Origin of the sequence: Longimicrobium sp., assembly GCF_048594345.1 — a bacterium.
Lineage (GTDB): Bacteria > Gemmatimonadota > Gemmatimonadetes > Longimicrobiales > Longimicrobiaceae > Longimicrobium.
Map to the genome: position 1 here is coordinate 1 of NZ_JBMDXM010000245.1, position 40,842 is coordinate 40,842.

Annotated in this window: 41 protein-coding genes and 2 pseudogenes; 11 read left to right on the top strand and 32 right to left on the bottom strand. The window is 70.4% G+C overall.

The genetic code is table 11. The features are described 5' to 3' along the window. Nucleotides 1-484 precede the first annotated feature (484 nt). Nucleotides 485-1,123: an HD-GYP domain-containing protein gene (locus tag ACOJUJ_RS25620; protein WP_420129771.1), complete on the top strand. Its 639-nt coding sequence runs from the start codon at nt 485-487 to the stop codon at nt 1,121-1,123. A 343-nt stretch (nt 1,124-1,466) separates the two neighbouring features. On the opposite strand, the gene ACOJUJ_RS25625 is transcribed toward ACOJUJ_RS25620, so the two are convergent. The 6 genes and pseudogenes from ACOJUJ_RS25625 to ACOJUJ_RS25650 all read right to left on the bottom strand — a co-directional run. Then, nucleotides 1,467-2,696, bottom strand: coding sequence for a hypothetical protein (locus ACOJUJ_RS25625; protein WP_420129772.1), 1,230 nt, complete (start codon nt 2,694-2,696; stop codon nt 1,467-1,469). A gap of 33 nt (nt 2,697-2,729) precedes the next feature. Beyond that, nucleotides 2,730-3,638 carry a metallophosphoesterase family protein gene (locus ACOJUJ_RS25630; RefSeq protein WP_420129773.1) on the bottom strand — a complete coding sequence of 303 codons (909 nt, stop codon included), beginning with the start codon at nt 3,636-3,638 and terminating at the stop codon, nt 2,730-2,732. Nucleotides 3,639-3,698: 60 nt separating this feature from the next. Then, complete coding sequence (gene tsaD, locus ACOJUJ_RS25635; RefSeq protein WP_420129774.1) at nt 3,699-4,769, bottom strand: tRNA (adenosine(37)-N6)-threonylcarbamoyltransferase complex transferase subunit TsaD; 1,071 nt, start codon at nt 4,767-4,769, stop codon at nt 3,699-3,701. Beyond that, the gene (locus ACOJUJ_RS25640; protein WP_420129775.1) at nt 4,766-5,743 is read right to left on the bottom strand and encodes a YbbR-like domain-containing protein; all 978 of its coding nucleotides are present in this window, start codon (nt 5,741-5,743) and stop codon (nt 4,766-4,768) included. The genes tsaD and ACOJUJ_RS25640 overlap by 4 nt, the downstream gene beginning before the upstream one ends. Before the next feature lie 4 nt (nt 5,744-5,747). Next, on the bottom strand, nt 5,748-6,305 hold the full coding sequence (locus ACOJUJ_RS25645; RefSeq protein WP_420129776.1) for a TlpA disulfide reductase family protein: 558 nt from the start codon (nt 6,303-6,305) through the stop codon (nt 5,748-5,750). A 535-nt stretch (nt 6,306-6,840) separates the two neighbouring features. Beyond that, nucleotides 6,841-6,909, bottom strand: a pseudogene (locus tag ACOJUJ_RS25650) (hypothetical protein); the annotation flags it as partial. Between ACOJUJ_RS25650 and ACOJUJ_RS25655 the strand changes: the two are divergent. Next, nucleotides 6,887-7,099: a hypothetical protein gene (locus ACOJUJ_RS25655; protein ID WP_420129777.1), complete on the top strand. Its 213-nt coding sequence runs from the start codon at nt 6,887-6,889 to the stop codon at nt 7,097-7,099. The pseudogene ACOJUJ_RS25650 and the gene ACOJUJ_RS25655 overlap by 23 nt on opposite strands. A gap of 143 nt (nt 7,100-7,242) precedes the next feature. On the opposite strand, the pseudogene ACOJUJ_RS25660 reads toward ACOJUJ_RS25655, so the two are convergent. From ACOJUJ_RS25660 to ruvB, 15 genes and pseudogenes are all read right to left on the bottom strand, one after another. After that, nucleotides 7,243-7,545 (bottom strand): annotated as a pseudogene (locus ACOJUJ_RS25660) (hypothetical protein); the annotation flags it as partial. Nucleotides 7,546-7,565: 20 nt separating this feature from the next. After that, the gene (gene rsmB, locus ACOJUJ_RS25665; RefSeq protein WP_420129778.1) at nt 7,566-8,873 is read right to left on the bottom strand and encodes a 16S rRNA (cytosine(967)-C(5))-methyltransferase RsmB; all 1,308 of its coding nucleotides are present in this window, start codon (nt 8,871-8,873) and stop codon (nt 7,566-7,568) included. 5 nt (nt 8,874-8,878) lie between these two features. Further along, nucleotides 8,879-9,694, bottom strand: a complete 816-nt coding sequence (locus ACOJUJ_RS25670; RefSeq protein ID WP_420129779.1) for a thiazole synthase — start codon at nt 9,692-9,694, stop codon at nt 8,879-8,881. A 47-nt stretch (nt 9,695-9,741) separates the two neighbouring features. Continuing rightward, nucleotides 9,742-10,098, bottom strand: a complete 357-nt coding sequence (locus ACOJUJ_RS25675) for a hypothetical protein (RefSeq protein ID WP_420129780.1) — start codon at nt 10,096-10,098, stop codon at nt 9,742-9,744. Nucleotides 10,099-10,128: 30 nt separating this feature from the next. Further along, nucleotides 10,129-10,356, bottom strand: coding sequence for a sulfur carrier protein ThiS (gene thiS, locus ACOJUJ_RS25680; protein ID WP_420129781.1), 228 nt, complete (start codon nt 10,354-10,356; stop codon nt 10,129-10,131). Continuing rightward, nucleotides 10,357-10,971: a thiamine phosphate synthase gene (locus ACOJUJ_RS25685; protein ID WP_420129782.1), complete on the bottom strand. Its 615-nt coding sequence runs from the start codon at nt 10,969-10,971 to the stop codon at nt 10,357-10,359. It lies immediately after the preceding gene. Between the two features lie 316 nt (nt 10,972-11,287). Further along, nucleotides 11,288-12,226: a methionyl-tRNA formyltransferase gene (gene fmt / locus ACOJUJ_RS25690; protein WP_420129783.1), complete on the bottom strand. Its 939-nt coding sequence runs from the start codon at nt 12,224-12,226 to the stop codon at nt 11,288-11,290. Nucleotides 12,227-12,233: 7 nt separating this feature from the next. Then, a complete protein-coding gene (gene def, locus ACOJUJ_RS25695; protein ID WP_420129784.1) occupies nt 12,234-12,734 on the bottom strand; it encodes a peptide deformylase in 501 nt (166 codons plus the stop codon). A gap of 2 nt (nt 12,735-12,736) precedes the next feature. Continuing rightward, a complete protein-coding gene (gene yajC / locus ACOJUJ_RS25700; RefSeq protein WP_420129785.1) occupies nt 12,737-13,072 on the bottom strand; it encodes a preprotein translocase subunit YajC in 336 nt (111 codons plus the stop codon). A 110-nt stretch (nt 13,073-13,182) separates the two neighbouring features. Further along, complete coding sequence (gene tgt, locus ACOJUJ_RS25705; protein ID WP_420129786.1) at nt 13,183-14,361, bottom strand: tRNA guanosine(34) transglycosylase Tgt; 1,179 nt, start codon at nt 14,359-14,361, stop codon at nt 13,183-13,185. 194 nt (nt 14,362-14,555) lie between these two features. Beyond that, a complete protein-coding gene (locus ACOJUJ_RS25710; RefSeq protein ID WP_420129787.1) occupies nt 14,556-14,954 on the bottom strand; it encodes a hypothetical protein in 399 nt (132 codons plus the stop codon). Between the two features lie 28 nt (nt 14,955-14,982). Then, nucleotides 14,983-16,083, bottom strand: coding sequence for a PQQ-binding-like beta-propeller repeat protein (locus ACOJUJ_RS25715; RefSeq protein ID WP_420129788.1), 1,101 nt, complete (start codon nt 16,081-16,083; stop codon nt 14,983-14,985). Nucleotides 16,084-16,145: 62 nt separating this feature from the next. Then, a complete protein-coding gene (locus ACOJUJ_RS25720) occupies nt 16,146-18,098 on the bottom strand; it encodes an esterase/lipase family protein (RefSeq protein WP_420129789.1) in 1,953 nt (650 codons plus the stop codon). Nucleotides 18,099-18,595: 497 nt separating this feature from the next. Continuing rightward, nucleotides 18,596-19,642 carry a tRNA preQ1(34) S-adenosylmethionine ribosyltransferase-isomerase QueA gene (gene queA, locus ACOJUJ_RS25725; protein WP_420129790.1) on the bottom strand — a complete coding sequence of 349 codons (1,047 nt, stop codon included), beginning with the start codon at nt 19,640-19,642 and terminating at the stop codon, nt 18,596-18,598. Then, complete coding sequence (gene ruvB, locus ACOJUJ_RS25730) at nt 19,639-20,721, bottom strand: Holliday junction branch migration DNA helicase RuvB (RefSeq protein WP_420129791.1); 1,083 nt, start codon at nt 20,719-20,721, stop codon at nt 19,639-19,641. The genes queA and ruvB overlap by 4 nt, the downstream gene beginning before the upstream one ends. Nucleotides 20,722-20,943: 222 nt before the next feature. On the opposite strand from ruvB, the gene ACOJUJ_RS25735 reads away from it, so the two are divergent. Further along, entirely contained in the window at nt 20,944-21,930 is a 987-nt protein-coding gene (locus ACOJUJ_RS25735; protein ID WP_420129792.1) for a surface-adhesin E family protein, read from the top strand. 76 nt (nt 21,931-22,006) lie between these two features. Here the strand turns inward: ACOJUJ_RS25735 and ACOJUJ_RS25740 are convergent, their stop codons facing one another. From ACOJUJ_RS25740 to ACOJUJ_RS25755, 4 genes are all read right to left on the bottom strand, one after another. Beyond that, on the bottom strand, nt 22,007-23,212 hold the full coding sequence (locus tag ACOJUJ_RS25740; protein WP_420129793.1) for a hypothetical protein: 1,206 nt from the start codon (nt 23,210-23,212) through the stop codon (nt 22,007-22,009). A 338-nt stretch (nt 23,213-23,550) separates the two neighbouring features. Next, nucleotides 23,551-24,138, bottom strand: coding sequence for a Holliday junction branch migration protein RuvA (gene ruvA, locus ACOJUJ_RS25745; protein ID WP_420129794.1), 588 nt, complete (start codon nt 24,136-24,138; stop codon nt 23,551-23,553). After that, a complete protein-coding gene (ruvC, locus tag ACOJUJ_RS25750) occupies nt 24,135-24,737 on the bottom strand; it encodes a crossover junction endodeoxyribonuclease RuvC (RefSeq protein ID WP_420129795.1) in 603 nt (200 codons plus the stop codon). Before ruvC ends, ruvA begins: the two co-directional genes overlap by 4 nt. Nucleotides 24,738-24,739: 2 nt before the next feature. Further along, nucleotides 24,740-25,483: a YebC/PmpR family DNA-binding transcriptional regulator gene (locus tag ACOJUJ_RS25755; RefSeq protein ID WP_420129796.1), complete on the bottom strand. Its 744-nt coding sequence runs from the start codon at nt 25,481-25,483 to the stop codon at nt 24,740-24,742. Nucleotides 25,484-25,805: 322 nt separating this feature from the next. Here ACOJUJ_RS25755 and ACOJUJ_RS25760 point away from each other — a divergent pair, with 322 nt between their 5' ends. After that, nucleotides 25,806-26,192, top strand: coding sequence for a hypothetical protein (locus ACOJUJ_RS25760; protein WP_420129797.1), 387 nt, complete (start codon nt 25,806-25,808; stop codon nt 26,190-26,192). Beyond that, nucleotides 26,189-26,530, top strand: a complete 342-nt coding sequence (locus ACOJUJ_RS25765; RefSeq protein ID WP_420129798.1) for a helix-turn-helix domain-containing protein — start codon at nt 26,189-26,191, stop codon at nt 26,528-26,530. The genes ACOJUJ_RS25760 and ACOJUJ_RS25765 overlap by 4 nt, the downstream gene beginning before the upstream one ends. Before the next feature lie 123 nt (nt 26,531-26,653). On the opposite strand, the gene ACOJUJ_RS25770 is transcribed toward ACOJUJ_RS25765, so the two are convergent. From ACOJUJ_RS25770 to ACOJUJ_RS25790, 5 genes are all read right to left on the bottom strand, one after another. After that, entirely contained in the window at nt 26,654-29,083 is a 2,430-nt protein-coding gene (locus ACOJUJ_RS25770) for a polysaccharide biosynthesis tyrosine autokinase (protein ID WP_420129799.1), read from the bottom strand. A gap of 45 nt (nt 29,084-29,128) precedes the next feature. Then, nucleotides 29,129-30,130 (bottom strand): GDP-L-fucose synthase family protein, encoded by a 1,002-nt coding sequence (locus ACOJUJ_RS25775; protein WP_420129800.1) that lies wholly within the window; start codon nt 30,128-30,130, stop codon nt 29,129-29,131. After that, complete coding sequence (locus ACOJUJ_RS25780) at nt 30,127-31,260, bottom strand: glycosyltransferase (protein ID WP_420129801.1); 1,134 nt, start codon at nt 31,258-31,260, stop codon at nt 30,127-30,129. Before ACOJUJ_RS25780 ends, ACOJUJ_RS25775 begins: the two co-directional genes overlap by 4 nt. A gap of 112 nt (nt 31,261-31,372) precedes the next feature. Further along, nucleotides 31,373-32,536 carry a glycosyltransferase family 4 protein gene (locus ACOJUJ_RS25785; protein ID WP_420129802.1) on the bottom strand — a complete coding sequence of 388 codons (1,164 nt, stop codon included), beginning with the start codon at nt 32,534-32,536 and terminating at the stop codon, nt 31,373-31,375. Next, nucleotides 32,512-33,300 (bottom strand): class I SAM-dependent methyltransferase, encoded by a 789-nt coding sequence (locus ACOJUJ_RS25790; protein ID WP_420129803.1) that lies wholly within the window; start codon nt 33,298-33,300, stop codon nt 32,512-32,514. Before ACOJUJ_RS25790 ends, ACOJUJ_RS25785 begins: the two co-directional genes overlap by 25 nt. A gap of 97 nt (nt 33,301-33,397) precedes the next feature. Between ACOJUJ_RS25790 and ACOJUJ_RS25795 the strand changes: the two genes are divergently transcribed. Together ACOJUJ_RS25795 and ACOJUJ_RS25800 are read left to right on the top strand one after the other, a co-directional pair. Continuing rightward, nucleotides 33,398-33,607, top strand: a complete 210-nt coding sequence (locus ACOJUJ_RS25795) for a hypothetical protein (protein WP_420129804.1) — start codon at nt 33,398-33,400, stop codon at nt 33,605-33,607. Then, nucleotides 33,604-34,047 (top strand): type II toxin-antitoxin system VapC family toxin, encoded by a 444-nt coding sequence (locus ACOJUJ_RS25800; RefSeq protein ID WP_420129805.1) that lies wholly within the window; start codon nt 33,604-33,606, stop codon nt 34,045-34,047. Before ACOJUJ_RS25795 ends, ACOJUJ_RS25800 begins: the two co-directional genes overlap by 4 nt. 9 nt (nt 34,048-34,056) lie before the next feature. Here ACOJUJ_RS25800 and ACOJUJ_RS25805 read toward each other — a convergent pair whose 3' ends face one another. Continuing rightward, nucleotides 34,057-35,202: a glycosyltransferase family 4 protein gene (locus ACOJUJ_RS25805; RefSeq protein WP_420129806.1), complete on the bottom strand. Its 1,146-nt coding sequence runs from the start codon at nt 35,200-35,202 to the stop codon at nt 34,057-34,059. Then, complete coding sequence (locus ACOJUJ_RS25810) at nt 35,199-36,137, bottom strand: glycosyltransferase family 2 protein (protein ID WP_420129807.1); 939 nt, start codon at nt 36,135-36,137, stop codon at nt 35,199-35,201. Before ACOJUJ_RS25810 ends, ACOJUJ_RS25805 begins: the two co-directional genes overlap by 4 nt. A 218-nt stretch (nt 36,138-36,355) precedes the next feature. On the opposite strand from ACOJUJ_RS25810, the gene ACOJUJ_RS25815 reads away from it, so the two are divergent. The 4 genes from ACOJUJ_RS25815 (at nt 36,356) to ACOJUJ_RS25830 (ending at nt 40,600) form a co-directional block, all read left to right on the top strand. After that, complete coding sequence (locus ACOJUJ_RS25815; RefSeq protein ID WP_420129808.1) at nt 36,356-36,757, top strand: hypothetical protein; 402 nt, start codon at nt 36,356-36,358, stop codon at nt 36,755-36,757. 11 nt (nt 36,758-36,768) lie between these two features. Beyond that, complete coding sequence (locus ACOJUJ_RS25820) at nt 36,769-38,394, top strand: M6 family metalloprotease domain-containing protein (protein ID WP_420129809.1); 1,626 nt, start codon at nt 36,769-36,771, stop codon at nt 38,392-38,394. A 175-nt stretch (nt 38,395-38,569) separates the two neighbouring features. Beyond that, nucleotides 38,570-38,968, top strand: coding sequence for a hypothetical protein (locus ACOJUJ_RS25825; protein WP_420129810.1), 399 nt, complete (start codon nt 38,570-38,572; stop codon nt 38,966-38,968). A 12-nt stretch (nt 38,969-38,980) separates the two neighbouring features. Beyond that, complete coding sequence (locus tag ACOJUJ_RS25830; protein WP_420129811.1) at nt 38,981-40,600, top strand: M6 family metalloprotease domain-containing protein; 1,620 nt, start codon at nt 38,981-38,983, stop codon at nt 40,598-40,600. Nucleotides 40,601-40,842: the final 242 nt, after the last annotated feature.

Genomic DNA, 40,842 nt, shown 5'->3' on the forward strand with positions numbered 1-40,842 from the left:
CCGAGGGGCTGGATCAGCGCGGAAGAGCTTGCATCACGCAGGCCGAGAGAAGGTCCTTCGGTCGCGCGCAGGGGGTTGAGCAGCTTCAGATTCCGCGTGGCGCTCCCTCAGGATGACTGGCTTTGAGTGCGGGATGAAACGACCGACTCGGTCTGGGGCGCTGGAAGCAGAGAACCGGGCGAAAGCCATGTCAGTCATCCTGAGGGAGCCGCCGGGCAGTTCCCTGCCCTGCCTGGACCCATGGCGGCGACCGAAGGACCTTGCCGGCAGAGCCGAGGGGCTGGATCAGCGCGGAAGAGCTTGCATCACGCAGGCCGAGAGAAGGTCCTTCGGTCGCGCGCAGGCGGTTGAGCAGCTTCAGGTTTTACGCGGCGCTCCCTCAGGATGACTGGGGTTCTCACCCGGAGCTGGAAGCGGGATCGAAGACGGGACGGAGCCGATAGACGGAACACCAAGCAGCCAACATCCACCAGGAGATTGACCGATGCCTTCTCTGCGCACCCTGTTCCGCGGCTCCCGCCCCGCCCCCGCCTTCGACGCGAACGCCGACGACCCGGCCGCGGACGCCATGCTGGAGATCTCGTCGGCGCTGATGTTCGCGCTGGAAAAGCGCGGCGACGAGCAGGACCTGGCGGGGCACGCCGCGCGGGTGGCCAGGCTGGCGGACCGGCTCGCGGCCAATCACGGCGTCAGCGACGAACTGCGGACGGCGCTGCGGCAGGCCGCGCTGCTGCACGAGGTGGGGATGATGGGCGTGCCGCGCGAGCTGCTGCACAAGCCGCAGCCGCTTACGGCGGAGGAGCTGAAGCGGGTGCACGCGCAGGCGGAGTTCTCCGCGCAGGTCGCGGCGGCCACCTGCGGGCACCTGGCGGCCACCATCATCCGCCACCAGTACCACGACGAGCCGGCGCTGCGCCACGCGCTGGGCGAGGGATCGGACGCGTACCTGCTGACCCTCTTTCTGCGCGCCGCGGATGTGGCCGATGTTATCTCCCGCGCGGGGGTCCGGACGCCTCAGCCGGAAGACGGCGCCGGCCCGGACCTGCACCGGGTGCGTGAAGGCGACGCGCTGCGGATGGAAGGCGCCAGCGCCGAGGCGTTCGCGGCGGCGATGGCGGCGTAGGAGGCCGACGGACAGATCAACGCGAGGGGCCCGCCCCCTCCGGGCTCGTAAACCTCGCCCACCTCCCCCAAAAAACCCTGGGGGAGGTTGTTGTTTGTCCACGATCCAGGCTCGGCGACATCATCCCGAGGTCTGACCAACGAACATGGAGTACAGAGGAACCGAGCAAAGCCAGAGATACAGAGAACGAATCTTCCTCTGTATCTCTGGCTCTTGTCTGTTCCTCTGTACCCCCTCCTCTGTTTCAGGGATCGATATCACACAAAAGCAACGGAGCCAGCGGAGAATAAACTCCGTTGACTCCGTTAACTCCGTGTGAGGCATTCTTCTTTGGGGTGCCGCGCTACGGCTCCCCCCGAATGTCCACGCCGCCCAGCACCAGCCCCTGCACCGGAAGCCCCTCCGGCAGCATTTTCTCGATGGTGGAGACGCGGATAGGGTCAGCCTTTACGTCCACGTCCACAAAGCGCAGCGTGTCGCCCAGGATCATCCCGAAATCCCCCACCAGGTGCGTGCCGGGCGCCGTGACGTCAGCCTCGCGCGCCAGGAACATCAACCCGCCCGGGCGATGCTCGATGCGCAGCGAGATGGAGCCGCGCGCGTCCGCGGGAAAGCGCGGATACAGCCACTGCAGGTCGCGAAAAAGCACCGAGTCGCTGCGGAACGCCAGGTCGTACATCGGCGCCTGGTCCTCGGGGAACCACTCGGGAAAGTCCGCCGTGCGCACCACGCCCGACATCGACAGCGTGCTTGCCGGCAACCGCAGCACGGGCGCGTCCAGCTCCACGTGGCCGCGCAGCAGTGCGATCTGCCCCTGCACCTGGTTGAACTGCACCGGCTTGCGAAAGATCTGCGCGACGCCGCGCAGCGAGTCCACGTGGATGCGCGACCCCGTTTCCGACCCCGGCGCAAAACGCACGCGGCTGATGCGCCCGTTGAGCCGCGTAAAGTTCATCGTGCGGATGTACCCGCCGCGCACCGTATCCACCAGCGCCAGCGAGGTGTCGCTCAGCGCCTCGTCGATCGCCGCCCGCTGCGCACGGGGCGTAAGCGAGGTGTCGGGCGTCCACGGCGTCTGCACCCGCGCAATGCCGTTGAACACGCGGATGGTATCCAGGATCGTCGCGCGCTCGATCCGCGGGCGGTTGGGGTCGCGCGTGGTGGTGTCGGCAAAGATCGCCTGGTAGTTCCACAGCGAGTCGCCGGGAAGCTTGAAGACGTAGATCTCCGGCTCGTACAGCGTCGCCTTGCTGATGTGGATGCGCGGCGTGATGAGCGTGGTGAGGGTGTAGTTGAGGTACGCGCTGTCGGCCACCACGAACGCGCGTCCCTGGTTGTCCTGCAGCCGCAGGCCGTACACCTTGGCGCCCTCGAACAGGTTGCCGTCGATGCGCTCGACCAGCAGCTTGCCGCCGCGGATGTTGCCTCCCAGCGCGCTCAGGGTGCGCTGCAGCACGAACTCGTGCCCGCGCTCCGTGCGCGCGACCACGTTCAGCAGCAAGAGCAGCAGCGCGACGCCCAGCGCCACGCCGCCCAGCCCCCACGTCAGCATCCGCACCGCGCGCCGGGCCACCCTCAGCCCCCCCGCGGACGGATCGATCGGCCGTCAGACGTTCGCATCGCGGCGCTCCCTGCGGTCGTCCATGAAGATGCTCTCCACCCCGTGCCCCAGCCCCTCGTCGTCGTCCAGCACCGGCGGCCGGCCGCGGCGAAAGAACAGGTGGCGGCTGGTGGGCACAAAGTCGCCCGCGTCTTCGAAGTACATGTAGTGGGTGATGCGGATGACCCCGCCGCCCAGCCGCACCACGTTCAGCGAGTTCTTTTCCCGCTCGCGCGCCCGGCCCCGGCGCGAGGTGCTGGTGCCGCTCTGCGCGATGATGATGCCGTGCTCGCGGTCCGCGCCGGCGTACACGTCCAGCGAGTTGCCGATGTAGGCGCGGTGCAGGTGCCCGCCCAGGATCAGGTCCACCCGCATCTGCGTGAACGCGTCCAGCGCGCGCTTGGCCTTGGGCATCACGTCCGCGCCCTCCCAGTCCGGCGGCGGCGCAAAGTGGTGGTGCGAGACGATGATGCGGTGCGTCTCGTCCGGCACCCCCTCGAACGCCTCGCGGGCCATGTCGATCTGCCAGCGGCTGATGCGCCCGTTGGTGATGGCCTGCCGCGGCGCCGTGGAGTTCAGCGAGACGATGACCGCGCCCGGGATCTCCGTCACCCGGTCCAGCTTGTCGTCGATGTGCGTGCGGTAGTGGCGGTATGGGTCCAGCAGCCGCTCCAGCCCGCGGTACAGCGGCACGTCGTGGTTTCCCGGCGTCACGATCGTGGGCGCCTTCGGCAGCTGGTCCAGAAACGCCCGCGCCGCGGCGAACTGCTCCTCCGTGGCCCGCTGGGTAAAGTCGCCCGAGGCCACGATGCAGTCGGCGCTCAGCCGGTGCGCAAACTTCTGCAGCGCCTGGCCCACGCCTTCGTGGTACGGCGGGCCAAAGTGCAGGTCGGATACGTGAAGGATGGAGATCAAGCCGGCTTCGCCGCGTCGCGGTGGATGGTCATCAGTCGACGTCATGCCGCCCCATAGCCGCTACCCCCGTGCCACGGCGGCGGATTCGCGCGTCAGGCCGGGAAACGGCAGGTCCGCGCGGGCGTTCAGGTCCAGTCCTCCCACCTCGCCGCGCCGCCAGCGAAAGAGCGCCGCCCGCGCGATCATCGCCGCGTTGTCGGTGGAAAGCCGCGGCGACGGCGCGTACAATTCGCCCCCGCGCCCCAGCTTTTCGCGGATCGAGTCCCGCAGCGCGCGGCTGTTGGCCACGCCGCCGCCCAGGACCACGCGGCGGCACCCCTTGTCACGCACCGCGCGCATCGTCTTCTGCGTCAGCACGTCCACCACGGCGGCCTGAAACGACGCGGCCACGTGCGGCACCTCGTCCGCCAGCACGCCCTCCGCCTCCAGCTTTCGGACGAGAAGCCGCAGCGCGTTCTTCAAGCCGCTGAACGACATGTCGTAGTACTCCGGATCGCCCAGCCGCTCGCCGCGGTTCAGCAGCGGACGCGGCAGCGGGTGGCGCTTGGGATCGCCGGACGCCGCCGCGCGCTGGATCGCGGGGCCGCCGGGATACTCCAGCCCCAGAATCTTCGCCGCCTTGTCGAACGCCTCGCCCGCGGCGTCATCCCGTGTGGCGCCCAGCAGACGGTAGTCGCCCCACGCCGGCACCCAGAGCAGCATCGTGTGCCCGCCGCTGACCAGCAGGCCCACGAACGGCGGCTCCGCACCGGGATCCTCCAGGTGCGTGGCAAACAGGTGCCCCTCCATGTGGTGCACGCCGATGACGGGCTTCCCCGCCCCCCACGCCGCCGCCTTTCCCCACGCCAGCCCCACGAGCAGCGCGCCGATCAGCCCCGGCCCCGCCGTCACCCCGACCAGGTCGATCTCGTCCAGCCGCACCCCCGCCTCGCGCAGCGCGCCGTCCACCACGTCGTCCACGGTGCGCAGGTGGGCGCGGCTCGCCAGCTCCGGGACCACGCCGCCGTACAGGCGATGGACGTCCTGGGTAAAGATGACGTGCCCCAGAAGCTCACGCTCACCCCGCAGCACCGCGGCCGACGTTTCGTCGCACGAGGTCTCGATCCCCAGCACCAGCGGCTCGCGCGTCATGGGCGAGTCACCGGCGCGGGCGCGCTGTCCGCCGGCGGCGCGGCGGTCCGCGGCTGCACGCGGATGCGGGCCGGATTCGCGCGGCCGCTGGCGCCGGGCGGCAGGCCGTCCAGCACCACCGGCGCGTCCACCCCCTGCGGCGGAAGCACGGCCGGCAGCGAGTCGCGCGGCACGTAAGCCCGCACGCCGCCGGGAAAGACGCGGCCGACCACCCGCTCCGCGCCGCTCACGCCCACCTGCACCAGGTCCGGCGTCGCCATCATCCCCTCCGGCACCGAGACGGCGACCCCGCCGATCGACCGCTCGCCGCGCACGTCCACCGGCCCGCTCACCCGCACGCGGGCGCGGGAAAAGCTGAGCCCCTCCATCCCCGCCGTGTCCAGCGCCACCTCCTGCGAAAAGGTGGAATCATCGGGGACGATGTCGAAGCTGCGGGTAGAGACGGAGTCCAGCGCCGCCAGCCGGTCCGCCGGCCCGGTGACGCGCACCTCCGCCGGCAGCACCTCCAGGTCGCGCACCAGCACGTAGCGTTGCGAAGAACGGGCGCCCAGACGCGCGCGGACGGGGATCACGCGGCTGGCCAGGCGCTGCACGTCCACGCGGACGACGGCGGGGCGGATGTCCTGCACGTTGACGGAAAGCCCGCTGGGGATGCGCAGCATGGAGGCGTCCAGCGCGAACGCCCGCCGGTTGCCGATGTCCGCCAGCGGCAGGACGATCGAGGGCCGGTCGATGGCCAGCTCCCACAGCTCGCGCCCCGGCCCGCTGAAGCGCACCCGCACCTCCGCCGGATCCGGCGCGCCGGCCAGCACGAACTCCGGGTCGCGGACCACGGGGTCGATGCGCACGGGGATCCACTGGCTGGTCACCTGCTCCGCGCTCACGGCGGCCCAGATGAGCACGGCCAGCCCCAGCGCGGCCAGCTTGAGCCGCCAGTTGAAGAGGAGCGCGTGAAGGGAGAGCCGCTGCTTCACCCGCTCAGCCCCCCAGCAGCCGGCGGATGAGCTCCGGGTGCGAGCCGGTATCCCACTCCGTGGCGCCGATCACCTTCTTCTGGATCACCCCGTTTCGGTCGATGATGAACGACTCCGGCACGCCGGTGGTGCGGTACACGCGCTGGATCTCGCCCGACGGATCGTGCCAGATGGTGAAGGTAAGCCCCAGCTGCCGCGCGAACTCCGCCACGTCGCCACCGGCCTGCCCGCCGGGCGCCACCGCCCCCGGCGCCGCGTCCACGCTCACCGCGACGATCTTGAGGCCCTTGGGCCCCAGCTCGCGGTGCAGGCGCTCCATGGACGGCATCTCGTCGCGGCAGGGGCCGCACCAGGTGGCCCAGACGTTCAGCAGCACCACCTGCCCGCGCAGGTCCTCGAGCCGCACCGGGCGACCCTGCAGGTCCGTCGCGGGAAACGAGGGGGCAGCCGTACCCACTTCCACGGGGAGAAAGCGGCCGCGCGCCATCCAGCCGGCGCCCAGCAGCAGCGCCAGCACCAGGACCACCCAACCTGCGAACCCCCACTGCCGCGACTTCGCCATCTCGAGATGCGTGGTGTGACTGATGGAATGCGTAGCCCGTTGCGCTTCGACGGGCTCCGAGGACCGCCCCCTCCGCTCGCCTGGGCTCGCACCTCCCCCCGAAAAAAACCTGGGGGAGGATGGGCTGCCGACGGATCGCGGCTCGGCGACCCGCATCGGACTGGCGCCCGACGGTGGGGGGGGGCGCCCCCCCCCCCCCCCCCCGCCCGCCCGACCCCCCGGGCGCCCGGGGCCGTTCCCCCCCCCCCCCGCCGGTGTGGGGGGGGGGGGGGGGGCCCCCGCCGCCCCGCCGGGGGGCGGCCCGCCGGGGGCTGAGCTGCGGCTCGTTGGGCGGCGGCGCTTCGGGGTCCGGCTCCGACGGCGGCGGCACGGGCTCGCCGTCTTCGCCCTCACCCTCCGCGGGCTCGGCCGGCTCCGCGTCCACGCCCACCGCGGTGGAATCCACCTCCGGCTCCGGCGGGTTGGGATCCGGCCCCGCGAGCACCACCCGCACCGACGAACCCTGCCCCAGGCTGTCCCCCGCCGCCGGCCCCTGCTCGATGATGGAGCCGACGGAGTCCACCGACGCGGGATCGTAGCGGATGCGGCCCAGCGACAGCCCCACCGCCTGCAGGCGGCTGCGCGCCTCCGCCGGGAACAGGCCCACGAGGTTGGGCACCAGCACCCTGGGCGGCCCGTTGCTCACCAGCAGCAGCACCATCCCGCCCACCGGCGCCGGCTTTCCCGCCGCCGGCAGCGTGCCGATGAGCGAGTTCTGCTCGCTGCGGTGCTGCATGCGCCGTACGGCCAGCTGAAAGCCGAATCGCCGCAGCAGCCCGATGGCGTCCGCCCGCGACAGGCCGCTGATGGACGGCACCTGGCGCATCTCCGGCCCACCGCTCAGCACGATGCGCACCGTGCTGCCGCGCGCCACCTCCTCGCCGGGAAGCGGCGTCTGCATCAGCACGCGGCCGCGGGGCATGCGCGGATTGGCGATCGGCTGGCCGCGCTGCACCTTCAGCCCGATGCGGCTCACCGCCCGCTCCGCCTGGCCACGCGACTGCCCCGTCAGGTCCGGCACCGTCACGATCGGCGAGCGGCCGAAGCCGGGAAAGAACAGCAGCGTGACGACCACGTACCCCGCGACGAAGCACCCGGCGCCCGCGATGAGCACCCACTTGAGCAGCCGCCGCTCGTCAAAGTAGCGGCGCACGCGCCCGGGAAGCTCGCGGTGCCAGCCGGGCCCCGGCCGGCGCACCATGCCGCGCGGCGGCACGCGCCTCACGGCGCCCTCCGCAGCCGCGCCGCGAACGCGCCGTCCACGCCCTGCCGCTGCGGCAGCACGCACAGGCGCCCCGCCTCGTCCAGCAGCGACGCGTCCACCGCCCCGGCGGCGGGCTCCATCGCCCACCCCGGCCGATCCGCCAGGAACCGCTCGATCCGCAACTCGTTCTCCTCCGGCTCCAGCGAACAGGTGGAATACACCAGCAGCCCTCCCGGCCGTACCAGCCCCGCCGCGGCCGCCAGCAGCTCGTCCTGCAGCCGCGCCAGCGACTGCAGGTCCTCCGGCGTTACGCGCCAGCGCCCGTCCGGGTGCCGGCGAAAGGTCCCCGTCCCCGTGCAGGGCGCGTCCAGCAGCACCGCGTCCACCTCGCGGAACGGGGGATGCCGCCCGTCCGCCACCACCGCGCCCACGCGGTCGCCCCAGCCCACGCGCACCGCGTTCTCCCGCACCCGGCGCATCCGCCGCGCGGAAAGGTCCGCCGCGGCCACGCGTCCCGCGCGCCCCGCCAGCCCCAGCGCCTTGCCCCCCGGCGCCGCGCACAGGTCGATCACGTCGGCCCCCTCCGGCACCGCCGCGTAGCGTACCACCAGCGCCGCCGCGGGATCCTGCACCACCGCGGGGACGGTGGCCAGCGCCTGCGCGGCGGTCGCTGGGGCCGGGATGCGCAGCGAGTCCGGCGCAAAGTCGACGGCTTCGGACGCGATCTCCGCCTCGCCCAGCCGCGCCCGAGCCTCGTGGACGGTGACGCCGACGGGGCGGATGTACAGCTCCGGCCGCAAGTTGTCCGCCTCCGTCAGCGCCCGCGCCGCCTCCGCTCCCCAGCGATCGATCCACCGCTCCACCAGCCAGCGTGGGTGCGATCCCCACGTTTCCAGGCTGGCGGCCGGATCGGCGCCGAAGTCCGGAAAGCGGAAGTTGGGCCGGCGCTGCATGTTCTGCAGGATGCCGTTCACCAGCCCCGCCGCGCGCGGCTGCCCGGCCATCCGCACCAGCTCCACCGACTGCGACACGGCCGCGTACGGCGGCACGCTCCCCATCTCCAGCAGCTGGTACGCGCCCAGGCGAAGCACGTCCAGCACGTCGGGATCCAGCGATTCGATGCCGTCGCGGGCAAAGCCGTTCAGCACGTGGTCGATGCGGCCGCGCAGGCGAAAGGTGCCGTACACCAGCTCCTGCGTCCACGCCCGCTCGCGCGGCTCCATCCCCTGCGTCGCGAGATCGAGCGCGCGGTCGCCCAGCTCGCCCTCGCGAAACCGGGCCATCGCCTCCAGCGCCGCCTGCCGCGCGACCGTCGGCTGCGCCATCCCGCTCAGTCCAGCATGCCGGCCGCGGGCGACGACGGCACCGCCCGCTCGCGCCGCGGCATGCGCCCGGCCAGGTACGCCAGCCGCCCCGCCTCCGTCGCCAGCGCCATTGCCCGCGACATGCGGATGGGGTCCCGCGCCTCCGCCAGGGCGGTGTTCATCAGGATGCCGTCCACCCCCTGCTCCATCGTCACCGCCGCGTCCGAAGCCGTGCCCACGCCCGCGTCCACGATCACGGGGACGGAGAGGCGCGACTTGATCGTGCGGATGTTGTACGGGTTGACGAGCCCCAGCCCGCTGCCGATCGGCGAGGCCAGCGGCATGACCGCCGCGCACCCGGCGTCCTCCAGCCGCAGCGCCGTGATCAGGTCGTCGTTGGTGTAGGCCAGCACGACAAAGCCGTCCGCCACCAGCTCCTTCGCGGCGCGCAGTGTGGCCTCCGCGTCGGGCAGCAGCGTTTCCTGGTCGCCGATCACCTCCAGCTTGACCCAATTCGTAAAGCCGGCGGCGCGGGCCAGGCGCGCGTAGCGGATGGCGTCCTCCGCCGTGTAGCACCCCGCCGTGTTGGGCAGCAGCAGGTACTCGTTGGGATCCAGATGATGAAGGACGCCCTCCTCCTTGGTCCGGTCCAGGTCCACGCGCCGCACGGCGACGGTGACGACCTCGGCGCCAGAGGCCTGGATGGCGCGCACCATCTCGTCGTTCGAGCGGTACTTGCCCGTCCCCACCATCAGCCGCGACCGCAGCGCGCGGTTCGCGATGACCAGCGGCGCATCCAGCGCGGCGGGGGCGACGGTCGATTCTTCCAACAGCGTAGACATCAACAACGAGTGCGAAAAGTTCGTAAGTACGAGAGTACGGAACGGCTTCACGCCCCAGGTCGCGCGCCGAACGAATCGCACGCGCTAACCCCCTCGGGGAGCGTTCGGCAGACGTGCCAGCAGCCGCCGGCGATGTTCGGCTCTCCTTCCGCCATGCAGCGGAGAATGCAGCGAGAGTCTTCCTTCTCCTCCCCCTCCTGCCGTCCGCAGCGCCGCCGGTATGCGTCAAACACGCACTGGTCCGCCTTGCTGAGCGTCACCGAGTCGGTCACCGCCACGCTGCAGTAGGCCGTATCGGGCGCGACCGCCGCCGTGGTCGACGACTCGGTCCGCGGACGCGAATCGCAGTTGCCGAGCGTGGCCATGAGGCCCGCGACCCACACCACCGCGATGCGACGCGTCATCCCCTGTCCCGCTCGAAGCCAGACGCCCCTTCAGCCCCCGCCGACAAAGTGGACGAGTTCCAGCTGGTCGCCGTCGACGACCGCCGTCTCGTCCAGTTGCTCGCGGCGAAGGATCTGGAGGTTGTGCTCCACCACCACCATGCGCGGGTGCAGGTCCAGGTGCGCCAGCAGCCCCGCGACGGTCAGCCCGCCCGGGATCTCGCGCGCGTCGCCGTTCACGCGGACCGTGATGGTGGCCGCAACCAGCGTATCGGACATCTATTCCTTCCAGTGCTTCAGATACTCTTCGACAGCCGCCGTCGGATCCCGCGCGTCCCACACACCGCGGATCGTCGCCACGCCCGCCGCGCCCGCGCCCCGCGCTTCCGCCGCCCGCTCCGGCGTCACCCCGCCGATCGCGACCGTGGGGATGCCTAGCGCCGCGATCTCGCGGATCAGCCCGATCCCCGCGCCGCTACGCTCCGGATGCGACGGCGTCTCCCAGATCGTCCCCGCCAGCACGTAGTCCGCGCCGCCGTCCATCGCCGCGCGCGCCTCATCCACCGAGTGCACGGAGACGCCGAGCAGCCGATCCGGGCCGATGATCCGCCGCGCATCCTCCGGCCTCAAGCCCCGTCCTCCCACCTGCGCGCCATCGGCCCCGGCGGCGAGCGCCACGTCCGCGCGATCGTTGACGATCAGCAGCGTACCCGCATCCGCCGTCATCCCCCGCAACGCCGACGCGAAACCGTACATCCGCCGCCCCGACGCCCGCGGCGCGCGAAGGTGCAACGCCACGTCCGCCGCGCCGGCATCCACGATCTTCCGCGCGACGTCGAGAAATCCCCCCCGCGCCACCACCTCGTCGTCCGTCACGACGTGCAGCGCCGGCATCGCCTGCCCTCTCACGAAACCGACCATGCGAACAGCGGGCTGCCGTACAGTCCGCGAAGGCGGACTTCGCGATTTTCCAGCGGCGAATTCATTCGCTCCGGGAGGCCGCCACGCGTCTCACGATCCACGCGCCCCGCGACTCGCCGCGATGCGCCTCACCATCTACGTGCACCCAATCCGCCGCCTCGCGCCACACCGTCCAATCCGCGCAGGCGGATTTCGTGTGGTTGTTGCCGCGAATTCATTCGCCCTTGTGGCCCTTGTGGCCCTTGTGGCCCTTGCAGCCCTTGCAGCCCTTCGCGGTGAACCCGGCCCGTCACGCCTCGCCGCCGAACCGCTCGCCGACGGCCACACCCCGTCCGCGCACCCAGTCGCCGGCGGGCATGCGGCGCTTGCCGGGCGGCTGCACCTCGCGCACGCGCACCGCGCCCATTCCGCAGGCGATCAGCACCCCCGCGTCACCCGTCTCGATCACCTCGCCGGGAAAGCCGCCGGTCTCGTTGACGACCTGCGGGCGGTAGAGCTTGACGGGGCCGCGCATGCCCAGCGGGCTCCACGCGCCGGGCACGTCGTCCATGCCGCGGATCCACAGCGCCACCTCGTCCGCCGGCTTGCCCCAGTCCACGCGCGCCGTCTCGCGGTCCACCTTGGGCGCGTAGGTGGCCAGCGCGTGGTCCTGCGGCTGCTCGACGATGCCGCCGTTCTCCAGCAGCGCCAGCACCTCCACCAGCGCTTCGGCGCCGATCTCCGCCAGCCGCGCCCCCAGCTCGCCGGCCGACTCCTCGGGTTCGATCGGCTCTTCCACGCGCATCAGCATGGGCCCGCTGTCCAGCCCCGCCTCCATGCGCATGATGGTCACGCCGCTGGTGGCGTGCCCGCGCACGATGGCCCACTGGATCGGCGCCGCGCCGCGCAGCTCCGGCAGCAGGCTGGCGTGGATGTTCACCGAGCCCAGCCGCGGCACCGCCAGCACCTCGGGCTTCAGGATCTGCCCGTACGCCACGACGACGGAGATGTCGGCGTCCAGCGCGCGGATCTGCGCCAGGAACTCGTCGCCGCGCGCCTTTTCGGGCTGCAGGATGGGGATTCCCGTCTCCAGCGCCTCCTGCTTGACGGGCGACATGGCGACCTCGCGGCCGCGCCCCGCCGGCCGGTCCGGCTGCGTGACCACGCCCACGACCACGTGCCCCTCTTCCGACAGCGAGCGGAGGGCGGGAAGCGCGAACGCCGGGGTGCCCCAGAACAGGACCTTCACGCGTGCCTCACTTTTCGGCCAGCTTGCGATACTTCGCGAGCACCATCTTGCGCTTGATGGGCGAGATGCGGTCGGTGAACAGCACCCCGTCCAGGTGGTCGATCTCGTGCTGAAGGCAGCGGGCCAGCATCCCCTGCGCCTCGATGCGCACCGGCTGCCCCTTGGCGTCCGTGGCCTCTACCACGCAGGTGTACGGCCGCTCCACCGACGCGGTGACCCCGGGAATGCTCAGGCACCCCTCCTCCACGCGGTCCTTGCCGCCCCCGGACTCCACGACGACGGGGTTCAGCAGCGCCATGGGCGTGGCCTCGTCCTCCTTGACGTCCAGCACGATCAGCCGCTCGGACCGGCCGATCTGCGGCGCCGCCAGGCCGATGCCGTGCGCGTCGTACATGGTCTCGAACATGTCGGCCACCAGGCGGTCCAGCTCCGGCCCGGGCGTGGGGACCGCCTCGGCCTTCTGGCGCAGGATGTCCGCGCCCAGCATTACGATGGGAAGCCGCGCCATCGTCAGGCCTTGTTCGCCGTCGCCGTGGGGACGACGCGCCGCGAGATCTTGCTGCGCTCCACCACCACCGTCGACGTGCCCGTGCGCACCTCCATCTGGTCCTCGCGAATCCCGCTGACCACACCGATCAGCCCGCCGGCCGTGACCACCTGGTCGCCCTTCTGCAGCGACTGCACCATCTCCAGGTGCGCCTTGGCCTGCCGCCGCTGGGGGACGATGATCATCACCCAGAAGAGGAAGAAGAGTACGATCAGCGGCAAAAAGCCCATGAAGCCGCCGCCCTGGGGCCGCGCCTGCTGCCCCTGCGCCTGGATGAGCGTCAGTAGAAGGATGTCCATCGTTCCCGGTCCGTAGTGGTGGTGTCTCGCCCCTGCCCCGTCTCCCCCGAAGCGCGCGAAATCCCCTTTGCGCGCCCGTCTTCATCCCGCTATTCCCTATTCCCTATTCCCTATTCCCTGCCGTCCCGCGCTGCCTTACCCGCGTGAAACCGCTCCAGCCACGCCCGGCTCCACGACGTAAAGTCCCCCGCCAGGATGTGCTCGCGCGCCGCGTTGGCCAGCCCAACCAGAAAATGCAGGTTGTGGATGGAGAGCAGCCGCATCGACAGCCCCTCCCCCGCCACGAACAGGTGCCGCAGGTACGCCCGGGTGTAGGTGCGGCAGGTGTAGCAACCGCAGTCCGGGTCCAGCGGGCCGGGATCGGTAAAGAAGCGGCGCTGCTTGATGTTCACCTGCCCCTCGCCCGCAATCCACACCGCGCCGTTGCGCCCGTTGCGGGTGGGCGCCACGCAGTCGAACATGTCGATGCCGCGCCCGATGGCCTCCAGCAGGTCGTCCGGGTAGCCCACGCCCATCAGGTAGCGCGGCAGCCGCTCCGGAAGCTCCGGCTGCAGCGCCTCGATCATCGCGTACATCGTGGGCTTCGGCTCGCCCACCGACAGTCCGCCGATGGCGATGCCGTGCCAGTCGCCGGCCTGCAGCGTGGCCCGCGCGCTCTCCTTCCGCAGGTCGGGATACACGCCGCCCTGGACGATGGGGAACAGCGTCTGCAGCGGCCCGTCCGGGTCCTCATCCGGCAACTCCACGAAGCGCTTGCGGCACCGCTCCAACCAGCGCAGTGTGCGCTGGTACGCCTCCGTGGCCAGCTCGCGGCTGCTCTGTCCCGGCGGGCACTGGTCAAAGGCCATGATGATGTCGGCCCCCAGCGCCCGCTCGATCCCCATCACCCGCTCCGGGGTGAACAGGTGGCGGCTGCCGTCGATGTGGCTCTGAAAGGTAACGCCCTCCTCCTCGATCACGTTGATGTCGGAGAGGGAGAACACCTGGAACCCGCCCGAGTCCGTAAGGATGGGGCGGTGCCAGTTCTGGAACCGGTGCAGCCCGCCCATCTGCCGCACGGCCTCGTGCCCCGGGCGCAGGTACAGGTGGTAGGTGTTGCCCAGGATGATCTGCGCTCCCAGGCCGTCCACCTCTTCGGGCGTCAGCGTTTTGACCGTGGCCTGCGTGCCCACGGGCATGAACACCGGCGTCTGCACCTCGCCGTGCGGCAGCGTAAGCCGCCCGGCGCGCGCGGCGCCCTCCGTTCCCTGAATGTCGAACTCGAACAGCGGTCCCCCCTCCGCGTGCATCCGCGCGCGGCGCCTGCAAATGCGCCTGCCCGCAACCGTATCTGGCGAGCGGGTAGTTTGGCGACGGAGGGGGCGCGGGGCAAGGCGGCGGCCTCAATCTCCCGCACGCGAAACCGGCCTGCCGGACACACAGGTCCGGCGGGCCGGGGAGCGACGATGCGAATCATCGTGGACGCAGAGCCCTGACCCAGCGCTCAGGGCCACCGCTCCGGCGGCGGCTGCGGAATTTCGCCGCCGCCGACCACCCAGCCAGTGATGGCTCCCAGCCCTCCCGCTAGAAACCAGACCGCAACTCTTCCCGCGCCGCAGTCAGTGCCACACTCCCGGTCCGACCACCAATCGCCCACGAACAACCCGGCAATCCCGCCGAATATCCCGAAGAGCAGCGGCACCATCTGCGATTCATGATCGAACGCCGCGTACTCGCCGCGACCGGCGGCCGGGGGCACAAGTACGGCGGGCAGAGGCATTAGCCGCGCCTCGGCCACCACCGAGTCTGCCGACGGCTCGTAAGCCAGGTTTTCCTGCGCGGCAAGGCTTTCGCTCGCCGCAAACAAGGCGACAAGGGCACCCATGATCAGGCCGATGCGCATGCCTCCTCCTGCGTTCATCGGTAGATGTTCACTCGGGGCATCTGAAGCCGTAGAGGTCCCTTTGCCCAAAGACGTACGCGCGGTTGCCGACCACCACATAGTCGGTGTGCAGGTACTCGTTGACCTCACCCCCGTAGCCGTGCCCCAGCATCTTCCCCGTCTCCAGATCCAGCACGCTCAGGCCCAGGTGCTGGACCAGGAGCCGTTTTCCACACGGTGCTACCTTGTTCGCGCCGCTTGCCACCCGCGTCCTCCAGATCTCCCGTCCGGTCCCGAGGTCGACCGCGCGCGCATACAGGTCGTGCGAGGCGAAGTACGCGCGGTTTTCCCGCACTTCAGGCGCTTCGTCCATGCCGGCGAAGGGGAACTCCCCACGAGCCCGCCACGCCTCCTGACCGGTAAGGCGGTCGAGGGCAACGTACTCGTTTGCCCAGTTGGCGGAGAGCAGCAGCAGCCGGCCGGAAACGCGGCCCGCGGACTGATAGATGTCCAGCCCGGAGCCGTCACCGTTGCGGTGTACCCAGTGCACCGCGCCGGTCCGCCGGTTCAGCGCAAACACGTCACCCGTACCCAGGTACCCGTTGACCCCGGTGTTGTGCTCCACGGCGGCGTACACCGTGTCGCCGCTGACGGTCATCCCCCGGACCACGCCGCCGAGCGGCCAGTCCGGCCCAAGGTCCCGCGTCCAGAGCAGCGCTCCATCCGTGGCGCGAAATGCATACACCCGGTGCTCGCGCGTTCCCACATAGTACGCGTCGGCATCGCCATCGCTCTCGCCCAGCCCCGCGGGTGAGTCCAGTCCCTGGCGCCACAGTTCGCGGCCCGTGGCGGCGTCCAGCGCCACGGCTGAGTCACCGGCCCAGAACAGCCGTCCGTCCCGCGCCACCATGGAAGATGGGCCGCCAGGAGGACGCGTGTAACTCCACAGCTTGGCCCCGGTGTTCAGGTCGAACGCTTCGACGCGCCGGTCTACGTCGGCGTAGAGGCGCATACCGTCGGATACGGGGACGAACGCATTATCCGCGCGGCTCACGGCGACCCTGAACATCAGGTCTACGCCGCCGATGCCGTGCATCTCGCCTCCGCCGCCCAGCGGCTCATCGCACGCGGTCAGGAGAATGGCCGTCATGAAGATGGCGAATCCAGAGGCGCCTCGACGCCCTTCATGGTGGGACACTCGCATACTTCCCCCTATCGGCGTGGCAGCCCCGCGTGGTCCAGCGCCGGCCGCAACTGGATCAGGACCGCAGCACTAGCCGTTTCTCCGGTATGCGACTCGAAGCCGTTGACCTGGAGTCGCAGGATCGGCCAAGCGCCGGGTACGTACGTGGGGTAATGCTGCGACGCCAGCTGAACGAAACCGTCGGTGCCGCCCACGCGGCCGGTGGTCCAGTCGTCCCAGAGGCGGTCAAAGGTGTCCAGCGTCCAGATGACGGACCCGGCGATGAAATCCAGCGCGTCTGCGACGAAGAACCAGTAGCTGCTCTGCCACCAGCGCGACGCGTAGCCTCCCGAATTGTAGCACGGCTCCCAGTACGCCGCGTAGCCGGACTGGTAGCATCCCCAGCCGTATCCGTAATCCGTCGCCTGCCAGCGCAGCGCCATCGCCATGTAGCGCAGCACGCGCGCCGCGTCATACAGGCGTTGCGCGTCGCGGGCGTAGCTGCGTCCCGTGAGCGGCTGGCCCGTCAACAGCCGGGAGCGATCGGTTCGAAGGTCCCCGATCAGCCGGAAGATGGCCCAGCGGGGAGGGATGTTCATGGCGATGCTGGCGCGGCGGAACGTCTCGTACTGGGGCTCCGAACGGCCGTTGACCCGCTGGATGAGCGCCGAGCCCGGCTGGTCGTCCCCGGCTGCCGGGATTGCCGCGCCGATCGCGTGCGTCAGCAGCCCGGCGGCGACCGCCGTTCCCACCTCCGAGGCCAGCACGCAGACGTTGCCGAAGCAGTGCCTGCCGGCCACGTCGTTCAGCGCGCCAGCGATGGCGTACGCCGGCCTGCTGGCGATCAGCGCGCCTTCATGCGGCGTGCCGATGGTGACCACGCCGGAGACCAGGTCCGGCCGCCGCTGCCCCAGCCTGCGAGCCACTAGGCCGCCCTGGCTGTGCGCCACCACCACGTTCCCGGGAACGCCCGCCGTCACAAGTCGGCTGGCGAGCTCATCTACCTGCGACTCGATGGGCGCATCCGAGTTCAAGCTGTACGTCTGCTCCAGCCCCACGCGGTGCGTTTCGGGCACCCGCTCGCGCATCGCCGACCAGGTCCTGGCATCGGAGCAGAACCCGTGCTGGTACACCACCCCGACACCGCCGGAGGAAACGGTTCGCGTGGAGTTGGCTTCCGCCCCGGCGCACAGGTTCAGGCCGTCTCCGCTCGCGGTCGTCACCTCGCCATCCTGCGGCCCGACCCCGGCATTGGCGGTGCGGGCGGCTTCATGGCCACGCTTCCCAGGCGGCGACGACGCCGCGAATGCCTTTTCGCGCGCCGCGTCCCGGCCATGGTTGATGTGCGCCGCCACGTAGCGGTACGCGGTGTGGGTCCTCACCGTGGAGTTGCCGTGTGTCCCGGAAACGCTCGCGGCCTGCTCCACGGACTCCAGCACCCAGTGCGGCGCGGCGCTCGCGGCGGGATTGGCGGCCGCTCCCGCGGCGGAGGTGGGAACGCCGCGGCGCCGGTACGTACGCGTGGTGCGGATCTCCGCTCCGCGCCCGCCGGCGGCCAGCGGCCCCACCGCGCCGCCGGAGGTGGTCGTAACCTCCAGCACGTCTTCGCGAGGGTTCCGCGCCATCGTCCGCTCCGGATCCGCACCCATGATCACGGGCATTCCCAGATCCCGGCCACCGCTCGCGCGGCGGCCGAGAGGGCTGTACAGGGTGCCGTACGGGCTGCCGATTGCCAGGTTACCGCCCGGGAGCCCCGTACCTTCCAGGAAGTCGTTGAAGTCGTACGCCTCGACCACGCCGCCCCACTCGTTGTAGATCGTAACGTCGTTCCCGACGCTGCGCACCACGGGCGGTGGCGGCGGCAGACGCGGATCCGCCGTTCCGTCGCTGTACACGTTGAAGCGCAGCGCGCCGTCCGCGCCGTAGCCGGCTTCCAGGTAGGCGGATTCTTCCGAGGGGTACGCAACGGTGGCGGCCGCCATCCCCTCTCCGGCGCCAGCCTCCTCCACGCTGCGAGTAGTCGTGACGTTGAAGGCGAAGTAGGTGTCGCGGGCGTCTATACCGTCGTCGCGCAGGCCTCCCTGTGCCGCGAGCGCCAGCGCCGGCCGCGGATCCGTGATACGCGTCGCCGCGGGTCCGGCGTCGTCATGGCACGCGGCGAGCAGAACGAACCCAAGGGCTGCAAAAGAGCTTTGACGGGCGGAAATGAATGGCGGCATGTCTCATCGGCTGTTGGAGTTCCATAAAACCGCGGATGAATCAGCGCATAGTGTCCTGCTCCTTCGATCGATCTCCGGGCGTGGGTGGTATCTGGATGTGAGGTGTAGATGATTACGTCCGATTTTGTCGCGATGTCAAGAACTTTGAATCGCCGTGCAGCTCGTCTGCGTCTCAGGGATCCCCCAAATCATCGAACGGCAAGGCGCCGAAGGCGCTCGTGTACGCGCCGTAAACCTTGATGCGGATTCGACTTCCGATTTCACACCAGCAGCATGGCGTCGCCGTAGCTGTAGAAGCGGTAGCCGCGGTCGATGGCTTCAGCGTACGCGCGCATCACCAGGTCGTAGCCGCCGAGCGCGGAAACCAGCATCAGCAGGGTGCTGCGGGGGAGGTGGAAGTTCGTGACCAGGTGGTCCACCGCCTTGAAGCGGTACGGTGGGCGGATGAAGATGTCCGTCCACCCCTCGCGGGCGTGCACGACGCCGTCCTCCGTGGCCACGGACTCCAGCGTCCGCGTCACCGTCGTCCCCACGGACCAGATGGCGCCGCCGGCGGCGCGGACCGCGTTCAGCGCCTCCGCAGCTTCAGGGGGAACGCTGTACCACTCGGAGTGCATGCGGTGCTCGGCGGGGTCCTCCGTCTCCACCGGGCGAAAGGTGCCCACACCCACGTGCAGCACCAGCCGGACGATGCGCACGCCGCGCGCCTCCAGCGCCTCCAGCATCCCCGGGGTAAAGTGCAGCCCCGCCGTGGGCGCGGCGACGGAGCCGCGGGCGCGGGCGTACACCGTCTGGTAGCGCTCGCGGTCCGCCTCCGTGGCGCCGCGCTCCACGTACGGCGGCAGCGGCACCTCGCCGTAGCGGTCCAGCGCCTCCGTCAATCCCAGCGGCGTCACCAGGCGGACGATGCGCTCGCCGCCGGGCGTGGACTCCACGATCTGCACCGACAGCTCCGGCCCGATCTCCACCGTGCGCCCCGGCTTCAGCTTGCCGCCGGGGCGGACCAGTGCCGTCCACACCTTCTCCTCGCCCTGGTGCGGGTGCAGGAGAAGGATCTCCGCCGCCGCGCCCGTCGCCTTGCGGCCCAGCAGCCGCGCGGGAAAGACGCGCGTTTCGTTCAGCACCAGCGCGTCGCCGGCGGGAACGTAGTCCAGCAGGTCGGCGAAGGTGCGGTGGTGCAGCGCGCCCGACGCGCGGTCCACGACGAGAAGGCGGGACGCGTCGCGGCGCTCCGCGGGAGCCTGGGCGACCTGCTCCGGCGGAAGGTGAAAGTCGAAGTCCGACGTACGAAAGGCGCGCTCGCTCACGCGTCGAACAGCCCGGGCTGCGCGGTTTGCGGCGGGCCGCTCAGGCTGCCCAGCCCGCTCTGCTGGTCCACCGGCGGCGCGTAGCCAAAGCGGCGGTACGCCAGCGCCGTGGCCACGCGGCCGCGCGGCGTACGCATCAGAAAGCCGTTCTGGATCAGAAAGGGCTCGTACACCTCCTCCAGCGTCCCCGCGTCCTCGCCCAGCGCCACCGCCAGCGTGTTGAGCCCCACCGGCCCGCCGCCAAACTGCTCGATCAGCGAACGCAGCACGCGCGTATCCATGTCGTCCAGGCCAAACTCGTCCACGTCCAGCATCTGCAGCGCCAGGTCCGCCACGCGCCGGTCGATGTGGCCGTCCGCGCGCACCTGTGCGTAGTCGCGCACGCGGCGCATCAGGCGGTTGGCCACGCGCGGCGTGCCGCGGGAGCGGCGCGCGATCTCCATCGCCCCCTCCTTGTCGCACCCCACGCCCAGGATCTCCGCCGTCCGCTCGACCACGAAGGCCAGGTGCTCCACCGGATAGTAGTGCAGCCGCTGCACGATGCCGAAGCGCGCCCGCATCGGCGGCGTCAGCAGGCCGTAGCGCGTGGTGGCGCCGATCAGCGTGAACTTTTCGATCGGCATGCTGATCATCTGCGCGTGAGGGCCGTCGCTCAGCCGCACGTCGATCCGCCAGTCCTCCATCGCGGGATACAGGAACTCCTCGATGATCGGGCGCAGGCGGTGGATCTCGTCGATGAACAGGATGTCGCCCTCGCGCAGCGTGGTGAGCTCGCGCACCAGGTCCGCCGGCTTTTCCAGCACCGGCGCCGCGGTGACCTTGATGTTGACGCCCAGCTCGCGCGCCATCAGCAGCGCGAGGGTCGTCTTGCCCAGCCCCGGCGGGCCGTAGAACAGCGTATGGTCCAGCGGCTCCTTGCGGTTGACTGCGGCCGCGATGGCGATGGCCAGCGATTCCTTGACCTTGTCCTGTCCGATGAACTCCGCAAGCCGCTGCGGTCGCAGCGAAAGCTCGGCGACGTCCTCGTCGCCCAGCACGTCGGGGGTGGTGATCTCGGATCGGGGCTGCTGTTGGGACATCGGTGGATGGTCGCAGGTGCCTGCAGGGCGCGTGGCCGCGCCCACAAGGTACGGGTTTTGTTCGTTTGATGCTACACCAGCCCGCGCACGGGGATCGTGCGTGTCCGGAGCGGCAGCCGGGTGGTGCGGGCAGCGGAGGCCTTTGCCGGAACTCCCGCCGGCCCCTGCAGTACCACGCGCCCGAACGCGGTTCCCTCCCCTCCCTTTCATCTCTTCCGCCACATGCGCATACCCGTTTCCGCCACAGTCCTGCCCGTGCTGGCCGTCCTTGCCACGGCCTTTCCCGCCCGGGCCCAGACCCCCGCAGATCCCGCGAGTATTCCGGACGAAGAGTGGATCCCCGTGGGGCACCAGGGCGGCCCGACCTTCTCGGAGCGAACGGTGGCGGCCTCGCTGCACTGGAAGGGCCTGTCCAGGCAGCAGGGGCACCCGGTCACCTGGGTAGAGTGGCGGCTGCGCCAGCCCGCGACCGTGCCCGGCGACACCGCGCAGTACTCGGACCGCTTTGTCCGCCAGCGCTTTGACTGCGACGGCAGGCGCTGGCAATCGCTGGCCGTGCGGTACGAAGCCCGGCGCACCTCGGGGACCCGGCGGGTGGGCTCCACCGACGCGCAGGGGCCGTGGACCCCCGCCGACACCACGAACATGATACGGGAGATGTTCGACCTCGCGTGCCTTCCGCCGGACCCGGCCATGGGCATGGGCCTGCCGCCGCTGAACGCCCCGGAACGGTGGACGCGGGTGGACGGGACGGACGAGCGGCCGCAGGAGGTGGATACCGCCGGGCGCCAGCGCCACGGCGAGGTGACGCTGATGTGGTCGCGCACCCGGCAGCCGCCGCGCGCGTTCCAGCGCTTCGATGGAACCATGGGGCCTGATTACGACACGCACCACCGGCTCATGCGCGTGGACTGCGCGACCCGCCGCGTCCGGATCGTGCGCCAGGTGCTGGCCCACTCGGGCACCTTCGTCGACTCGCTCACCCGCCCCAATCCCTCGGGCATCGTGGCCGATTCCTCCGTCTACGGCTACGCCGAGGTCAACGCCGCGTGCGGCGGCGCGGCCGCAAACGCCGACGGGTGTAAAACGCACGGGCCGATGGAAAACGACGAGCCCGCCGGACCGTGCGTCGGGCGGGCTCTTCCGCTTTTGTCCACCGATGGGCCAGGACGGGCCGCGGCCGCCGGTATCTCTCGCCGGGCACGGTAGCGTGGCGAATTGCTGTGGCCGCGTCCTCCTCATCCAACTTCAAGGCCGTGGATGACGGCATTCGCCGAATGGAGCGTTATCGGCGGGTAACCTTCAGTGTAAACGGACCCTGGCCCTGCCACGACACGCTGGTGCGGAGCACGTAGGCGCCGTCCTCCGGCAGAGTTAGCGTGGCCACGGCGTCGCCGGCGAGTGCGGCCACATCGCCGTCCTGCGCCAGGGGGACGAACAGGCCGCCCGGCCGCATCCTGCCGATTTGCACGAAGAGATTCAGCGAGTCGGAGCTCGCCTCCACCGTCAGTTCCTCGCCCGCGCGGCCCCGGTACAGGTAGTCCTCGTAGAAAACGAGCTTGTGCCCCTTTGCGGTCTGGTCGGCTTCGCGCAGGGCGCCCTGCACCGGTTCACCCGCGCGAACCACCTGCAGGCCGGGGGGCTCCACCCATCCGATGTGACCGGCGGCCGGCTCCATGGAGAGCGTGTACGTTCCGTACGTGGGGGTCGATTCCTTCCAGGGCTCGCTCGGGGTGCGCGAGGGGAGGATGGTGATCCCGTGGTGCAACCCGCCCCCGCCCGGCTCCACCATCACCCGCAGCTCTTTCGGGGAGGGCCGGGATACCAGGCCCGTATCCACCGGCTCGAACCAGTCCCCGCCCCGATTGGCGCGCCACAGCAGGTTCGGCTCGAACTCGTCCGAGCGCAGCACGAGGACAACCGGCTCTCCGGGCTCGCCCAGGTAGCGGTACGTGTCGATCCAGCCGTAGCTCAGCGACCACGAGTCGGGACTGGCGAGTTCACCCTGCACCGTCTGGCCCATCCGGATGATCGGCTCCGTTCCGCGCACGCGGAACAGAGCCAGGTCGGGACGCACGGTCCGGCGTAGCCGTCCACCTCCCCCCTCGCGCGTTCCCGGCGACCGTCGCCGGACCCACATTTCGGAACCCGTACGCTTTACGTGCAGCGTTCCCTCCTCGCCGCAGGTGGAGGGATGCTCCCGGAACACGTACTCGCCGCCATACTGCCCCCGATATTGCAACCCGCCCGCACACGACGGCCATTTCTCGTACTGGTCCCTGAAGAGGAACGATCCCCTCCACAGTCCGTCCTCCTTCCACAGACCGATATTCGCCATCCATTCGACCCTGCCTTCCTCCCTGCCCTCCGAGGTGACGCCCCACCACGCCCCCGACAGGTCGCGCGCATGCAGCACCTGGTACCCGCCGTACGCCGCGCCCAGGAGCGCCACGAAGAAGATCCCGCCGAGGAGGAGCCGTTTGCGTGTCATCCATGTTCGAGGGGAAGAGGGTGGGATGCGGCTGCTGGCGAGGGATGGATCACGAGGATGCTCGATCCGTCCGGAGCGGGAACTCGCGATCTGTTCGGAAGAGGCCGGATGCCGGGGCTCGGGCGCCGCTGATCAACGAGACCGGGCAAGAGCCCCGAACGTGCCGCCGGCTGTACGCGACAAGGGCGGGCGAACGGGGCGCTGTTACCCCGGATGGATGCAGATTGGTTCCGCTAAAGAGAGAAGCCCGGTCCGGCTCGCACTCGCGCCGGAACCGGGCTTTCGCTCTTTCGAGCATCGGATCCACCCGTTCATGTCGGGGGGGGCTTCGGCCGCCTCTACTTCAGCCGGGCCAGCGCCTCGCGGATCAGCTCCGGCGCGGAAAGGCTTCCCTTCTCCTGGATGACGGCCCGAACCGCGCGGTCCGCGTCGCTCTGCGTCACGCCGAGGGCGGTGAGCGCGCGCAGGGCCTCCTCCGCCCCGGGCGCGCGCTGGCCCAGCGCGCCGGCGGCAAAGGCGATGTCGTCCAGCTTTCCCGTAAGCTCCAGCACCACCCGCTCCGCCGTCTTTTTGCCGACGCCGGACACCGCCGTGAGCGCCGCCACGTTGCGCTCGCGCACCGCCCGCACCACCGACTCCGCCGTCATCGACGACAGCATCGCCAGCGCCAGCCGCGGGCCCACGCCGTTGATGGTGAGCAGGCGGACGAACACCGTTTTCTCCGTGTCGTCCAGAAAGCCGAAGAGCATCTGCGCGTCTTCGCGGACGAGGTGGTAGATGCGGATGGTCACCTGCTCGCCCAGCCGAGGCAGCCGCTCGAACACGGTGGTGGGGATGGCGATCTCGTACGCCACGCCGCCGGAGGTAAACACCTCCACGCGCTCCAGGTCGCGGACCGTAAGCTCGCCGCGTATGCGTGAGATCAACGGCGTACTCCCGCGTTTTCGATCATCTGCCGCAGGTTGAAAGGGGGAGACTTGGCGGAGGGTCCAAACCCGCGAAAGCAGTGGGTGAGCGCCAGCGCCACCCCGTCCGCCGCGTCGTGCGGCTTCGGTACCTCGCGCAGCTTGAGCAGGCGCTGCACCATCAATCCAACCTGGTCCTTGGTGGCCCGCCCCGCGCCCACGACGGCGGACTTGACCTCCGCCGGCGGGTACTCGGCCACGTCCAGCCCGTTGAGCGCCGCCGCCAGCAGGATGGCGCCGCGCGCGTGGCCCAGCACGACCGACGTGCGGACGTTCTTGGCGTAGAACACGCCCTCCACCGACAGCACGGAGGGGTGCACGCGGCCGATCACCTCCACGATCCCCAGGTGGATGTCGCGCAGGCGTTCGGCCAGCGGGGCGCGGGCGTCGGTGCGGATGACGCCGCACTCCAGCAGCGACAGGGCGCCGTCCGCCGCGCGGCGACCGACGCCGTAGCCGGTGACCGCGGTGCCGGGGTCCACCCCCAGCACCACGCTCTCGGCAGGGCCGCCCGGCCCGCGCTCCGCCGCGGCGGGCGGGCCCGCGCCCCCGACCGGCAACCTCAGACCTCGGCCAGGCTGTCGGTGTCGACGTCGGCGTTGGTGTACACCTGCTGCACGTCGTCCAGCTCTTCCAGCAGCTCCAGCAGCTTGACCAGCTGGTCGGCGTCGGGGCCTTCCACGCGCACTTCGGTCTTGGGGATCATCGCCAGCTCGGCGTCTTCCCAGGTGATCCCCGCGGCGCGCAACGCGTCCTGTACGGCATGGAAGTCGGCCACCTCGGTGAGCACGGTAAACCCGTCCTCGCCGCTCTCCACGTCCAGCGCGCCGGCCTCCAGCGCCGCCTCCATCACCGTCTCCTCGTCGTGCCTGGCGGCGTCGATGGAGATCTGCCCGCGGCGGTCGAACATCCACGCCACCGAGCCGGTGGTGCCCAGGTTGCCGCCGTTGCGCGACAGCCAGCGGCGAATGTCGGCCACCGTGCGGTTTCCGTTGTCCGTCAGCGACTCGATCATGATCGCCACGCCGGCGGGCCCGTACGCCTCGTAGGTGATCTCCTCGTAGTTCACGCCCTCCAGCTCGCCCGTACCCTTTTTGATGGCGCGGTCGATGTTCTCGTTGGGCATGTTGACGGCCTTGGCGTTGTCGATCGCCAGGCGCAGGCGCGGGTTGCCGGCGGGGTCGCCGCCGCCTTCCTTGGCCGCCACCGTGATCTCACGGATCTTCTTGGTCCAGGTGGCGGCGCGGCGGTTGTCCGTCAGCGCCTTCTTGTGCTTGATCTGCTTCCACTTGCTATGCCCCGCCATCGGGCTTCCTCCGGATTGTGTGCCTGTTGGCCGCCTGAAAATCGCCATCGGGAATGCAGACCGGGAATATATCCTCCCGCGCACGTTGCTTCAACGCACCGGTTCATTCTCTCCCGCTGGCCATTGCCCGTCCCACGGCGGACGGCAACGGATCGCTCCCTTCCCGACCGCCACGTTGACGGCTTTTTCCCGGCGCTGGCGGGTTCTCTGGATGGATCTACATTCGCGGCATCTCCTTGCCCGGTGCACGCTAGCTCACCCGCCAGGCGAGCCATCCGGCTTGCGCTTCTTATATCATATGCTGTATAGTGAGGAGGGATGATTGACAAACGATACGTGTGAAATCCGCTTTCTCCCGGGTGCCGAAAAGGCTCTGCGCAAGATCCGCAAGTCAGATCCGGGTCGACTGCCGCTCATCGACGAGGTCCTGGAGGACGTGCTGGTCAACGGGTGGATCCTCTCCGTGCACAGCGCCACAATCAAGGTTCTCGACCAACAGCTGCAGATCGGGGAGATCCGTGATCTCGGCAGTGGAGGGTACCGGATGTTCTTCTTCTGGCACGACAGTAGTTCAGCACGCACGCTCTACATCACCGCCCTGGAGAAGAAGTCAAAGCTCGCGGGCAAGGCGCGCGTCAACGGCTTTATCGATGCAGCTGACGCCTTGCGCCGCCGCCACTTCGGAGACGTGGAAGAGAGGGACCAGTGAAGGCTGTGAAGAAGCTGCCCGGCATCGACGCGCGTGAGCTGTTCGCGACGCTGCGCCGCGAGTCCCCGGAAATCGCGCGCACTGAGGCAGCAATGGGCAGTCGGCTCGTCATTGCCCGGAACGTGATTCGCCTTCGTGTGCGCTCCGGGATCACGCAGACGGCGCTGGCGCAGCGAGTGGGGACGTCTCAGCCACGCATCGCACAGATCGAGTCCGCCCAGGCCAATGTGACCGTCGATACGCTCGACCGTGTAGCCGCCGCGTTCGGCGTGCAGACGGCAACACTGTTCGAACGGCCGCGCGGACTCGCCGACCTCCAGGAGTCTGCTGCGGAATAGCATCTCGGCGGAGGACGCGAAAATAACGACATAGGACGTGGATGAAGGCATCATCCACGTCCTATGTCGTTTTCCTGCTCCCCCCGCGAAACCCGCTACATCCGAATCCGCGGCATCGAGGAGTTATCCCGTCGTCTCCGTATAGTAGTCGTAGTAGTACGCGTACTTGCCGTAGCCGGAGATCTTCTGGTCCGGGTCGTTGAGCACGGCGCCGACGATCTGCGCGCCGACGGCGCGAAGCTGCTGCATGGCGTAGTGCGCGCTCTGGCGCTCCGTCTGGCCGGCGCGCACCACCACCAGCACCGCGTCGGCCTGTGCGCCCAGAATCTCGGCGTCGGCGGCGGCCAGCACGGGCGGCGTGTCGACCACCACCAGGTCGTACTCGGCGTTCAGCTCGCGCATCAGGCGGCCCATGGCGGCGCCCCCCAGCAGCTCCGACACGTGCGGCACCAGGCGGCCGGCGGCGATCAGGTGCAGGTTGGGCACGTTGGTGTCGCGCACCACGCTGGCCACCTGCGCCTCACCCTCCAGCAGCTCGCTCAGCCCCGGCGAGCGCGCCTGCGAGAACAGCCCGTGCAGCCGCGGCCGCCGCATGTCGCCGTCGATCAGCACCACGCGCAGCCCCTGCTGGGCAAAGGTGGTGGCCAGGTTGGCGCACACCGTCGTCTTTCCCTCCGACGCCGACGCGCTGGTCACCAGCAGCGTGCGCGGCGGCTGGCCGCCCTGCGAAAAGATGAGGTGCGTGCGCAGCTTGCGGTACGCCTGCGACCCCGCCGACTGCATCTCGCTCACCGTCACCAGCCCGCGCTCCTCCTCGGGCTGCTTTCCGGGAAGCAGCCGCCGCACGTCCAGGCGGCGCGACGCCTTGAGCGGCTCGCCCAGCCGCGGGATTACCGCGATCACCGGCACCTGCAGCATGCTCTCGGCGTCCTCGCGGCGCACGATGGCGGTGTTCAGCCGGTCCAGCACCAGCGCGCCGCCCCCGCCGATCATCAGCCCCACCAGCAGCGCAAAGAGCAGGCGGCGCTTGCGCCCCGTCCCCACCGGGCCGCCGGGGACCAGCGCCCAGTCCACGATCTCCACCTGCCCCGCCTCCACCGCCTCGTCAACGCGCGCTTCCTGCTGCTCGCGGCGCATGTCGTCCACCAGCCGCTGCAGCGTCTCTACCTCGCGCGACAGGCGCATCTCCTCGGCCTCGGCGTCGGGAAGCTGGCTGATGGAGGCGGCGTCGCTGGCCATCACCTGGTCCAGCACCCCGATCTGCGCGGAGAGCGCGGCGCTGCGGGCCCCCACCGCGCGCACCCGGCGGCCGCGGTTGGTGCTGATGAGCGAGTCCAGCTGCTGGACGTCGGGGTTGGTGGCGGCGCGCGACCAGCGGCCGGTGGTCAGCGAGTCGCGGGCCGTCTGGTACTTGATGAGCTCGTTGTACAGCGACAGGATGCCGCTGTTGCTGGCCACCTCGGGCGAGGCGGCCAGGGCGGCGATCTGCTCGCTCCCCTCGCGCCCCGGGTCCGTGGCCAGCACCTGCCCCATCTGGTCGTAGACGCTCTTTTCCGTCAGCAGCGCCTGACGCTGCAGGCGGAACTGCGTGAGCCCCTCTTCCGTGGTGCGAAAGCTTTCGCGCGGGCTGAACGAGCGCACGCCCTTGCGAAAGGCGCTCAGCTGGTGCTGGGCGATGAGGAGAAGCGAGTCGGTGCTGCGCAGCTGCTGCTCCACAAACATCCGCCGCCGCCGCGACTCCGTCTGGGCGGAGCGCATGGAGACCGTCTGGAACGCCGCCGCGGCCCCGTTGGCCACCCGCGCCGCCAGCTGCGGGTCACCCGCGGTGAACTGGATGTCGAGCACGTTGGTCATCTGGCGCTGGGCCGGGTTCATGGACCCGATCACCCACATCACCGCGCTCTGCTGGTCAATCACGTGCATCCGCGCCGACGGCACCGCTGGACGCCGCGCGAAGGTCAGCCGCGCCACCCCCAGGTCCAGCGGCTGGCCGTACGGCGCCTCGGCGCGCACCGGCCCCAGCCGCCCGCGCACCATCCCGGGCGCAAAGGTCAGCTGCAGCGTGTCGCCCGGCCGCGCCGCGGGGGAAACGCGGATGGAGTCCAGGTCCGCGTACGGAAATCCCGGCTCCGCCTGCAGCCGCAGCCCCAGCGAGTCCACCACCTGCTCCGCCACCCCCCGGCTGCGCAGCACCTGGACCTGCGACAGGATGGGGTCCGTGTACCACCCCGGAAGCTGGTCCGTCTGCCCCGTGCCGATCTCCCCCGCCAGCGCCTGCCGCGGGTTCACCAGCTGCACGGCGGCCGCGGCGGCGTAGCGCGGCGGCTCCTTGCTGATGCGGTACGCGGCGATCCCGGTGGACACCAGCACGGCGGCCAGCACCAGCCAGATGTGCCGCCGCAGCGCCGCAAGGTACTCGCGCATGGGGATTCCCTCGCCCGGCGCGGACGCGGGCGCGGGATCCGCCGCCTGCGCGCGCAGCAGCGGCATGGGCGGCGTGCGGGGGGCCGCCTCGGGGTGCGGCTGGCGGGGACGGGGAACGATCTCGGACAAGGGCACTGCGATGGAAGGAGGGGCGGGCGCGGGGGTCCGCGCCCGTCAATCGGGGTGGTTCGCCCGGTACCAGTCCACGGTCTGCCGCAGCCCGTCGCGCATTCCCACGCGGGCCCGGAAGCCGAAGAGCTCGCGGGCGCGGCGGGTGTCGAGCGAGCGGCGCGGCTGGCCGTCGGGCTGCGTGGGATCGAACGCCAGCCGTCCCTCGTACCCCACCAGCTGCGCGATGAGCCCCGCCAGTTCGGCGATGCGGATCTCGTTGCCGATCCCCACGTTGACGGGCTCGGCGCCGTCGTAGTGCTCGGCGGCCAGCAGCAGCGCGCGGGCGGCGTCGTCCACGTACAGAAACTCGCGCGACGCGTTCCCCGTCCCCCATACCGGCAGCTCGGCCAGGCCGTCGCGCCGCGCCTCGACCATGCGGCGGATCAGCGCGGGGATCACGTGGCTGGTGGCGGGATCAAAGTTGTCGCGCGGGCCGTACAGGTTGGTGGGCAGCAGGTAGATGCCGTTCATTCCGTACTGCTGCCGGTACGCCTGCAGCTGCACCAGCAGCGCCTTTTTGGCGACGCCGTACGGCGCGTTGGTTTCTTCCGGGTACCCGCTCCAGATCTCTTCTTCGCGAAAGGGGACGCGGGTGTACTTGGGATACGCGCACACGGTCCCCACCTGGACGAACTTCTCCACCCCGGCCGCGCGCGCTTCTTCAATCATCATCACGCCCATCATGGCGTTGGCGTAGAAGAAGCGGCCCGGGCTGGCGCGGTTGGCGCCAATGCCGCCCACCTCCGCCGCCAGGTGCATCACCATGTGCGGCCGCGACTGGGCGTACAGCCGCTCCACGTCCGCCTGCCGGGTAAGGTCGAAGTCGCGGCGCCGCGCCACGAACGGCTCGGCGCCCAGCCCGTGCAGGCGCTCCACCAGGTGCGAGCCCAGAAAGCCGCCGCCGCCGGTAACGAGCACGCGGCGGCCGGCCCAGAACTCGGGGCCGGGTTCGCGTTCGGAATGAGAGGGGGGACCGGATGCCTCGGGGCCGTCGCTCGGGGTCATCGGCTCGATGTTGGGGAAACGTCCAGGGACAAGGCTTCTTCGTAGACGGCCAGCGTCCGCGCCACCATCTGCTCCAGGCTGAACTCGCCGCGCACCCGCTCCCGCGCGGCGTGTCCGAATCGCGCGCGCAGCGCGTCGTCGTCCAGCAGGCGGTTGAGCGCGGCGGCCAAGGCACCGGCGTCGGCGGGGGGCACCGTGATGCCGGTTTCGCCGTCGCGGCTTACGAACGGAACGCCGCTGTCCAGCCGCGTGTTCACCACCGGCGTGCCGGCAGCCATGGCCTCCAGCTGCACCAGGCCAAACGCCTCGCTGCGCGCCACGGCGGGAAGCGCGAACACGTCCGCCGCGTGGTACCAGGGCGCCAGCGCCGGCACGGATCCCGGAAGATCGACGCGGTCCGCCACGCCCATCTGCGCCGCCAGCGCCCCAAGCTCCGCCCGCAGCGGACCGTCGCCCAGGATCACCAGCCGGGCGTCCACGTCCGCCATCGACCGCACAAGGTAGTCAAACCCCTTGTAATACACCAGTCTACCCGCACCTACGACCAGTCTAGGGCCATAGTTCGCGCGGATGCCCGCCACCTGCTCCGCGTCCGCCGTTTCGAACTCCGCCGCGCGAATGCCGAAGGGGACGATGCGCACGCGATCGGCGTGCTTCCGCAGCACGGGCGAGCTGGCCGCGTAGTCCGGCGACGAGGCGAGGATGGCGTGCGCGCCGCGCAGAAAGCGGTGCAGCACGGGCGAAAACGCGGCGCCCAGCACGCGCTGGCGGATGATGTCGCTGTGGTAGGTAACGACGAGCGGGCCGCGCCGGCCGCTGGCCAGGTACGAAAGGACGGCCGTGGGATTGGGATGATGGAAGTGCACCACGTCCGCGTTCGCCCGGCGGATGGCGCGCGCCATTCCGGGGTTGATGGACGCGGACGCGAACGACGCCAGCGTGCCGATGCGCGTCACCGGGATCCCGTCGACCGTCTCCCGAACCGTTTGCCGCCCGTCACTGGAGACCAGCACCTGCACGTCCACGTCCGCGCTCAGCTCGCGCGCCAGCGTTTCCAGGTGGCTTTCCATCCCCCCGTGGTGCGGCGGATAGAACTTCCCCACGTGCAGCACCCGCATCCGCCGGCTCATCGCCATCCCCAAAAAGATTGGGCCTCACGCAGAGTTACCAGAGTTAGCAGAGTAACTGAATCAGGCACTCTGCTAACTCTGGTAACTCTGCGTGAAACCATCTTTTGTCTTTTCACGCCGCCTCCAGCACGTCCGCGTAGATTTTCGCGATCGACCGCGCGTAGGAGGCCAGGGTAAAGCGCTCCGCCCGCCGCAGCGCCGCGGCGCGCGCCGCAGCCCGCGCTTCGGGGGATGCCAGGCGGTCGATGGCGTCGCCGATCGCCTCCGCCCAGCCGTCCGGATCGTCGCGGACCACGTACGCGACGGCATCCCCCGCCACCTCGCGAAAAACGGTGAGGTCGCTGGCGACGGCGGTGGCACCGCACGCCATGGCCTCCACCAGCGGCAGCCCGAAGCCTTCGCGCTCGGAGGGATAGACCACCAGCGCGGCGCGTCGGTAGATGGCCGCCAGCGTCCGCCGGTCTACGAACGGCAGCTGGACGATGCGGTCCAGGATCTCGTGCTGCTCCGCGATGCGCCGCTGCTCCGGCTCCAGCGCGCCACCCACGCGAATGAGGCGCGCGCCCGGCACCACCGGCGCCACCTCGGCGAACGCCTTGAGCAGCAGCGGGATGCGCTTGCGGGCGACCGTGCTGCCCACGTGCAGCAGATCGACGTGCCCCTGCGCCGGGCCCAGCAGCCGCGCCGCCTCCGCGTCCGCCGCGGCGTCGGGATGCGGCGAAAAGTCCGGGTGCGCGGGGAGCGGCACGGTGGCCACGCGGTCTGGCGGCAGCACGCCGAACGACAGCAGCTCCGCGTGCACGGCGTCGCTGTCGCACACCACGAACGCGGCGCGGCGCAGGCCGCGCAGAATCCGCCGCGTCATCGCGCGGAACCAGGCGGGGCGGGCGTCGCGGGCGGGGTCCAGGAGCGAGCGAAAGGCGTCCAGGTCGTGGCAGGTGACCACGGTGCGCGCCGCCGGGAGTGCGTGGACCAGGTGGGCGTAGCTGTGGTCGGCTACGTGGTACAGGTCCATGCCGCCCGCGTGGCGCCGCAGCCAGCGCGGATACGCCAGGTGCCGCGCCACCAGCCGGTCCGCGTTGCGCCCCGTGCGCCCGCGCACCACCCGCCCGAACGCGCGTGGCATCCGCGGCCGCAGCGCCGCGGGCTCGTAGCCGGGCGCGTGCTCGCGGAGCCCGGCAACCAGCAGCTCGGCCGCCAGGTCCATGCTGGGCCATCCCTCCTCCGCGTAGTCGCAGACCACGCCAACCGTCAGCGGGGGGAGCAGATGAACCATGCCTGGCTGTTGATGAGCCCGCCCAGCACGGGCACGGGCGAAAAGCGCGTCTCGCGGACGTGGAAATCCCGCTGCAGCCGGACCGCCAGCCTGCGCCAGTTGAAGCCCTTGTGCCCGTGGTAGCGGTTGGGCGCGCCGTCGGGAAAGCGCGTTTCGTAGACGGGGCGCTCGATCGCCGTTTCCGGCCCCGCGAACACCATCTTCGCCAGCTCGCCGGCGGTGTAGTGCTCGCGGTCCTGGTAGCCGCTCACGCCGCGCAGCCCCGCCAGCGCGCGCGCCGCCGCCTTGACCAGCAGCGCCGGCCCCGTCTCCACCGGCACGCTGACGATGACGACGCCGTCCGCCGCCACCAGCCGCCGCATCTGCCCGATCACCCGCTCCGCCGCGTCGGGAGTGCAGTGCTCCAGCACCTCCATGCACGTCACCACGCCGAACGACGCGTCCGGCAGCGCCGCGATTTCGTCCGTGTGGATAAACCGCAGCCCGTTCAGCGCCCCGAACCGCTCGCGCGCCCCCTCCACCAGCACCCCGTCGATCTCCGCGCCCGTGGAACGGGGGAAGATGTCGTGCACCAGCGCCAGGAAGGTGCCGTCGCCGCAGCCGTAGTCCAGCAGCGTGGCGCCCGCGTACGGCTGAACCACCCGCCGCGCCGTCGCGAAGCGCCGCCCGTGGCTCCACCCGATCAGCCCGCTGCCGAACAGCTGCTTCCGCGCATACTCGCCAGAGCGCAGGGGATCGGGATTCGTATCAGAAGTTAGAGGCACGCAGCCACTTTATTTGAATTAGAAGGACTGTACGAAGTCTCGGACAAGCTGTACATTCCAACAGGAATGACTGTACACGGCCACACAGGAGATGATGATGTCGAAGGTCGAGGACAAGATCGTCCGTAAGAACATGCGCCTTCGTCAGGGTTTGATTGATCGCGCAAGAAAGATTCTCGGAACGCAAAGCGAAACCGAAACCGTCGAACAGGCACTGGAACTCGTCATGTTCCGCAAGGAAGTCACGGACGGGATCCGCAAGATGGCCGGAACCCACAGCATGCGCGACATCTTTGCGGAAGAATGAGCAAGTACGTCCTAGATACGAATATCTTTATCAACGCCGACCGCGACTTACAATGGGCGGCTGAGCTGGAGCGCTTCTCCTCCGACTTTCTACCGCACATCCATCTGAGTGCTGTGGTGGCGCAGGAGATGTTGGCCGGCGCGATTAGCCCTGATCGCGAGAAGGCGATTCGCGTGAATTACATCGAGCCTTTCGAGCGTAAAGGCCGCCTTATCACCCCGACATACGGCGCTTGGAAACGGGCAGGCCAGATCATGGCAAGGCTCGTCAATCGCAAGCTGATGAGCCCCGGCGCGTTCGGCAGATCATTTGTGAATGACTGCCTGCTGGCCGCGTCCTGCCGAGAGCGTGGAGCCACGCTCATCACGCTCAACACGCGGGATTTCGAACTCATCAAAAAAGTAGAGCCAGTCACAGTCGTACCACCCTGGCCTAACTGACGGTTCGAGTTATCGAGTTTCCATCAGCAAATTGTCGAAGAAATCCAGGTGCTGGCGCGCGACGACGTCCAGCGCGAACTCGGCTTCGGCGCGGGCGCGGCCGCGGGAGGCGAGGTCGGCGCGGCGCTGGGGGGAGGCGAGCAGGGCGTCGATCTCGCGCGTCCAGGCGGCGACGTCGTTTTCGGGGATGACGAGGCCGGCGTCGCCGATGACGAACGGGATCTCGCCGCTGTCGCTGCCGGCGACGGGGACGCCGCACGCCATCGCCTCCGTCAGCATCCGCCCCAGCTGCTCGTGCCAGCGACGCGTGGTGCGGCTGGGGGCGCAGAGCAGATCCATCGCGTTCACAAAGTCCGGCACCGCGTCGTGCGCCACGCCCGTGACGATGCGCACGCGGTCGCCGTATCGCCCGGCCCAGGCGCGCACCTCCGCCTCCAGCGGCCCGCCGCCGACGAACAGGGCCCGCCACGGCTGCGCGCAGCCATCCAGCGCGGCCATCAGCGTCTCGATCCCTTTCTCCGGGACGAAGCGGCCCAGGTAGCCTACGACCGGCGCGGCGTCATCCATCCACCCCAGCGACGAACGGATGCGCGCACCGGCATCGCGATCCGGGCGGAAGAGCGTCGTATCCACCCCCGGCGCGATCACCCGGTGCGGGCGGCGGTCGTAGATGCCGCGGGCGCCCAACACCTCCGCGACCAGCCGGCCGAACGCGATCCAGCCATCCGCGCGCCGCATCGTGTAGCGCTCCATCCAGCTGAACGGCGGCGGATAGCGCTTCGGCAGGTTCTGAAAGGTGGCAAAGACGAGCTTGGCGCCGCGCGGCGTCCACGCGGCCACCTGCGCGCCGGACACGATGAACGGCTCCTCCCAGCAGTGCACCACGTCCCACTCCTGCCGCAGGAGATCGCGCAGCTCCGGGCCGTAGCGCATGGTGTGGATGCGGCCGGCGCCGTGGACGGACACCGGCACCACCCGCTCGCCCGCCTCCGGCTGCAGCGTGATCGGCCCCAGGTCGCCGGGAAAGGCGGCGGGCGCGGCGGCGGTCACCTCCCACTCCCCCGCCCCGGCCTGCGCCATCGCCCGCGCCAGGCGGCGGTTGGTGCCTACGACGTAGGAGTGGCCCAGCGTGAGCAGCCGGCGCGGACGGCTCACGCGCCGCCTTCCGGGCCGCGGTATGGCGGCGACTCCTTGAGCGCCATCCAGGTGCGCAGCGTGGACCAGCGCACCGCCCGCCGCTCCGCCCGCACCCGCGGCGCCGCCTGCGCCACCGCGCGGACAATGCGGCCAAAGCCGCCGGGGTCTTCGCCGCCCCAGTGACGGCGCATGGGAAAGTAGCGCAGCAGCCGCGGCACCAGCATCCCCAGCGCCACCGGCAGCGGCTCGTTCAGCAGCCCGGAAAGCGCGTCGTTGCGTACGGTAAGGTGCAGAAAGCGCCTGGGGTCGCGCCCGGAGGGGTCCGCCAGGTGCGCGACGGCGGCGTGGGGAAGGTAGACCACGCGGTAGCCGGCATCCAGCAGCCGCAGCGTAAGCTCCCGCTCCTCGCCCAGGATCTGCAGGATCTCGCGGTACCCGCCCGCCGCCCGCAGCGCGTCCGCGCGGACCAGGTGCGCAAAGCCGATGAAGGTGCGCACCAGCGCCGGCTCCGTGGCCGCGGACGGCTGCGCGCCGGCGGGATACAGCGCGCCGGCCTCGTCCGCCTGCGCGAACGCCACCGCGGCTACGGAGGGATCCGCCCGCAGCACCGCCAGCGCGTCGTGCACGGCGCTGCCGGGGAGGAGCGCGGCATCGTCGTCCATGTAGAGGATGAACGGCGTCGCCGCCTCGCGCGCGATGCGGTTGCGCCCGGTGGTGGGCCCGATCGGCGCCTCGTTGCGCAGCACCGTCACGGGCAGGTCGTCCCCCAGTTCCGCGCGGACGGCGGGCTCCACGGGCACGGCGGAGGCGTCGTCGGCCACGAACACGCGCTCGATCAGCCCCTCCGCGTGCCGCAGCGACCGCAGGCAGCGCAGCAGCGACGACTGCCGATCGCGCGTGCAGATGCCGACGGTGATCGGGCGCGCGGGGCCGGGCCTTGGGGGCTGGGTCAACGCAGGGGACACGGGGAGAAAAGGCGCGGCGGATACGTCGGCCGATGCGTGCGGAACGATAGAGCCCGCGCACCAGATGGCGCAACCGCGCCCGAAATGTCATAACCGGCGGGGCGCGGGCGTTCACATCCGGCGGAACATGTGCCCTGTATTCACGTAAACAGGTGCAGAGCCCTCGCGCCTGCGTCCTTCCTCCCCTCGATCCTCCCCGGTACGTCATGAATGTGAGATCATCCACCCTGCTCCTGCTCACCGCGCTGCTGTCACTGTCCGCGTGTGATGGCGGGGGTGGTGGGGGCGGCGGCGGAACCGGCACCGAAGACGGCGGCGAGTACCGCGCCGTGCTGCAATCGCCCAACGGCGCCGAGGGCGCGGCCGCCATCGAACTCACCGGCCCGGGGATCCTGTCCGTCACCGGCTCCAGCGGCCGGCTGTTCACGGTGGCCGCGGCCGGCACCCGGCGCGTGGTGGTGGTGAACCAGCCGGCCGCGCAGGTCACGTTTCAGGTGACGATGGAGGCGGGCCAGGGGCCGCCGGCCGCGCGGGTGGTGGAGGTGGTGGACGGCAACGACCTGCCGCGGGCATCGCTCGCCGGCTACAGCGTCACCTTCAGCCGCTGAGGGAGGGGACGATGACGACGCGAAAGACGGCCCTTCTGGCGGCCCTGGGGACGATGGCCGTGCTGGGCGGATGGCGACCGGCGGCGGCGCAGGACATCGAGGCGCAGGCACACGCCCGCGGCATCACGCTTCCCCGCGCTTACTACGAGCGCGTGGCGCGCGACCCGGACTTCTTCGAGCTGCGGCACGGGTGGCGCAACCGTGCCCCCGCCGGGCGCGCCAGCACGCCGGGCGGGATCAGCGCGGCCGTGCTCCCGGGGCAGGGCAACCTGCGGATGGTGGTGGTGATGACGCTGTTCTCGGGATCGCCCCAGCCGCCGTTCAGCACCGAGACCACCCACCAGCAGCTCTTTGGGCAGAACCCGCTGGGCAACCTGACGGACTTTTACCGCGAGATCAGCGGCGCCCGCGTCACCATCACCGGCAACGTGCTTTCCTGGACGCGCACCGGGGTGACGCTGTCCGAGGCCGTGGGAACGTCCATGGGACTGGGCGAAGAGGCCAAGATCGGGGAGTACATGGTCAGCGCGCTGGAGCGCGTGGACGGCAACGTGAACTTTGGCCAGTTCGACAACGACGGCCCCGACGGCGTGCCCAACAGCGGCGACGACGACGGCTACGTGGACGTGGCCGTCTTTCAGTACACGGAGGTGGCGGCCTCGTGCGGGGGACCGGGCCCGTGGCCGCACCGCTCCACCGTGGCCGGGTGGACGGGACAGCCGTACAGCAGCGACGACCGGCGCCCCAACGGGCAGCCGGTGATGGTGAACGACTACATCATGCAGAGCGTGGTGGACTGCGACGGCGAGCCGCAGACCATCAGCACCATCGCGCACGAGACGGGGCACGCGTTCGGCCTTCCCGACTTCTACGACCCCACGGCGGGCATTCTGCCCTCGCAGCGCCGCTGGGTGCTGGGGTGCTGGACGCTGATGGCGGCGGGATCGTGGGGGTGCGGCGACGGCGCCAGCATGGGCAAGGTGCAAAAGCCCTCGCACATGGGCGCGTACGAAAAGGGCCAGCTGGGGTGGATCGACGAGGTGGAGGCCAGCACGGTAGTCGGCGGCACGTATACGCTGCCGCCGGTGCAGGTTTCGGGAAAGTCGCTGCGCATTCCCCTGCGCGGCACCACCGAGTACCTGCTGCTGGAGTACCGCCCCAACACCGGCTACGACAGCGGCCTTCCCGCGGGCGGGGTGCTGATGTACCACGTGGACACTTCGCTGCCCATGCGCCCGTGCGCCACCTGTGCGCGCAAGTATCGCGTGGGGCTGGTAGAAGCGGACGGCAACGGCACGCTGGTGAAGATGGCGACGGAGGGCGGCAACCGCGGCGAGGCCGGCGACGTGTTCACCGGCACGCGCGTGCTGACGGACGCCACCACGCCGTCGCTGCGGCTTACCTCGGGGGCCGCGTCCAACCTGGTGCTCACCATCACGGTCCAGGACGGACAGGCGCGGGTGCAGGTGGCGCGCCGCCTGGAGCTTACCCTGACCCAGGTGATGGGCCCCTACATGGGCGGCGCGGCGCTCTCCGCCGAAGAGCAGGCGTCGGTTGACGCCGTCGGCAACGCCAACGGGCGCTTCGACCTGGGCGACGTACGCGCCTTCCTTCGCACCGCGCCCGCCGGGGAGTAGGCGTCCAAAAACACCCGTTCGTTCGATACTGCGTCTCCCCTGTCCGCCCCGCCCGGTGTGTCACAACCGGCGGGGCGTACTCGTCATCCTCCCGCGGAACCTGCGCGCGGCATCCCGAAGCGGTGCAGCGCCCTCCCGCCCGCGTCCTACTTCCCTCACCCCTCCCCGGTACTCCATGAACCTCGGATCATCTACCCTGCTCCTGCTCACCGCGCTGCTGTCGCTTTCCGCGTGCGACAGGGGCGGAGGTGGCGGCGGCGGAACCGGCACCGAAGACGGCGGCGAGTACCGCGCCGTGCTGCAGTCGCCCAACGGCGCCGAGGGCGCGGCCGCCATCGAGCTCACCGGGCCGGGGATCCTGTCCGTCAGCGGCCCCGGCGGCGGCATCTTCACCGTGGCCGCGGGCACCACCCGCCGCGTGGTGGTGGTGAACGAACCGGCGGCGCAGGTCGCCTTCCGGGTGACCATGGAGGAAGGCCAGGGACCGCCGACGGCGCGGGTGGTGGAGGTGGTGGACGGCAGCGACCAGCCGCGGGCGTCGCTCGCCGGCTACAGCGTCACCTTCAGCCGCTGAGGGATGATGGCGATGCGAAAGACGGCCCTTCTCGCGGCCCTGGGCACGATGGCGGTGCTGGGCGAACCGCGCGCCGCGGCGGCGCAGGACATCGAGGCGCTGGCCCGGGCCCGCGGCATCACCCTTCCCTCCGCGTACTACGAGCGCGTGGCGCGGGACCCTGACTTCTTCGAACTCCGTGGCGGGTGGCGCAACCGGCCCGCCGCGTCGCTCGCCGGCGCGGAGGGCGTGATTGCCGCGTCCTACCTTCCCAGGTATGGCAACCTGCGTATGGCGGTGGTGATGACGCTGTTCGCGGGCTCGGCCCCACCGCCGTTCAGCACCGAGATCACCCATCAGCAGCTCTTTGGACAGAACCCGCTGGGCAGCCTGACGGACTTTTACCGAGAGATCAGCGGCGGCCGCGTCACCCTCACCGGCACCGTGCTCCCCTGGACGCGCACCGGCGTAACCCTGGCCGAAGCCGCGGGCGCGTCCATCGGACTGGGTGAGGACGCGAAGATCGGGGAGTACGTCATGAGCGCGCTGCAGGGCGTGGACGCCAACGTGAACTTTGGCCAGTTCGACAACGACGGCCCCGACGGCGTGCCCAACAGCGCCGACGACGACGGCTACGTGGACGTGACCGTGTTCCAGTACTCGGAGGTCGCGGGCTCGTGCGGCGGGCCGGGGCCCTGGCCGCACCGCGGCTCGGTCACCGGGTGGACGGGACAGCCGTACACCTCGGACGACCGGCGCCCCAACGGCGAGCCCGTACGGGTGGACGAGTACATCATGCAGAGCGCGGTGGACTGCGACGGCGGACCGCAGCCCATCAGCATCATCGCGCACGAGACGGGGCACGCGTTCGGCCTTCCCGACTTCTATGACGCCAGCGCCGGCATTCTGCCCGCCGACCGCCGCTGGGTCCTGGGGTGCTGGACGCTGATGGCGGCGGGCTCGTGGGGGTGCGGCGACGGCGCGGCCATCACCAAGGTGGAGCGGCCGCCGCACATGGGCGCGTACGAGAAGGGCCAGCTGGGGTGGATAGACGAGCATGAAGCGCGGGTCGATGGGAGCGCGCGGTACACGCTGCCGCCGGTGCAGACCTCAGGGCAGTCGCTGCGTATCCCCCTCCCGGGCGGTGCCGAGTACCTGCTGCTGGAGTACCGCCCCAACACCGGCTTCGACGGCGGGCTGCCCGTGGGCGGAGTGCTGATGTACCACGTGGACATCTCGCTGCCCGTCCGTCCGTGCGCCACCTGCCCCAAGCGGTACCGCGTGCGGCTGGTGGAGGCGGACGGCGACGGCGCGCTGATCAGGCAGGCCCGGGAGGGCGGAAACCGGGGCGAGCCGGGTGACGTGTTCACCGGCACGCGCGTGCTGACGGACGAGTCGACTCCGTCGCTGCGGCTGAACTCGGGGGCGGCGTCCAACCTGGTGCTCACCATCACCGTCGAGGCCGGACAGGCACAGGTGCAGGTGGTGCGCCGTCCGCAGCTCACCTTCAACCAGGTGATGAGCCCCTACCTGGGCGGCGTGGCGCTCTCCGCCAACGAGCAGGCGGCGGTGGACGCGCTGGGCAACGCCAACGGGCGCTTCGACCTGGGCGACGTGCGCGCCTTCCTCCGCACCTCCCCCGCGGCGGAGTAGCCGAAGGTCCGGCGAAGAAACGAGTTTCATGCGGAGACTCGGAGGGGCGCGGAGGGAGTTTACTCCGCGCGCTGCCGTGTCCGGGGAGCGGCGCGCTCCTGAGAGTGTGTTTAAGAATCTGATCTTCAGACAACGCAATATTTTGATTTCCTGAGGGAGCGCGCCTCCTCAACTTGAATCCACTCAACCGCTTACGCGCGACCGAAGGATCTCGTCTCGGCGATCGCGAGGCTGGCTCGGCG

What these genes read in the sequence shown, in the direction of transcription:
- ACOJUJ_RS25735 (WP_420129792.1), top strand. Translation starts at nt 20,944, where the DNA reads ATGCGCATACCCGTTTCCGCCACAGTCCTGCCCGTGCTGGCCGTCCTT.
- ACOJUJ_RS25755 (WP_420129796.1), bottom strand. Translation starts at nt 25,483, where the DNA reads ATGGCGGGGCATAGCAAGTGGAAGCAGATCAAGCACAAGAAGGCGCTG.
- yajC (WP_420129785.1), bottom strand. Translation starts at nt 13,072, where the DNA reads ATGGACATCCTTCTACTGACGCTCATCCAGGCGCAGGGGCAGCAGGCG.
- ACOJUJ_RS25740 (WP_420129793.1), bottom strand. Translation starts at nt 23,212, where the DNA reads ATGACACGCAAACGGCTCCTCCTCGGCGGGATCTTCTTCGTGGCGCTC.
- ACOJUJ_RS25620 (WP_420129771.1), top strand. Translation starts at nt 485, where the DNA reads ATGCCTTCTCTGCGCACCCTGTTCCGCGGCTCCCGCCCCGCCCCCGCC.
- ACOJUJ_RS25675 (WP_420129780.1), bottom strand. Translation starts at nt 10,098, where the DNA reads ATGACGCGTCGCATCGCGGTGGTGTGGGTCGCGGGCCTCATGGCCACG.
- ACOJUJ_RS25780 (WP_420129801.1), bottom strand. Translation starts at nt 31,260, where the DNA reads ATGAGCCGGCGGATGCGGGTGCTGCACGTGGGGAAGTTCTATCCGCCG.
- ACOJUJ_RS25710 (WP_420129787.1), bottom strand. Translation starts at nt 14,954, where the DNA reads ATGCGCATCGGCCTGATCATGGGTGCCCTTGTCGCCTTGTTTGCGGCG.
- ACOJUJ_RS25720 (WP_420129789.1), bottom strand. Translation starts at nt 18,098, where the DNA reads ATGGCGGCCGCCACCGTTGCGTACCCCTCGGAAGAATCCGCCTACCTG.
- ACOJUJ_RS25655 (WP_420129777.1), top strand. Translation starts at nt 6,887, where the DNA reads ATGCGGCCCAGCGACAGCCCCACCGCCTGCAGGCGGCTGCGCGCCTCC.
- ACOJUJ_RS25785 (WP_420129802.1), bottom strand. Translation starts at nt 32,536, where the DNA reads ATGGTTCATCTGCTCCCCCCGCTGACGGTTGGCGTGGTCTGCGACTAC.
- tgt (WP_420129786.1), bottom strand. Translation starts at nt 14,361, where the DNA reads ATGCACGCGGAGGGGGGACCGCTGTTCGAGTTCGACATTCAGGGAACG.
- ACOJUJ_RS25645 (WP_420129776.1), bottom strand. Translation starts at nt 6,305, where the DNA reads ATGGCGAAGTCGCGGCAGTGGGGGTTCGCAGGTTGGGTGGTCCTGGTG.
- ACOJUJ_RS25795 (WP_420129804.1), top strand. Translation starts at nt 33,398, where the DNA reads ATGTCGAAGGTCGAGGACAAGATCGTCCGTAAGAACATGCGCCTTCGT.
- tsaD (WP_420129774.1), bottom strand. Translation starts at nt 4,769, where the DNA reads ATGACGCGCGAGCCGCTGGTGCTGGGGATCGAGACCTCGTGCGACGAA.
- ruvB (WP_420129791.1), bottom strand. Translation starts at nt 20,721, where the DNA reads ATGTCCCAACAGCAGCCCCGATCCGAGATCACCACCCCCGACGTGCTG.
- ACOJUJ_RS25815 (WP_420129808.1), top strand. Translation starts at nt 36,356, where the DNA reads ATGAATGTGAGATCATCCACCCTGCTCCTGCTCACCGCGCTGCTGTCA.
- ACOJUJ_RS25775 (WP_420129800.1), bottom strand. Translation starts at nt 30,130, where the DNA reads ATGACCCCGAGCGACGGCCCCGAGGCATCCGGTCCCCCCTCTCATTCC.
- ACOJUJ_RS25830 (WP_420129811.1), top strand. Translation starts at nt 38,981, where the DNA reads ATGCGAAAGACGGCCCTTCTCGCGGCCCTGGGCACGATGGCGGTGCTG.
- ACOJUJ_RS25685 (WP_420129782.1), bottom strand. Translation starts at nt 10,971, where the DNA reads ATGCCGGCGCTGCACGTCGTGACGGACGACGAGGTGGTGGCGCGGGGG.
- ACOJUJ_RS25715 (WP_420129788.1), bottom strand. Translation starts at nt 16,083, where the DNA reads ATGACGGCCATTCTCCTGACCGCGTGCGATGAGCCGCTGGGCGGCGGA.
- ACOJUJ_RS25820 (WP_420129809.1), top strand. Translation starts at nt 36,769, where the DNA reads ATGACGACGCGAAAGACGGCCCTTCTGGCGGCCCTGGGGACGATGGCC.
- thiS (WP_420129781.1), bottom strand. Translation starts at nt 10,356, where the DNA reads ATGTCCGATACGCTGGTTGCGGCCACCATCACGGTCCGCGTGAACGGC.
- ACOJUJ_RS25670 (WP_420129779.1), bottom strand. Translation starts at nt 9,694, where the DNA reads ATGTCTACGCTGTTGGAAGAATCGACCGTCGCCCCCGCCGCGCTGGAT.
- ACOJUJ_RS25825 (WP_420129810.1), top strand. Translation starts at nt 38,570, where the DNA reads ATGAACCTCGGATCATCTACCCTGCTCCTGCTCACCGCGCTGCTGTCG.
- ACOJUJ_RS25800 (WP_420129805.1), top strand. Translation starts at nt 33,604, where the DNA reads ATGAGCAAGTACGTCCTAGATACGAATATCTTTATCAACGCCGACCGC.
- rsmB (WP_420129778.1), bottom strand. Translation starts at nt 8,873, where the DNA reads ATGGCGCAGCCGACGGTCGCGCGGCAGGCGGCGCTGGAGGCGATGGCC.
- def (WP_420129784.1), bottom strand. Translation starts at nt 12,734, where the DNA reads ATGGCGCGGCTTCCCATCGTAATGCTGGGCGCGGACATCCTGCGCCAG.